The organism is Devosia sp. (assembly GCF_039927955.1).
Lineage (GTDB): Bacteria > Pseudomonadota > Alphaproteobacteria > Rhizobiales > Devosiaceae > Devosia.
This window is the reverse complement of the sequence record NZ_JBDSUA010000066.1, coordinates 1-45,938: the sequence shown is the minus strand read 5'-3', so window position 1 is coordinate 45,938 and position 45,938 is coordinate 1. Positions and strand designations below refer to the sequence as shown.

The window sequence follows — 45,938 nt, the reverse complement described above, 5'->3', positions numbered from 1 at the left end:
GCTGGCGACCAGCGCCTCCAGCCTGGTGCGGACGCGCTTGCGCAGGTCATCGCGCAGAGCCCGATAGGCATCGAGCACATGGGCGCGATTGCCTTCGACCAGCGACGGATCATCGGTGGGCCAATGTTCCATGGCCCCCATTTCAAGGCCGCGGCGACGGACGGCGGCCGGCGCATCTTCCGACAGGGTAACGATCAGGTCGAAATGGTTGGCGACCAGTTCGTCCATCGTGTGGGGGGTGTGGACCGACATGTCGATGCCGATTTCTTCCATCACGTCATGCACGAAGCCATCGGCCTTGCCGCCATTGACGCCCACCGAGCGGGCAATGATGCGACCGGGGAACAATTGGCGGGCGAGCGCCGCGGCCATGGGCGAGCGCACCGAATTCATCGAGCAGACGAACAGCACGGTGGGCAGTTGGCTTTTGCTCTCATCGATACGGCTGGCATAGGGCTGCACGGCGCAGATCAGCGTGAACAGCCGCCGAGCGGTATTGTGATCCATGTGCAGCTTGTTATTGAGCCGGGTCTGGAGCAGTTCGGCTGCTTCGTTGTGCAGGCCGCGCCGGGCCATGTCGACGGTTTCGATCTGGTAGGGCTGGGCCGAGCGGATGGCTTCGTAATAGCTGTCGCGGATGCGAAAGTAATCGCGGATCAGGCGGCGAAACGGGGTCAGCGACAGGTAGTGCGCGGCGATCGGCCGGAAATCGCCCGGATCGCGCACGTCGAGCACGATGTAGTTGCCGATGATCGACAGGTGCAGCGCGTAGGGACCGGTGGTTTCGACCCGGGCGGGGGAAAACTTGTTGTCTTCGAGCAAGTCATAAATGGCAATGCGCCATTCATGGACCACATCGGGATCGCTTGAGGTAATGGTGGACGGGTCCAGCGTCACGGTGACGAGGTGGTCGTTTGGCTGGAAAGCCGTTTCACCCATGGGCGTTACCGATTGAGCCGGATGGAAATGGAGCGGCCATGACCATCGAGCTGCTCGACTTCGGACAGCACGATTGCCGCTTCGGCGAGCGCTGCCAGCGCGGTCGGATCGCAGCCGAGGATCGAGGTACGCTTGACGAAATCCAGCACGCCGAGGCCCGAGGCAAAGCGGGCCGAGCGGGCGGTGGGCAGCACATGGTTGGAGCCGCCGACATAATCGCCGATGGCTTCGGGGGTGTGGTGGCCAAGGAAAATTGCGCCGGCATGGCGGATGCGCGGCAGCAGCGCCTGCGGATCATCGACGGCCAGTTCGACGTGTTCGGAGGCAATGCGGTTGGCCAGGACCACCGCTTCATCCATCGAGGCGACGAGGATGATGGCGCCAAACTCCTCCCAGCCATCGCGAGCGATGTTTTCGCGCGGCAGTTCGGACAGTTGGTAGTCCATCTGCCGCGCCGTGGCATCGGCAATACGGGCATCGGTGGTGACGAGGATCGATTGGGCACCGCCGCCATGTTCGGCCTGCGCGATCAGGTCAGCCGCGATCCAGGCCGGATTGGCGCTTTGATCGGCGATGACCAGCACTTCGGAGGGGCCGGCGATCATGTCGATGCCGACCGTGCCGAACACCTGGCGCTTGGCGGCGGCGACGAAGGCATTGCCGGGGCCGATGACCTTGTCGACCTTGCCGATGCTGGCGGTGCCATAAGCGAAGGCCGCAATCGCCTGGGCGCCGCCGATGCGGTAAATTTCGGTGACCCCGGCGATCTTGGCGGCGCAGAGAATGGAGGCGCTGAGCTGGCCGGACTGGGTGGGCACGGCCATGGCGATGCGCTCGACGCCCGCAACCTTGGCGGGCACGGCGTTCATCAGCACCGAGGATGGATAGGACGCCAGCCCGCCCGGCACATAGATGCCGACCGCATCGAGCGCGGTCCAGCGGGTGCCCAGCGTGACGCCGAGGTGATCGGTATAGATCTGGTCGACCGGCTTCTGCTTTTCATGATGGGCGCGAATGCGGTCGTGGGCGAATTGCAGCGCCCGGCGCACTTCGGGGGTGACGCGACGATCGGCAGCGTCGATCTCTGCCTCGGTAAAGCGGAGCGTCTGGGCGGTGACGCCGGCCTTGTCGAACTTGTTGGTCAGTTCGGCGACGGCAGCGTCGCCGCGCGCCTGCACATCGGCGATGATGCCGGCAACGATATCGCCCACTTCCTGGCTGGCCTCGCGCTTGGAGCCCAAGAGGGCCACAAACCGGCTTTCAAAATCGGGCTCGGCGGTATCGAGGCGGATCGGCATGAATGCGGAGTTCCTGAATTAGTCGAGAGCGTGGGCAGGCTTGGCCGTGGCGGCCCAGGCAGCGCCCAGATCGGCCAGGCGGGCTTCAAGGCATTCGACGCCGAGCTTGACCGTGCCGCCACCGGCAAAATTGAGTTCGATGATGCCGGCCGGGCCATCGATGGGATCGAAATGGATGGCCAGCAGTTCCAGCACGCCATCATGGGCATTGGTGTCGATACCGGCCGTGGCGACCGACTGCACGCCATCAAAATGCAGCGCGGCGCGCTTGCGCAGGCCCTTGTCGCGGCGCCCTGCCCCGCTCTCCCAATCAAAGCGGTTCATCAGCAGCGCAAAGCGGCGATCGCCGCGCGCATAGCCCATGTCGCCGACCCGGATCACCGCGTCCTGCACATGAGTGGAGATGACTTGCAGGTCTTCGCTGTCCATCGCCAGCAGCTTGAGATCGGTCATTGTCACTTCGGCCTTGTTCTCATGGAGGTGAGCATATCTGGTCACGCCCCGACCGATCTACAAGTTTGTCGGAATGGGGGCAATGCGGACTTAGCGATGGCTGTGCGGAAGTGCCGGACGGCGATGGCCTCCGGGTTTGAGAGATGGACGGGTCCCGAGGCGCATGGCGTCCCGATGATAATTTAGTAGTGAGACACCGTACGCCCCGGGACGCCGGGTTTTATGGCGATGACGCGCAGTGCCGGACTTTGCGCTGTCCAGGCTCATGGCCCATACGCCCAAGGAAAGCACGGTCCTTTCCTCTCCCGGCAGTCGTCTTGTCATTGGCCGTTGCAACACCGTCCGGCAAGACTGATGCGGGCAGTATGGCATGGGGGATGTGGGAGGGGGATTTGTTGCGGTTGGTGCGCAGGTTCGTTCAGGTCGTGGGTGATGAGGGTTTGGTGGTTGCGGTGGCACCCCCTCCCTTCCCTCCCCACAAGGGGGAGGGTGACATGGAGCGTGTTGCACCATCTTGCCAATTCCACCGGACTCACCCTCCCCCTTGCGGGGAGGGCCAGGGAGGGGGTTCTTTCGTATCGATCCAGCTACCGCGCCCAACTACCCCGCCAAACGCTCGATCTCGGCGCCGCAGCGGCTGAGTTTGTCTTCGAGGCGTTCGAAGCCGCGATCCAGGTGATAGATGCGATTGACGATGGTTTCGCCCTGCGCGGCAAGGCCGGCGATGACCAGCGAGACCGAGGCGCGCAGGTCGGTTGCCATCACTTGCGCACCCTTGAGGGTGGGCTTGCCGGTGACGGTGGCGACCTGACCATCGACCTTGATATCGGCGCCGAAGCGGGCCAGTTCGGCGACGTGCATATAGCGGTTCTCGAAAATGGTTTCGCGAATCCGCGATACGCCGGTCGAGCGGGTCATCAGCGCCATGAACTGGGCCTGCAGATCGGTGGGGAAGCCGGGGAACGGATCGATTTCAACATCGATCGCCTGCAGCCCATTGCCATTGCGACGAACGCGAATGCCGTTGGCTTCGGTGGTGATCGAAGCACCGACCTGGCCAAGGATATCGAGCGCATTCTGCAAATGCTCGGGACGGGCGCCACTGAGCAGCACATCGCCGCCGGTCATGGCCACGGCCATGGCAAAGGTGCCGGTTTCGATGCGGTCGGGAATGACCTCGATGGTGGCGCCATGCAGCTTTTCGACGCCTTCGATGGTGATGGTACGGGTGCCGATGCCGGAAATTCTGGCGCCCATGGCGATCAGGCAATTGGCGACATTGTCGATCTCGGGCTCCATCGCCGCGTTTTCGATCACCGTAGTGCCGCGCGCCAGCGTTGCCGCCATCATGATGGTGTGGGTGGCGCCGACGGACACCTTGGGCAGATGCACCAGCGCGCCGATCAGGCCGCCCTTGGGCGCCTTGGCCACCACATAGCCCTCATCGATCTCGATGGTGGCGCCGAGCTGTTCCAGCCCATAGATGAAAAAATCCACTGGCCTTGTGCCGATGGCGCAGCCGCCGGGCAGCGAGACGCGACATTCGTGTTCGCGCGCCAGCAGCGGGCCGATGACCCAGAAACTGGCGCGCATCTTGGAGACCAGCTCATAGGGCGCCGTGGTATCGACGATATCGGCGGCGTGGAAGGTCATGGTCTGGCCCACACCTTCGTGTTCGCCACGACGACGGCCATGCACGGCAATGTCGACGCCGTGGTTTTCCAGGATGCGTTCGAGCAGCTTGACGTCGGCGAGGCGCGGTACATTTTGCAGGATCAGCGGCTCGTCGGTCAGCAACGAGGCGATCATCAGGGGCAAAGCCGCGTTCTTGGCGCCGGAAATCGGTATTTCGCCGCGGAGTTCATTGCCGCCGACCAAACGAATGCGATCCATATCGGGTATCCTAAACTGGTGGGCCGTTCTGGCCCGAAGCGCGGCGCAGTGGCCGCCAATTGCGCTTGGTGAGGTATATGCTTCGTCCGCCTGCTTCAAGGCAGACGGCGCCAAATCAGCTTGGCGCAATATGGTTTACGGTTTCTTGCCCTGTCCCGATTCCGTGGAATCGGGCGCTGCCAGATCGGCATCGGCGCGCGCCTTTGCCTGCCCTTTGCGACGACGCAGGTTCTCGCGCAGCTTTGCGGCTAATCTTTGCTCGCGGGCCTTGGCTTCATTGGATTTGCTCATCGCGCCGTCAGGATCAAATTGTGGAGAACCAGTCCAGCAGGCTGTAAGCGCTTTTTGGCCTTGCGTCGAGATTGACCCTATGGCAGTAGAGCCGCGTTGCCGGACGCCAGCCGCCCCGCACAACATTATAGCGGTCGCGATGTCGAACCGAAAAGTGGAATCCACTTTTTCTGACAGCGCTCCAGATGCTGCCGTAGCTCAGTGGTAGAGCACCCCCTTGGTAAGGGGGAGGCCGACAGTTCAATCCTGTCCGGCAGCACCAGACTAAGTCCCTGATATTAAATATAAGCTTCGACGCGCTGGTCGGAGGGTTGGCCGACTACCTGGACTGGATCGGGCCCCGCAGCAGGCCACCCACTGCCTCCGACAGGAAGTCGGCGACGCGACGAATACGGGCATTGCTGCGCACTTCTTCGCTCATGACCAGCCAGACCGGCAAGGCGCCAAGGCCGCTCACCGCGTCGACCTGCTCGAGTTCGCTATGGCGTTTGGCCAGGATGACCTGCGCGATCCCGACACCAGCGCCCGCCAGCAACAGGTTCCAGGTGAGCATGCCATCGTCCGTTCGCAGGGCAAACTGTTCGCGCGTCAGGCTGATGCCATAGGCGGCAAATCCGCGGATCAGGAGGTCGCTGCGATCAAGCCCGATGAGATCGTGATTTTTCAGGTCCTCCCGGGAGGCCACACGACCGCGCCGATCAAAGTATCCGCGTGTCGCAAACAGGCCCATCGGTGAATCGCCGAGCCTGCGCGCGATCAGCGCGTTCTGCGTCGGATCGGCCATGCGAATAGCGATGTCGGCGTCGCGCCGCAGCAGGTTCTGGTTGGCGTCGGATGCCACGATCTCGATCTGTATGCTGGGTTCCACCTGCCGCAGCGTGGCGAGAATGGGCGGCAGCATCAGATTGGCGACGATGACCGATGCCGTGATCCGCACCGTGCCGAACAACTGCTGCGAGCGCCCCTGAGCCTTGAGGTTCAGGGCCTCGGCGGCGGCACCCATTGCCCTGGCATCGTCCACCAGCCCCAGCGCCGCCTTGGTCGGGTCCAGGCCCTGTGCCGAACGCGTGAAGAGGATGACGCCAAGCGCCGTTTCCAGTTCGCGGATGTGCCGGCTCAAGGTCGGCTGGGTAGCGCCCATGCTCTTGGCAGCATTGGACAGCGAGCCGCCTTCGACCACGGCAAGGAAGGAGCGCAGCAGGGTCCAATCAAGGGTATTCATTTTTGGAACGACGTTATCCCATCTTGCTCAATTACCATTCGAAAATAGGACGGCTACCTTGATGAGGTCAACAACACAGATCGCGGCAAGGCCATCGATCTGCAGGCCAAAGAGAAGGTAAGATCATGACCACCAGCAGCACCCAGACCCAGTTCATTTCCAATGAAGGCGGCCGTATCGCTTTTGAAGACACCGGCGGCAACGGCCCGGCAATCCTGGCGATCCCCGGCATGGGCGATCTGCGGTCCGAATATCGCCTCATCCGGCCCGCCCTGCAGCAGGCAGGCTATCGCGTCATCACTTTGGATGCGCGTGGCTTCGGCGAGACCTCGGCGCAGTGGACCGACTTCTCGGCGCGTGCCGTCGGCCGCGATGCCGTTGCCGTACTCAAGCACCTGGGTGCCGGCCCTGCGACGATCCTGGGCAACTCGTTCGCCGCTGGTTCCGCGCTGTGGGCTGCCCAAGATGCGCCCGAACAGATCAATGGGGCCGTACTCCTGGGGCCAATCGTGCGTGATCTGGAAGCGTCGCTTGTACAGAAACTGGCCTTGAAGATCGGCTTTGCCGGTCCCTGGCGCGTCGGCTTTTGGACCATGTACTGGGACAGCCTGTTCCCCAGCCATAAGCCGGCCGATCACGCGCAGGTTAAGGCGGCAATTACCAAAAACCTGAAAGAGGCGGGCCGCATGGATGCCTTGCTCGCCATGCTCTCGCTGTCCAAGGCCGATACTGCAGCCATCCTCGACAAAACCTCCGTGCCGACACTGGTGGTGATGGGCACCCGGGACCCCGACTTTGCCGATGCTGTTGAAGAAGCGCGCATGTTGGCGGGCAAGCTCAACGCCGAGACCATGATCGTCAACGGTGCCGGACACTACCCGCATGCCGAGATGCCCGATCTGGTCGCACCGCGCATCGTCGCCTTCATCGATGGTCTTCAGGCTTCCGGCTCCAAAGTCGTCACCCCGCGCGCCACTTCGTAATGGCGTTCAACGCCGCAGGCGCCACCGGACCCTGGCGCACCACCCCACCCCTATTTCTGGATTTGCATCATGAGCATCGTTATCGCCACCGCCATCGACATTGACGCCACGCCGTCGCAAGTCTGGGATGTCCTGTCCGACTTCGCCACCTACGGCGAATGGAGCAATTTCTCTAAAATCGACGGCGGCCCCCGGTTGGGCGCCAAGCTGGCCATGCAGATGCCTGGCATGTCGTTTGGGTCCACGGTCACGGCCGCTTCGCCCGAAGAGAAACTCGAATGGGCGGCCATGATCATCCGCGCGTTCATCTTCTGCGGTCGGCATTCGTTCGTGCTGACGGCCAATGCGGATGGCACCACCCACCTCGACAATGTGGAAACCTTCTCCGGCGTGCTGGTCTGGCCGCTCCAGGGCCTGTTCAAGCAGACCGAAAAACGTCGCGCCAATGGGTATGACGGGTTCAATCAGGCGCTAAAGCGAAGGATCGAGAGCCGCCCGCGGTCCTGAAACCGGAGCCTTCCTCGCCACCTCGACAAAAGCCAGGAAGCCAACAGCGGCGACAGCTGTTATCACGGCTAGTGCGCAGGTCAGCCCGATCATGCCGGCGAGCCAGGCCAGCGCAAACGGCGCTGCGGCCGCGAGGACCTGCCGGGCAAGCGCCATCCATCCAAGCCGTGTGCCATAGGAAGCGCTGCCGAACAGGGCAAGAGGCAGCGTGCCCTGCACGATGCTTTTGAGTCCTGAACTGAAACCCAGCATGACCGCGAACAAGACCGCCCCCGCCGCCAATGGCGCCGTCAGCAGCAAAATGATGATGGCGATCGGCATGATGCCAGTGGCGATCAGGGTGGCCTGCAAGGGATGCCGTTGCAGACCGATCAGCATGTTGGCCAGCCGCACCAGCACCTGGGCCGGGCCGAACAGGGTGGATACCACCAGGGCGGAGCCCCCCAGCCCAAGGGCGGACAGCATGGGGACCATCTGGCTGAGTACGGAGGAAAGGGTGAAGCCGCCAAGGGCAAAGCCCAGCGTGACCAGCACAAGTACGCGGCGCCGCAACTCTGGCGCCATGCCGTTGCTGTGCAATACCGTCGGCAGCAACTTCTCGTTCGGGGAGCCAGGCAGTGTTCGGCGGTGTTGGCGCGCAATCAGCAGGTGGATCGGCAGGCACACCAGGAGGTTGACCAGGGCGCAACCGCACAAGATCGCGCGCCAGTCGTAAAAACCGTGCAGCCAACTGGTAAGCGGCCAGAAGATGGTCGAGGCAAACCCAGCGATCAGGGTCAGGTGGGTGATGCGCAACCGTGCGGCCGAACCAGTTGCCTGCACCAAAACGGCGAAGGCTGCATCATAGAGCACAAGTGAGCTGGCCGCCTGCATGGCGATCAGCGCGGCCGAAAACAGCCACGGATCGGGGGCGGAGGCAACCGCAAGCAACGTGGCTGCAGAAATCACCGAGCCCAGGGCCATGACCGCCCCGCCGCCGTGCCTGTCGATACGCCCGCCGACCAGCGGGGCGACAAGGCCACCTGCCAGAAGGGCAAGCGAGAAGCTGCCGTAGAGCCACGAAAGCGGCCAACCGAAAGTCCCGGCCATGTCCTCCGCCAGAATGGAAAAGCTATAATAGAGGGTGCCGTAGCCAAGGATCTGGGAGGCGCCCAACAGCCAGACGAGGGCCGTTGGGCCGAGGACCTTGCCTTGTGTCACGCACAGCACACCGACCTGGCGGTGGCGGAGGGGCCGCAACAAGCAGCCGTTTCGAGCTTCTGGGCAGCACGGTGGCGCGGTTTGCAGATGGCGGCACGGGCGCCAAGCCGGATGACGGCATGGGCCCCGTCGATCGACACCCCGGCGACATCGAACACCTGCATGGGCACGCCCGGTACGCCGATTTCAAAAGTCAGGCGGGCGTCCTCGTCCAGCCGCACCTTGCGGTCGACCTGGGCAAGAATCCCACGAAATTTGCCCACGCTCATAAATGTGCGGCCCGCGATGGCCGGGATGTCTTCGACCTGCAGGATGGTTTCCTGCCACGCGTCGGGGTTGCCGCCACAGTCCAGCGTAGCAAAAGAGGCCGCCTTCACTTCGGTGACGTGGTAGCCAGGTTGCACGTGGCGGCCACCATATTCGATGACCAGCGGTTTATCCTCGTGGGCCGCAAGGCTGGCCAGCACGCTGGCAAGCGAGCTGTCGAACCCGGCAGGTAACAAAACACTGGCGTGGGCGGTCATGGTACGCTATCCTCATTTCAACGATTGATGAGATATTGAAATGCCAATGGAAGAAAAGCAAGCCCTCGATGCGTTTGGCGCGCTGTCTCAGGAAACGCGGCTACAAATGGTCCGGGCGCTGGTGATCGCCGGTCCGGACGGGCTGGCGGCGGGTGCGGTCGGCGAAGCGGTGGGCGCTTCGTCTTCAAGCGCGTCGTTCCATCTGGCGCACCTTGAACGTGCCGGCCTGGTGCAGTCCCGCCGCGCGGCGCGGTCGATCATCTACAGCGCCAACTATGACGGGCTTTCCGGCCTCGTCGCCTTTTTGATGCAGGACTGCTGCCAGGGCCGTCCCGAAGTTTGTGCCCCGGCCGCCATCACGGCGGCCGCCTGCTGTACCCCCGCAACCAAGGAGCCCGCCCATGTCTGACCGCGTTTACAACGTCCTGTTTCTCTGCACGGGCAATTCCGCTCGCTCCATTCTGGGCGAGGCCGTGCTCAACCATGTCGGGCAAGGTCGCTTTCGCGGCTTCTCGGCCGGTAGCGCGCCCAAGGGACAGGTGCATCCGCTGGCATTGGAAACCCTGCACAAGGTCGGCATTTCCACCGACGGCCTGCGGTCCAAGCCGTGGGACGAGTTTGCCACGGCCGACGCACCGAAAATGGATTTCGTCTTCACCGTCTGCGACAACGCGGCCGGCGAAACCTGCCCGATCTGGCCCGGCCAGCCGATGACCGCACATTGGGGCATCGAAGATCCCGCTGCTGTCGGTGGTGCCGAATTCAAACAGGTCGCCGCCTTTGAGGATGCGCTGCGCTTCCTGCGCAACCGTATCGGCGCCTTCATCAACCTGCCGCTGGCCAGCCTTGACCGGCTGACGCTCAATTCCAGGCTGGAAAGCATCGGCGCCATGGACGGCACCACCACCAAATCGTCGCACGTGGCATGACTGATCTGGCACGCCGGCTGACGGCCGAGGCTCTCGGCACCGGCCTGCTGGTGGCGACGGTGGTCGGCTCCGGTATCATGGCCCAAAGCCTGACAACGGACATCGCGCTGATGCTGCTGGCCAACACCTTGGCCACGGCGGCGATGCTGATGGTGCTGATCACAACGCTCGGGCCGATTTCGGGGGCGCATTTCAATCCCGCCGTGTCGTTGGTATTTATGCTGCGCCGCGAACTGGCGCCGCGTGATGCGGCCGTCTATGGCGGCGCGCAAATCCTTGGCGGTATTGCCGGGACTGTTCTCGCCCACGCCATGTTCGCAGTGCCCCTGCTGCAGGCGTCGACCAAGATCCGCACCGGCGGGGCGCAATGGCTGTCCGAAGGGGTGGCGGCGTTCGGCCTGATCGTGGTCATTCTGGCGGGGCTGCGCTTCCAGCGGTCTGCCGTCCCGTGGCTCGTCGGGCTCTACATCACTGCCGCCTACTGGTTTACGGCTTCGACGTCGTTTGCCAATCCGGCCGTGGCGATCGCGCGAGCGTTCACCGACACGTTCTCGGGCATCCGCCCCCTCGACCTGCCCGGGTTCATCATCGCCCAACTCGTCGGTGCCGTGCTGGGCCTCGCCCTGATGGGCTGGCTGCTTGGCAACAAGACTTCTCCCGCCACGGAAACCTCCCGATGACCATCACGATCTACCACAACCCTGATTGCGGCACCTCGCGCAATACGCTGGCGATGATCCGCCAGAGCGGCGAGGAGCCGGAGGTCATCCTGTATCTTGAGACCCCGCCGTCCCGGCAAAAGGTTGCGGACTTGGTCGGTTCGGCCGGCATGACGCTGCGGCAGGCTATTCGCCAGAAAGACACGCCCTACGCCCAGCTGGGTCTGGATAGTCTTGACCTCGATGACGAGGCGCTGCTCGATGCGATCGAAGCGCACCCGATCCTGCTCAACCGCCCGTTTGTGGTCACGCCTAAAGGGGTGCGGCTCTGCCGACCCTCCGAGCTGGTGCTGGACATTCTGCCCAATCCCGAAATCGGCCCGTTCACCAAAGAAGACGGCGAGGTCATCATTGACGCGGATGGCAAGCGTCATGCCTGACGCGTCGTGCCGTCAATGGATCAGCGGAGTTGATTGTGGAGCCCGCCGATAATGGCCGGGATGTCCTCGTCCCAGAAACAAACCGGATTGATTGCCAGCATGTTGGCGTCGCGACGGCCGGCATCGACGTGAATGCTCGGGGTCAAGTGGATCAGGTCGCCGATGAGCTGGCGGATGTCGCCATCGCCGAGCGTGACGGTGAGCAGCGGGATCTTGCTGGTGTCGCCTGCGTGCTCGATGCTGGTTTTGACCCTATCGTTGTCGCGCACGGCAGCTTCGATTGGCTGCAGGCGAGCGAGCCAGGCGGCGTGTCGGCCAGCGTCGGTTTCCGATTGAAACAGCTTGAGCGCTACCAACAGACCGACGATTTCTTCCTTGCCGGCCTTGCACGAGCGCCCAATACCGTGGGGCGGCATGCCGACCAGTTGGCTACGATCGATCAGTGAAGGCGGCGGTGCCCACATGTCCTCGTAGACGTCGAGATCGAGGTGTTGCAGGGCTACCGACATGATCAGGTCGCGGCGGCCGCACAGAAAGCCGCTGGCCTGCGGGCCGCCCAAAACCTTGCCACCGGAAAACGCGACCAGATCGGCGCCTTCGGCGATAAAGCGGCGCAAATTGCTGGCGGGGGGCAGTTGGGCGGCAGCATCGACGATAACCGGGACGCCGTGGCGGCGGGCGATTTCGGTGACAGCAGCCAGGGGCGGCTGGGCCTGTTCGTCGGCGACGTAAAAGATCGCGGCGGTCTGCCCGGTGATCGCGTCTTCGATTTCCCAGGATTGGGCATCGCGGACCCCGGCGCCGGCAAAGCGATCCGGTAGGCCGACCTCGATGAGGCTGGCGCCGGACGCCCGGATGGCGTGATCGTAGCCATTGCGCTGGCTGCGCACCATGATCACCTGGCTGTTCATGCCGCCGGTATCGGGTAATCGCGCCATGCGTCCGGGGTTCAGCCCGGCCATGCAGGCGGCAGCGGCCAGCAGCAGGCAGGCCGAGGCGCCGGAGGCCACATAACCGGCTTCGGCGCCGGTGGCGGCAGCAATCTGGAGCGAGGCAGCAGCCTGCAGTTCGGCGATATCGACGCAGAGCTGCGAGGCCGCCAGCATCGCTTCACCGATCTCGGGCCGCATCCTGCCGCCCGACAGCCTTGTGGCCGTGCCCTTGGCGTTGATGATGGTCCTGACGCCAAGGCTTTCGTAGATGTTCATCGCTGCCTTTCTGCCGATCAGGGCGGGGTGATGCGGAAATCGGCCCCTTCCGGCAGCAATTGGCCACCATCCACCACAATGGTGGTGCCGGTAACGTAGCTGGCTTCATCGGAGGCCAGATACAAAAATGCATTGGCCACATCGCGCACACTGCCCAGCCGGCCGAGCGGAATGGCGGCTTCCATGCTGGCGATATATTCGGCGCCGCGATGTTCCTGAATGCCCTCGGTCAGGATATTGCCTGGCTCGACGCCATTGACGGTGACCCCATAGGTGGAAAATTCCAGCGCTGCGGCACGAATGAAGCCATTGATGCCGGCTTTACTGGCGGCATAGTGGCCGTGGCCCGGATTGCTGACATGGGGCCCGGTGATCGAGGATGTGTAGAGGATGCGGCCATATCCCTGCGCCTTCATCACCGGCACGGCGGCACGGGCAGCGTTGAAGGCGCCCCGCAGGTTGACGGCCATGACGCGGTCCCAATCGTCGGCACTGGTATCCTCGATCAACTGCCAGGGATAAATGCCGGCATTCTGGACGATGATATCGAGCCGGCCATAGGTTTTGACCGCCAGCGCCACGGCTGCTTCGACTTCGGCGAAGTTCGCCACGTTGAGTGGCGTGAACATGGCGCCCATCCCGGCAGCGGTCGCCCTGCCCTCCTCCAGGTCGGCATCGCCGAGCAGGAGCTTGGCGCCCGCTTCGACAAAGCGCTGCGCAATGCCCTTGCCGATGCCACGGGACGAGCCGATCACCAGGGCAACCCGGTCTTGTAAACGTGCAGTCATGCGATCCTCTTGCGAACGCTCTGTTTGAATGTGTCGAGCATGACGGCGGCCAGCACCAGGAAGCCGTGGATGACCTGGGTGTAGTTGGCCGGCAGGCCCATCAGGTTGATGGCGGTATTGATCGAGGACAGCAGCAGCACGCCGGCATAGACGCCGGGGAGCGAGCCGACGCCGCCCTTGAGGCTGACACCGCCGATCACCACTGCGGCGAAGGCGTTGAACAACAGGCCCACACCCAGATTGGCGGTGGCGCCCGAGGTGCGCACGGTCAGCAGCCAGCCAGAGAGGCCCGCGATCGCACCGGCCAAGACGAAGGCAATGATCAGGATGTTGGGGACGTTGATGCCGGCGCGATAGGTGGCGGTTTCGTTGCCGCCGATCATTTTCAGATGCCGGCCGAAGGGCGTCTTGGCCATCAGGAAGGAAAAGCCGACGAAGCAGACGATGGCGAGCCACGCCGTCAGTGGCAGGCCGAGCAGGCGCTGAATGCCGAACCAGCGGATCGATGGCTCAAGGTCTTGCGCCGAACGACCGCCGGACACTGCCACCACTAGGCCCCGCACCCAGATATAGGAGGCCAGGGTGATGATGAAGGCGTTCATCTTCATCTTGACGATGAGGAAGCCGTTGAACGCCCCGATCAGGCCGCCAACGCCGAGCGCAACGGCAAGCGATACCGGCACTGCCAGCCAGCTGGGATTGAGTTGCCAGCCAATACCGATGCCGGCCGAGCAGAACAGTATGCCCACGGCCATGGCTGAGAGCGCCGCCACCGATTCCACCGACAGGTCCATATGCCCGGCGATGATCACCAGCGACAGGCCGATCGACATGACGCCCAGAACGCTGGAGGCCTCGATGATATTGGCGAAGATGCCGAGCTGGAAGTAATTGGGCACGAAGGCGGAAAAGATCGCCAGGACGAGGATCAGCATCAACCAGACAAGGTTGTCGAGCGCGAACTCGATGGAGCGGCGGGCGCGGGGTGTCATCGCAAATCCGGAAGGTTTGAGGAGGCTCCGGGCCCGCAGGCCCGGAGGAATGACCGCAGGGTTACGGAACCAGGGTAATCGAGCTGGTCGGTGGCTTCAGATTGCCCCAGAATGCCGGATCATCGACGTTTTCCTTGGTGATCGCAGCGCCGGGAACCTTGATGTTGGGGCCCCAGGCTTCGATGGTCACGGTGCCCTTGAGGCCGAGCACGTCGTAGTCGCCGGCCTTGATCTCTTCGTGCTTGACGATCTTGTCCATGAACATGGCAACGGCGGCAGCCTGGGCATAAAGGGGCTGTTCGACTTCGACATTGAGCCAACCCTTGCGGATCAGATCAAGACCAACTGGCGCGCCGTTCGAGCTCATCATCATCACATCGCCCGGCTGCTTGCCGGCTGATTCCAGCGCCGCGACGGCGGCAACGGACAGGTGGGCGGCGTGGCTGAAGATCAGGTCGATATCTGGATTGGCGACAATGCTGTCGGACACGATGGTGCCGGCATTGGCTGCTTCCCACTGCATGGCAGGCTTGGAGATGATGGTGACCTCCGGGAACGCTGCCATCTTTTCCTCAAAGCCCTTCTGGATATCGAGGGTGTAAGGATCGCCGGGATCGCCCAGCACCTGCAGGATCTTGCCTTTGACCGAGCCATATTTGGCCGTCAGCAGCTTCTGGGCCTGTTCGGCCGCCACATAACCAATCTCGATGGTGCCGGCCACCGAGGTGAAGTCCGACATGGTCGAGGTGATCTGGCGGTCAAATTCCACCACTGGAATGCCGGCTGCCCGCGCCGCCTCGATCGAGGGCTTGAGGGCATTGAAATCCACCGCGGCCAAAACGATCGCCGCCGGCTTGAGGGCGATGACGTCGTTCATCTGCGACTGCTGGGTCTCGGTCTTGTTGTCGGCATTGAGGGTTTTGACCTCGTAGCCGGCCTGTTTGATGAACAGCTCCAACGCGCTCACGGAGCCAGTCTGGAATTCATCAAGCAGTGTGGGGACCATGTAATAGACAATGCCTTTTGACTGGGCATAGGCAGGCGCCAGGAAGGCAATACACGCGAGTATGGCAAGCAATAATCGTTTCATGCGGGTCTCTCCTGTTGCCGGACGCTAATGCGGCTGGCTTGACGGTCCGGCACCGGCAGCCATTTCCCCGGTGATCAGCCTGATCACCGCATCGGGGGTGGTTTCCTTGGTTTTGACATCGCCCGCGACCACGCCCTGGCGGATCACCACCAGGCGGTCCGCCACCTGAAAGGCCTGCTGCATGATGTGGGTGATGATGATGACGCCAATGCCCTGATTGGCGACGTGGCGGATCATGTCGAGGCCGCGGCGAGTCTGTTCGACCCCGAGCGCTGCGAACGGTTCGTCCAGCACCACCAGCTTGCCGCCCCAATGCACGAAGCGATTGAGCTCGATGGCCTGACGCTGCCCGCCCGACAGATGCTCGACATTGGTGCGCAGCGACGGGATGCGCGTACCGGCGCTGGCCAGGGCCTTGGCGACTTCGACTTCCATGGCCTTTTCGTCGAGCACCGGTATGCCGAGGATTTTCCGCGTCAGTTCGCGGCCCATGAAGAAATTGGCGACAACATCGACATTGGTGCAGAGCGAGAGGTCCTGATAGACCGTCTCGATCCCGGCAGCCTTGCCCTCGGCGGGGGTGCGGGCCTGGTAAGGCTTGCCGTCAAAGTGCATTTGCCCGGAGCTGGCTTCCTGCCCGCCGGCAATGATCTTGACCAAGGTGGATTTGCCGGCGCCGTTATCGCCCAACAGCGCCACCACCTCGCCCTTGTCGACGGAGAAACTGACGCCCTTGAGGGCCTCGATCGCTCCATAGTTCTTCTTGATACCGTTCAGAACCAGGAGCGGATCGCTCATCCCATTACCTCTTCTTGGCTATCTGTGGGTGTGTCGGCAAACATTTGCCCGCCATGCGGGGAGAGCGCGCCATGAACTGCAAGGGCTGCCGCGCCGCGCAGCACGGAATTGCCGCCGCGGGCGACGATGATGCGCGGCACGGTGCGGTCCTTGCGGGTGGCGATGGAATTGCCCAGTTGTTCGGCAGCGGCGGCAAGCCCGGCCAGCACTGACTCAGAGGCCAGTCCGCCCAGCACCACCGCCTGCGGATCGAACAGATTTTCAATGGTGCGAATAGCGCGGGCAAAGATCGGGGTGATTTCACGCACCCAATCGAGTTCTGGAATGCCGCGTCGCAGCAGCGCGTCGAGCGAGACGTAGCGTTCAAGGCAGCCGCGATTGCCGCAGGGGCAGAGTTCGCCATCGGGCACTGCAGTGATGTGGCCGAGTTCACCGGCATTGCCCCAATTACCGCGCAGCACCGCGCCGTCGTGGACCATGGCTCCGCCGAGGCCGACGCCGAAGAACAGGAAGTAATATTCCTTGAGTTCGGTGCCATAGCCGTAAAGCTGCTCGCCCAGCGCGGCAGCGGCCATATCGGTTTCCAGAAACACCGGCAGGTCGGTGACGGCTTCGAGCCGATTGCGGATGTCAACGCCTTGCCAGCCGGCAAGCGTGGTCGGACCGACAAAGCTCATTGACTCCACGCCAAATGGACCAGGCAAGGCCAGCCCGACGCCGAGGATGCGCCGGTCGGGTTGATCGGCTTTGAGCGCCGCAACCAGGCTGGCGACGATGTCGAAGGCCGCGTCGGGCGTTACCCGCTCGACCGCCTGCTCCATCTGGGCGATGACCGTGCCGGACAGATTGATCAACGCTGCCTGGATAGCGAGCGGGTTGATCTGCACGCCAATTGCAAAGCCACCGACCGGATTGATTTCGAGACTGGTCGGCGGCACGCCGCGCCCTTTGGGGCGCTCACGGGTCGACAGAATGAAACCGTCATCTTCGAGTTCACGCACGATGGTGGATACCGTCTGCACGGTGAGACCGACCCGACGGGCAATGTCATTGCGGGCGATCGGGCCTTGCAGCCGAATGGCTTCAAGCACGATGCGCCGATTGAACGGTCGCCCCAACTCCTGATTTGTGCCCTTCAACGCCAATGCCAATCCCCCGATCACGGTAAAGGTTGCACCCATTTTTTATTTAGTCAAATGGTTTTCAGAAATCGATTTTGACCTTCCGGTCCTGACCGTTTGCCGTCGATGCAATTGACGTTATGGTCGGCCGAAAGCAGACAGAGAAAGTTCCCGCATTGCCTCGTATCGGCTTTTTTGGCGCCATGAATTGCGACGTCGTTTACGGCACGAGTGACCCGGCGGACCTGCTTGCCCGATTGGGCATCGCCGCACCGCTACTGCTCGAAACTGCCATCGATGATGCGAGTGCGGCCCGCGGCATGAGCGCGCTCGAAGCTGCCGGGGCGCAGGTCTTCCTGGGCGGATCGGCGTTTAACGCGGCACGGGTGGCGGGGCTGTTGAACGCAGGCAGGCCATTGGCGGAGCTGGAGTTTTTCGGGCTGGCAGGCAGCGCCGGTTCGGCAGCACCGCACCTGGATCAACTCAAGCGACTGGGATTTGGTACCGCCGACATTGCCCTCAGCCCGCGACCACCGGCGACGTGCCTGGCCTTGGTGGAGCCCCATGGCCGCACGCTGCTCACGGCAGCCGGCGCCAATGTGGAAATCGGCGACCTGCTGCGTGAGCGTGGCGAGGCGCTGGCCGCGGGGTTTGCGCGGTGCAATCTGGTCCACCTGACCTCGTTTCTTGATCCCGACGTGCCTGACCTGCTGGCCAGAATTTTGGCGCTGGCCCGCGACCGCAACCCGGACCTGGTGGTTTCGCTCGATCCCGGCGTGTTGTGGGCGCGACCGGAGCTGCCCTCGATCCGCGCGCTGCTGGCCCAATGCCAGTTGCTCCATGCCAATGCCGAGGAACTGGCGATCCTGTGCGCTGATGGCGGCATCGAGGGACTGGGAAAGCTGCTCGCGCCACCCGGCTGGACTGTCGTGGCGCGCAGCCACGAGGGGGCGACCTTGTATTACGGCACGGAAAGCGGCGTCCTGGCGGAGGCCGTTCCGTTGGCTGACAGATATGCCGTGATCGAAGTCGTCGATGCCGTTGGCGCCGGCGATACTTTCACTGGCGCGTTGTTATGGGCCTGGCGGGGCCGCGGTGACATCATGGCCGAAGCCGCCCAGCTGGGCTTTGCCGCCGCTCGCGCCAAGATCGGTCTCTTGGGGCCAATCACCGCCGCTGCGCTGGCCGGGGTGGTCGAGCAAAACCAGGCCTCGCGATAGGAGAAGCGCCGCCGCTGCTGACGCTCGGTCCTGTGTCGAACTATCCTCTCTGACGCCATCTGGCGATGGCTTCCGTGCGGGCAACAAAGCCTTGTGCCAGCAGGATCTGAAGGCGCTTGAGCCATTTTGACATGGTGTCCCTCCTAATTGCGCGAGGCGATGAAGGCGCGCCAGCCGCCATGGTGGGTAATGTCCTCGGCACTGGCGACGGCGTGGGCTTCGCACAGGAAACCGGATACTGCAGTGCCATCATCGAGGGTGATCTTGCCGATGCCGAGCGGGGCCGGAATGCGGGCAACGAACGCGCCAAAGGCGTCGGGCGGCAGGGCCCAGACTTCGACGGCAAGACCCGGTCCGTCGAAGCCGGGCTGGCGGATCAGGCCGGGCTTGGGCGGCACGGTATTGGGCAGGGCAAACAGGCGGTAGTCGGCGCCGGTGCGGCACTGCTTGACCAACTGGCCGCCCGGACCCGTCAGCTCGCCATTGAGTGGCATGCCGGTGAGGTGCGCTCCGACGACGACGATGGGAATGAACGTATCGGGCAGCGGTGCGAGATCGGTGGGCATGATCAGATTTCCTCCAGCACGACGACAACATCGCCGGTTTTGACGTTTCTTCCCGGAGCGGCGCGCACTTCGCGCACCCGCCCGGCCGCATGGGCGGTGACGGTGATTTCCATTTTCATGGATTCGATGATGGCGACGGCGTCGCCCTCGGCAACCGAGGCGCCGTCCTCGACGAGGATTTTCCAGATATTGCCGGGCACGCTGGAGGCAACACCAAAGCATCCCGCAGGCACATCGCCCTCGATGGCGCCATTGCCGGCGTCATCGGCGACGAAACTATCGAGACCTTCGATCTGCCAGCGGGTGCGTTCGGCGTCGAATGCCGCCTGCTGGGTGGTCTTGAAGGCCGCGATGCTATCGACGTTTCGGCTAAGCTCGTGAGCGTAGTCGGCATAGGAGAACTGCGTCTGCTCAATGCGGATCGGATAGCCGCCATGGGGAAAGGCGGCGCGGGCTTCGGTGAGTTCTTCGTGGCTGACCGGGAAGAAGCGGATCTGGTCAAAGAAGTTGAGCAGCCACGGCTTGCCGGGTTCGAAGGCGGGCGTCGAGCGCCAGGTGTTCCAGACCTGGATGGTGCGGCCGAACAGCTGATAACCGCCCGGCCCTTCCATGCCATAGACGCACATATAGGCGCCGCCGATGCCGACGGCGTTTTCCGGCGTCCACGTCCGAGCGGGGTTGTATTTGGTGGTGACGAGGCGGTGGCGCGGGTCCATTGGGGTCGCCACGGGGGCGCCGAGATAGACGTCGCCCAGCCCCAGCACCAGATAGCTGGCGTCAAAGATGGTGCGCTTGACCGCCTCGATGCTGTCGAGCCCGTTGATGCGGCGGATGAACTCGATATTGTCCGGGCACCAGGGCGCGTTGGGGCGCACCAGTTCCTGATACTTGCGCATGGCGAGCTGGATATCGGGATCGTTCCACGATAACGGCAGATGCACGATGCGGCTGGGCACCACCACATCTTCAGCGGGGGCGAGGCCGGCTTCGATCTCGCCCAGCAGAGCCAGCAGCGTCGGGCGCGAGAGCATGGTGCTGTCGTAATGGATTTGCAGCGAGCGGATGCCCGGCGTCAGGTCGATGATGCCGCGCACGCTGGAAGCGCGCACCGCCTGTTCCAGCAGATGCACGCGCAGGCGCAGGGCGATATCGAGCGTCATCGGGCCGTATTCGACCAGCAGGTTATCGTCGCCCTGCCGGCGGTAGACCACCTGCACCGGGCCATCATCGCGGCCGCCCAGAATAGCCGATCCGGACTTGATGGCGGGACCGGCAACCGGATCGTCGGGGCGAATGACCGGCTTGAAGCGGATGGTATCGCCGGGCTTGAACTGGCCCATCTTCCAGAGGTCGTCGCGGGCGATTACGGCCGGGCAAACGAAACCACCCAGGCTCGGACCATCGGGACCGAGGATGATCGGCATGTCACCGGTGAAATCGATGGCGCCGACGGCATAGGCATTGTCGTGCAGGTTGGATGGATGCAGGCCCGCCTCGCCACCATCGGTGCGGGCCCATTTGGGCGCCGGACCGATCAGGCGCACGCCGGTGCGGGCGCTGTTGAAATGCACTTCGTAATCGGTGGCGAACAGGGTTTCGATATCGCCATCAAGGAAAAAGTCCGGCGCGCCATGCGGGCCGTAGAGGACGCCGACATCCCAGTGGCGAGCCAGCGGCGCGGGCGCGTCCGCGGCCTGAACGGCTTTCTGCGGCGTACGAGCAAGGTGCAGCACCTGTCCCGCCTTGAGCGTGCCGGTGGCATGGCCGCCGAACTGCCCAAGGCCGAAGGTGGCACGGGAGCCGAGGACGACGGGGGCGGCGAAGCCTCCGGCGACGGCGAGATAGCTGCGCTGCCCTGCCCCATCGACCGCGCCGATGCTGAGGGTCTGTCCGGCGGTGATGGCGATGGGGGCATTGTGGGCCACCACAACGCCATCGAGCTTCATCGGCATGGCGGCACCGGAGAGCGCGACCGTGACCGGGGCGTGGAAGCGCAAGGTCGGGCCGCCGACGGTCAGTTCGAGCGCAGCAGTGGTATCGGCATTGCCCACCAGCCGGTTGGCGTGGCGGAAACTGCGTTCATCCATCGGGCCACTGGGCGGCACGCCGACATGCCAGAGCCCGAGGCGCCCGGGCAGTTCCTGAAGGCTGGACTGCGCGCCGGGCGACAACACTTCGACCACATCGGGGATGAAGACGAAATCCTTGAGCGCGGTGGTGGCCACCTGGCCGCTGGCCAGCAGGTCCGAGCCGGCGATGGCGCGGAGGTAGGCCAGATTGGTTTCGATGCCGGAGATCGCGGTGGCCTTAAGCGCCGTGCGCAGGTTGGCGATGGCGGTGGGGCGATCAATCCCGGCAACGATCAGCTTGGCCAGCATTGGATCGTACCAGGTGGTGACCTCGGTGCCGGTTTCGATCCAGCCATCGACGCGGATATGGTCGGGGAATTTCACCTCGGTCAGCAGGCCAGCGCTGGGGCGGAAATTGGCATGCGGGATTTCGGCGTAGAGCCGGACCTCAATAGCCGCGCCATGCGGGGTCAGCGGTCCGGCCATGGCGATGGGGTCTTCCCCCGCGGCCTGGCGGATCATCCACTCGACAAGGTCGATATCGAACACGGCTTCAGTGACCGGATGCTCGACCTGCAGGCGGGTGTTGACCTCGAGGAAATAGAAATCCTCGCGCACGGGATCGTAGATGAACTCGACGGTGCCTGCGGAGGCGTAGCTTACCGCCGAACCAAGATCGGTGGCAGCCTTGTGCAGGCGGGCGCGAACGGCGTCGGAGAGGCCCGGCGCCGGGGTTTCCTCGACCACCTTCTGGTTGCGGCGCTGCAGCGAGCAGTCGCGTTCGCCCAGCGCGATGACCTTGCCCTTGCCGTCGCCAAAGATTTGCACTTCGACATGGCGGGCGTCGGAGACGAAGCGCTCGATATAGACACGGGCGTCGCCAAAGCTGGCGGTGGCGGTGCGCTGCACGCTGTCGAAGGCGGCAGAGAGCGCTGCTGCGTCGGCACACAGCTGCATGCCGATACCGCCGCCACCAGCCGTGCTCTTGAGCATGACCGGATAGCCGACGGTTTGCGCGGCGGTCAGCGCTTCGCCGGCATCGGTCAGCAGCCCAGTGCCGGGCAGCAGTGGTACGCCGCTGGATTTGGCCAGCTCGCGTGCCGTGTGCTTGAGGCCAAAGGCCTCGATATTGGCGGGCGTCGGGCCGATAAAGACGATGCCGGCTTCGGCAAGGCGCTGCGCAAAGCCGATATTTTCAGACAGGAAGCCATAGCCGGGATGGACAGCTTGCGCGCCGGTCGCCTTGCAGGCAGCAATGACCGCATCGACGTTCAGATAGCTCTCGGCGGCGGGTGCGGGGCCGAGGCGGATGGCTTCATCGGCGAGTTGGACGGCCCTGGTGAAGCGGTCGGCGTCCGAATAGACGGCGACGCTGGCAATGCCCATCCGGCGCAAAGTCTTGATGATGCGCACGGCGATTTCGCCGCGATTGGCGATGAGGACTTTGGTGAACATCAAATTTCGCCACGCGCGCGGAGAGATACCCTCCCCTTGATGGGGAGGGTTAGGGAGGGGTGAGGCCAGGAGTGCGGAGTTCGTGACTCACCCCCTCCCTTGATCCCTCCCCACAAGCGGGAGGGTGTCGACTGACAGTCCGGATGATCAAACATTCGGACCACCCGAGATCACCACGCGGATTGGCGTCGGGTTGAAGCCATTGCAGGGGTTGTTGACCTGCGGGCAATTGGAGATGACGCAGAGCACATCCATTTCTGCCAGCAGTTCGACATGGTCGCCCGGCGCCGACAGGCCATCGACGATGGTCATCTGGCCGCTGGGCTGGATCGGCACGTTCATGAAGAAATTGATGTTGGGGACGATGTCGCGCTTGGACATGCCGTGTTTGGTGACTTCTAGCAGGAAATTGTCGCGGCAGGCATGCAGGTATCTGGTGTCGTGCCCGAAGCGGACGGTGTTGCTTTCGCACGAGCAGGCGCCCGCCGAGGTGTCGTGGCGGCCGCAGCTATCGGCGGTGACAGTCAACATCACATTGCCTTCGCTGGAGACGATCTTGGTGCCCAGCCCGACATAGGCATTGCCATTGACGCGCAATGTGTCCTGCCCGCTATAGCGCTCGGAGAAATCGTCGGCCTTGTAGAACAGTGTATCGACGGCCTGCTGGCCTTCGCTGTCGATAATGCGGATGGTCTGGCCCTTGCGGACAATGCCGGACCAGGGCTTTTCGGCGGGAACGAGATAATCCATGTGCTGTCCCCTCAAGCCAGTTGGGTGGCGTTGTTTTCAAAGCCGCGCACCGCTTCGGCGGTGGCGGTGCGACACAGGTCATCGGCGGCAACCGGCAGGCGGAAGCGGGTGACCGTGACCGGGTTGGTCACTGGCTTCGGATCGAGCGGATGCGGGCAGTTGGACAGGGCAATGATCAGGTCCATTTCGGCGCGCAGGTCGACATAGTCGCCGGCAACGCGCAGGTCTTCCCGCCAGACGAAATTGCCGTCCGCATCGACGCGCAGCGGGGCAAAGAAGGTCATGGCCGAGGGGATATCGCGGCGATCGAGCCCGAGCTTGCCAGCGACAAGGATGAAGTTGTCGCGGGTATTGCGCTGACCGGGATGGGTGGCGGCGGTGGAGCCGCCAACCAACCCATCATGGGCGGTGGATGCCGCCTCGGTCACCGAAAACAGCACCCGGCCCATATCGCTGAACAGCACCCGGCCCTTGGCGATGGCGGTGGTCCATTGCACCTTGACGGTGTCGGGCAGATTGAGACGTTCGGACGTATCGGCAAGGCTCCAGGCGATCATCGACACGGCGGAGGGGCCATGATCCTGCGCGATGCGGATGGTGTCGCCCGCCTTGAGAATGGTCGACCAATACCAGCCGCCGGGGATGGTTTCGCTATGGATCGGATCTGTGATGGGCGCTGCGGGAACGGCGCTGGCGCCCGGCAGCGCCTTGGGCGCGTTCTGCAGGCCTTTGCGCTGGTGTTCCTCATAGCGCGCGCGGTCGGCGGCGATCTGGTCGGGGGTGCGGCTCATGGATTGTCTCCTTGTGGCGCCGGGTCGTCCTGGCTGAAACCCAAGGGCATGACCGGGTCGTCCCGGTCGGGCGTATAGATTGAAGGCTCGCCGGCAATGCGCGGCGGCCAGATATCGATGTCGCGGCTGAGCAACGCGCCATAGCGCTCGCGCTCCTCGGGACGGTCGCGCGGCCGCTCGAAGGCAATGACGCGGGTGCCCAGCGTAAAGGCCTCGCGCATGTCGTGAGTGACCATCACCACCGTGAGTTGGGTCTCGTGCCACAGCCGCTTCATCAGCACATGGATTTCGGCGCGAATACCCGGATCGAGTGCGCCGAAAGGCTCATCGAGGAGGAGAACCTTGGGCTTCATGATCAGCGCCTGCGCCAGGGCCAGCCGCTGCTGCATGCCGCCGGATAACTGGGCCGGGTACTTCTTCTCTGAGCCAGACAGGCCGACCTCGGCAATCAGTGCCATGGCCTCCTCGACCGCATTGCGGCGAGCGGCGCCGAACAGGCGCGCCGCGACGGGACTGTGAAATTCCTTGCCGAGCAGCACATTGCCCAGCACGGTCAGGTGCGGAAATACCGAATAGCGCTGGAACACCACGCCACGATCAGGACCAGGCTCGGCGACCAATGGCACGCCGTCCATGGTGATGGTGCCCTGCGTGGGGGCTTCTTCGCCCAGCAGCATTTTAAGGAATGTGGTCTTGCCGCAACCGGACGGGCCGACCAAAGCGACAAAGGCGCGCGAGGCGATGGTCAGCGAGATTTTCTCAAGCACGATCTGGTCTCCGTATTCTTTCCAGACCTTGTCGAAGACGATGGTGCTCATCAGCGCGCCTCCAGGTTGGACCATGGGAAGACGGCGATGCGCAGGCGATCCAGCGCGAAATTGGTGAGTACGGCGAGCAGCGTGATCCAGGCTACATAGGGGAAGATCACGTCCATCGACAGATAGCGGCGGACGAGGAAGATGCGATAGCCCAGGCCGCTATCGGAGGAGATGGCTTCGGCAGCGATGAGGAACAGCCAGGCCGGGCCCAGTTGCAGCCGAAGGCAGGTGATCAGGCGCGGTAGCACTTGGGGCAGCACGACGCGCAGCGCGATCTGCCAGGAGGAGCCGCCCAGCGTTTCAGCCTTGGTGATCTGCTCCCTGGGCAGTTCCAGCACCTTGAGCGCCAGATCGCGGATCATCGCGGGGGCAACACCGATGACGATGAGCGTGATCTTGGCGGTTTCCCCCAGGCCCAGCACGATAAACAGGATCGGCAGCAGCGCCAGCGGCGGCACCATGGAAATCGTGGCGATCACCGGCGCCAGCAGCGAACGGGCATAGGGCAACATGCCGACGAGCATGCCGATCACCAGCGCAATGGCGGTGGAAATCGCCAGCGCGGTGAACAGCCGCGTCAGACTCGCCGAGGTATCGGACCACAGCAGCAGATCGCCCGAACGCTGGTCTGGAATAAACGCCATGCGGTTGACCGCATCGACCAGCGTGCCCAGCGCCGGCAGCAGCTTGTCGGTCGGGTTATCGGCCAGCCGCGCCGCCGAGCCGAGCCCATAGGCGATGACCAGCAGCACGAACGGGCTCAGCATCAGCGCGATCTGCAGCGGTCGATTGGGTTTGGTGTTGATCCAGCGCATGGTTTTGCTCGGACTGTTCGTGAAAAGAAAGCGACCCCTCATCCGCCCTTCGGGCACCTTCTCCCTCAAGGGGAGAAGGAGGCTCCGTAACTGGGCTAGGTACTGATCCTCCCTCGCCCCTTGAGGGAGAGGGAGGATCGGCCGCAGGCCGAGACGGGTGAGGGGTTGGGAGCCGCGATGCTGCCTACAGCCCGCCCTTGGCCGCCATGTCCATGTATTGGCTGCTGAACCGCAGCTTCACATTGGCCTTGTCGCCCAGCACCGTGCCGTCGGGCAGTTCGATGCCGATGACATCGGCAGAAGCCGCGCCGCTGCCCAGCAGGCCCTTGTCGAACAGGAAGGTGCGAACCTTGTCCATGGTGGCGGAAAGGTCGGGCGAGGTGGTGAAGGCGACAGCATCGGCGGGTTTGTCGAACAGCTTGGTCGAGGCCAGCTGGGATTCAAAACCGGCCAGATCGGTGCCTGATGCCACGCCCATGGCGGTACGAGCGGCTTTGCCTTCATCGGTGTCGGCGGTCATCACCGCCATGGTATCATACCAGATGCCGGCCAGCGCCTTGCCGAAGCTCGGGTTGTCCTTGAGCGTCTCGGTATTGGCCACCATCATGTCGATGATCTCGCCAGGGATCTGGGTGCTGTCGAATACCTTGGTGGCGTTGGGCAGCGCCGCGATTTCGGACACCATCGGGTTCCAGGTGACCATGGCGGTAACATCGGCGGTCTGGAAGGCGCCGACCATATCGGGATCGGAGGTGTTGACGACCTTCACATCCTTTTCGCTCGAACCGATGCTTTCCAGCGCCCGGTTGAGCAGATAATCGGACACCGAATATTCCACCAGATTGACCGATTGGCCCTTGATATCGGCAAGGGTCTTCTTGTCCTTGAGGATCACGGCGTCATTGCCGTTGGAAAAGTCGCCGATGATCACCGCGGTGGTATCAACGCCACCGGCGGCCGGGATCGACAGGCCATCCATATTGGTCAACGTCACCGCATCATAGGCGCCGGCGGTGTACTGGTTCATCGACTCCACATAGTCGTTGAACTGGGTGACCTCGATGGTGATGCCGTATTTGTCGGCCCATTTCTTGACGATACCGCTATCGGCGGCATAGCCCCAGGGCATCCAACCGACATAGATCGACCAGGCAACCTTGAAATCGGTTTTGGCGGCGGCGAAAGCGAGCGTGGCGGTGCTGGTCGCCAGCGCCAAGGACAGCGCAGCAATTGCGGTGATTTTGGTTATGAACTTCATCTCAATTCCCCTTTGCGTCATTCACAAAAAGGGATCGTGCAGAAACCATCGCGCCAATCCCTTGGCTATCGAGGTCTCCCGGGCTTTTGTCCCGCCGTGCGTCCGGCCGGATGTCTCCCGGCCGGTGGTAGCTCTCGGACCAGACGCGCTATCTAGCGCCGGAACCCTAGCTCCATACTCTGCATACAACCAAGCAAGCACCATGCCAGACTCAAAGGCTATGCAAATCAAAGACTTGAACCATGGGCGGGAGAACAGCATGGACAAAATCTGGGCGGAGAGCAGCCCATTGTCCAAAGTTTAGGCAGCAGGTTTGGCGGGCGCGATGCGTAGTCTGCAATCGACATGTTCTAGAACTCAGCTATCGTTTGCCGAACAATTCCGCTGGACGGAGGCACGCATGGACAGAAATCACCGCATTTATTCCGTCAGCGTCGCCAGTGTGTATCCGCTTTATGTCGCCAAGGCGGAGCGCAAGGGACGCACGAGAGCCGAGGTCGATGAGATCATCCGCTGGCTGACGGGCCATAGCGAAGCAAGCCTGGAACAGGAGTTGGCGAAGCAGACCAATTTTGAAGACTTCTTCGCGCAAGCCCCACACCTGAACCCGGCACGATCGCTGATCACCGGGGTCGTGTGCGGCATTCGCGTTGAGAATATTGAAGAGCCGACGATGCGCGAAATCCGCTATCTCGACAAACTCGTCGACGAACTCGCCAAGGGCAAGGCGATGGCCAAAATCCTGCGGGCTTAGGCGCCGATGCTGGCCGAACGCTGCAGCGCCAGTACCGCCTCGACGTTGTGCCGGTGTACTGGTTCATAGGCATCGAAGTACTCGATACCGCCAGTGGCCAGCGCTTCTGCGGCAAAGTCACGGAGCGACAATGCGGCCAGTTCCGGATGGGCCTTGAGCTGCTGCAATTTGTCGACATAGAGCTGGGTCGCCGTGATGAACGCCCGGCCATAGCCGCCGGCGGCGATCATTTCGTATGAGCCGTGATTGGGCAGGATGTGGGTAAAGTCCCAGGACTGCATCCGCGCCAAATCCCGCAGATGGATCGACAGCCGCTCGGCTTGCGTCACATAGGTGACGGTATCCTCCAATGTATCGCCGGCAAGCAGCACCCCGGTTTGCGGCAGCAGCAGCACGGCGCCATCGTGGCTGTGAATGTCGAGGAAGCGCACTTCGACGACAGTATTACCAACGCGCAGCTCGGTTTCTCCCGGCAGGATGGTCGTCGGCATGATCAGCGGCTTGATCGGCGGATCGTTGTTCTCGAGCCATTCCCGATTGTCGATCAGGGCCTGCTGGGTCAGCGGGTTGGCGATGATTTCGCAATCGGCAAACACTTCATTGCCGGCAACGTGATCGGTATGCCAGTGGCTCAGGATCACCCGCATCCTGCGAATGCCCTGCTGCTCCAAAGTGCGGCGCACCACCAGAGCATGGGGGATCGACATGTGCGTGTCATAGACCAGCGCCTCGTCGCCCTCGACGATGGCATAGGAACAGCAGCCCAGCGTGAAGGCGCCGTCATCCAGCCAGTTAGGGGCTGGCGAGTGCGCCCGCACGCCGGGAATACGCCCGTCATAGAAGCCGATGATATTGGGATAGGGGCGCACGATGCGCATCGTGGCAGCAAGGTCAAAGGTCATCATAAGCTCCCAGAATGGCGCGGTGCACAGATAGTGTCCTGCCACGTATTGTGCCTAATAGGTAGGCTTCATACTGGCAACTGCATACAACATTAGCAACCCCCGCGCGTCGCATCCTTGATTCACAACGATATTTTTCTGGCACGCCGCTTGCAATATTGAATTCGAGTTTGGGGCTAGGGTTCCGGTGCCGGTGGCATGTCTGGTCCGAGAGCTACCACCGGCAAGGGGAGACATCCTTCCGGACACACGGCGGGACAAAAGCCCGGGAGACCTCGTTGGCCAGGGATTGGCTGAGGGATGGTCTTCGTCCGATCCCTTTGAGAATTATCGCGCAAGGGACAGCACCATGAACTCCAACGTTTTCAATCCGACTGGAACTACTATCAGACGGCCGCATCGCGGGCTTATCGTCGCCGGCCTCGCCGCTGCATTGCTGCTCGGCACCGGCTCTGCCTTTGCGCAGGAAGTGCTGCACATCCCCTATGTGGCGGATATCGGCTCGTTCGACCCCGATAACGCCTTCGAAGTGGGGGCACTCAGCGCCATCAACAATGTCTATGAGGGCCTGGTCGAATACGAACCCGGCTCGACCAGAATCGTCGGCCTGCTGGCCAAGAGCTGGGAAATCTCCAGCGATGGCCTGACCTACACCTTTCACCTGGTCGACGGGGTCAAGTTTCACGATGGCACGCCGCTGAACGCTGCCGCAGTGATCAATTCGTTTGAGCGTCGGCGCGACCACAATCTCATCCTCGGCTACTTCCTCGGCAACGTCACCGAGATGAAGGCGCCGGACGAGCTGACCGTGGTGCTCACCCTGGGCCACCCGCAGCCATCGCTGCTGGACGGTTTTTCCAGCCCCTGGGGGCCAAAGGTGGTCAGCCCGGCGGCGCTGAAGGAGCATGATGGCGGCGACTTCGCCACCACCTGGCTCAACGAGCACGCTGATGGCACCGGCCCGTTCAAGCTGGGCGAGTTCGCGCGCGGCGAGCGCTATGTGCTCGAGCGCAATGCCGACTACTGGGGCGCCAAGCCGTTCTTTGACGAAGTGCAGATCTCGGTGGTGCCCGATATCGGCCAGCAGATCCTGCAGTTGCAGGCTGGTGAAATCGACGCGGTGCCCAACAATTATCCGTTCGCGCAGCTTGCCAGCCTGCCGCCGGGCCTTGAAATTACTGCCATCCCCAGCATGGCGCAGTTCGAGTTGTTTGCCAAAGCCGGCTCGCCGATGGACGATGCCGACCTGCGCACCGCGCTGCTGACCGCGATCAACCCGGCGCTCTGGGTCAAGGACGCCTTTGGTGATTACGCCGCGGTATCCAAGTCGCTGTATATGAACACCATGCTCGACCCGGTGCATCCGGTGACCTACCCGACAGATTTCGAGGCGGCCAAGGCGGTCATTGCCAAGCATGGCCCGCTCAAGATCGTCATCGGCATGCAGAACGAGGAGCAGAGTTATCAGCGCGTGGCTGAACTGATCATCGCGCAGATGGCCAAGATCGGGGTCGATGCCAGCGTTATCGTGCTGCCGTCTGGCGGCGCCTATTCGTTGAAAGACGATCCCAAGGCGCCCGATTTCCTGCTCTCGCGTTCAAGCCCGGATGCGGCCCATCCGGAAAACCAGGCCAAGGTGTTCTACACCAAGGACGCGCCGCTGAATTTCTTCGGCCGTACGCTGCCCGAAGCCGATGCCATCGTGGATCAGGCAGGCCTTCTCACCGACGTTACGGCGCGCAATGCGCTCTATGAAAAAGCCGGGCAGATGTATTTTGACGCTGGTCAGTTCGTGCCGCTGGTCGACGTCAACGACGTCGTCGTGCATGCCGAGGGCCTGACCGATCTTGGCCTGCGGCCGACCGTTCCGCCGGGTAATATCGATTTTGCCACCGTGCGCTGGGCCGAGTGACCCGTCTGCGGCGCCGGCCTGCCCGGCGCCGCACCCCCTGCAAGTTCGGGATTTCCCAATGACCAGCGTCAAGCGACTCTTCGTGCTGCTCTGCGGCTTCGAGATCATTCCAAAGACGGTTTCAACCTACAATATCGGCGCGCGCTTTATCATCTCGGTGCCGATCAGCGCCTACCTGCTTGATACCGATCAGGGCTGGGTGTTGTTCGATACCGGCCTCGATGAAGCCAACCTGCGCGACCGCGACAAATTGGACGCCCTGTATCTGTCGACCGGCTGGGACCCACAGCCGGTGGTCAAACCACATCACGAACTGGAGCGGCAGCTCAACGAGATCGGCATCGGCTTTGCCGATATTGCGACGGTCATCCTGTCGCATCTGCATGCCGACCATACCGGCCATATCAAGCACATGCCGCACGCCAAATTTATCGTGGCGCAACGCGAGTGGGACTTTGTGCTGTCGGGGAAGGCACCGTCCTATTTCTTTCCGTCCGACTACGCATTGCCGGGCCTTGATTGGCACCTCATTGACGGTGATGCTGAGGTGATGCCGGGGCTGAACATCATCGCCACCCCCGGGCATTCGCCGGGACACCAGTCGCTGGTGATCGAATTGCCCAACACCGGGCCCTGCGTGCTGGCGGCCGATGTCGGCGACCTGATGATCAATTTCACCGACGAAATTCTGCCGGGCGGCATGACCGACCAGACCGAAGCCCTGGCCTCGATCCGCCGCATCAATGCGGTGGTCGCCGAAAAGCAGGCGATGCTGTTCCTTACCCATGACCCCGAACTGATCCAGCAGATCAAGCTGGCGCCTGACTATTATGACTGAGCCGGTCCTGACCATTGCCGATCTGAGCGTGGTACTGAGCCGCGACGGTCATGCCAACAAGGTGCTCGACGGCATCTCGTTTTCCGCCTCGCCGGGCGAGATTATCGCCCTGGTGGGCGAAAGCGGCTCGGGCAAATCCACCATCGGGCTGGCACTGCAGGGACTATTGCCGCGCGAGAGCACGCCGCAGGTTACCGGCTCGATCAGGCTGGCGGGCACCGAAATCGTCGGCGCCGGCGAGCGAGCGCTGCGCTCGGCGCGCCGACATCTGGTCCGCGCCGTATCGCAGGACCCGATGGGGGCACTCAACCCGACGATGACCATTCGCCGGCAGATGCGGGAATCCTGTGGCGCTGATGATGCGACGATCATCGAATGGCTGGGCCGCACCGGCCTGCCCGATCCAGAGCGGATCGCCGATGCGTTCCCCCATCGCTTGTCTGGAGGCCAGCGCCAGCGCGTGCTGATTGCCATGTCGATGATGGCGGCGCCCAAGCTGCTGATTGCCGACGAGCCGACCACTGCACTCGACGTGACCATTCAGGCGCAGATTCTTGACCTGCTGCGCGATCTGGCCCGTGAGCAGCAGACGGCGATCCTGTTCGTCACCCATGACCTCAGCGTTGCGGCTTCGCTGGCTGACCGGGTGCTGGTGCTTTATGCGGGGCGTGTCGCCGAGATCGGCGGCGTGCGCGATGTCATCGCCAATCCGGCGCATCCCTATTCCGCCGGGCTGCTTTCCGCCCGCTTCGATTTCACCTCTGACCGGCTGCGGCCGCTGCCGACATTACCGCTGGAGCGCCAGCGCCTCGCCGATGCCGCGAGCGCCTGTGCCTATGCGCCGCGCTGCACGCTGGCGCAGGCAGATTGCCTGACGGTGCGCCCGCCGCTGCGTGCTGTTCCCGAGCATGCGGGTCTGGCCGCCTGCCTGCATCCCGAGGCGACCCCGCAGCTGACCCGCGCTGCCGAGGCCGCGCCTTGGATGAACACCGAAATCCAGAAAAGTGCCGTGGCGCTCGAACTGTTCAACGTCAGCAAGAGCTTCCCCACCGGCGCGCGCACCCTGTGGGGCGGACGGCAGCCGCGTCCGGTGCTCAAATCGGTGAACCTCGTCATCAAGCAGGGCGAATGCGTGGCGCTGGTGGGCGAGAGCGGCTCCGGCAAATCGACGATCCTGCGCATCGCCGCAGGTCTGCTGACACCCGATAGCGGTGATGTATCGCGCGTCGACAAGGTGCCGCCGCAGGTGGTGTTTCAGGATGCGGTATCGGCGCTGACGCCCTGGCTCAGCATCGGCGAGCAGATCAGCGAACGGCTGCGGCCCGAAGGGCTGAAGCGCGACGCCCGCCGCGCCCGCGTGGTCGAGGCGCTGCAACTGGTCGGGCTCGATCCGGTCCTGATCGACGCCCTGCCCGCAGAACTCTCCGGTGGCCAATGCCAGCGCGCCGTCGTCGCCCGCGCCGTGGTGGTGCCGCCCAAACTGTTGCTCTGCGACGAGCCGATCAGCGCCATGGACGTATCGCTGGCCGCCACCACGCTGAACCTGCTGGGCGATCTGCGCCGTCGCCTCGGCATGGCGATGTTGTTCGTCACCCACGATCTGGCGGCGGCCCGGATTATCGCTGATCGGATCGCCGTATTGCAGCATGGCGAAATGGTGGAGGACGGCGATCCGGATGCCCTGATCGCTTCGCCCAAGGCCGATTACACCCGCACGCTGATCGCCGCGATGCCGACCCTGCACGCCGGTGCCCGGCCATGAACGCCCCGGCCCAAGCCGCGCGAACGCGGCGCTCCCGCAACTGGGGACACTTCTTTGGCCAGGTCGGTTGGCTCGAAACCGCCGGCATTGTCGGCGTGCTGCTGATCACGCTGGTGGCGATCTTCGCCAATTGGCTGACGCCGTACGATCCGATGCTGCGGGTCGCAGATTCCTACCTGCCGCCGACCCTGGAGCATTTCTTCGGCACCGACGAGATTGGCCGCGACCTGTTTTCGCGGGTGTTACTGGGGGTGCAATACACCTGGCTGCCGGGCATCGGCGTCATTGCCGTGACGCTGTTATTTGGCGGATTCCTCGGACTGGTTGCCGGCGCGGTCGGCGGCTGGGTCGATACGTTGATCCTGCGCTTTGTCGAGCTGTTCCTGGTCCTGCCCTCGACGCTGATCGCCCTCGCCGTCGTGGCGGCGCTGGGGCCGGGCCTGCTCAATACCATGATCGCCATCACCATCTTCTGGTGGCCCTGGTATGCGCGAATCTGCCGTGATGAAATCCGCCGGCTCAATACCCGCCCGCATGTCGAGGCGGCCCGCGTCTCTGGCGTTGGCGGAATGCGGCTGATCCTGCGCTACCTGCTGCCGGGCGCTATTCCGACACTACTGGTGGCCGCCACGCTCGATGTCGCCAACATCATTCTGACCATGTCGCTGATGTCGTTTCTCGGCCTCGGCCAACCGGCCCCCGCACCCGAACTCGGCGCCATGTCCTCGCGGGCGCTGGAGAGCCTCACGGTTTACTGGTGGCTGCCGATCATGCCGGCGGCGGTGATCTTTTTCATGTGCTTCGTCGCCAATCTGGCCGGCGACGGCATCCGCGCCGCGCTCCGGGGGGCCTGACATGCTGGGCTATCTGGGCAAACGCCTGATCGGTCTCGTCGCCGTGCTGCTGGTGATGAGCTTCATCGTCTTCTGCCTGCAAAGCATTATCCCGGTCGATCCGGCGCGCGCCATGGCCGGCCCCACCGCGCCGCTGGCAACCGTCGAGATGGTGCGTGAAAAACTCGGCCTCAACGATCCGCTGAGCACGCAATATGTCCGCTTTCTGGGCAATCTTGCCGAGGGCAATCTTGGCACCTCGATCCGGACCCGACAGCCCGTTGCCGCCGATATCCGCAAATATGCACCGGCCTCGATCGAACTGGGCCTGGTCGCGATGCTCTTCGGTGTCGCCATCGCTGCAGTGCTGGCGATCCTGCAGAACAGTTCGCCACGCTCCGGCCCGGTGCCCGTGCTGGTGCTGGCGGCAGGTTCGACCCCGATTTTCCTGTCGGCGCTGCTGCTGGTCTATGGGTTCTGGTTCAAGCTCGGCTGGCTGCCCGGCATGGGGCGGCTCGATATCAGGCGCTTTGCCGGCCCCACCGGTCTCAACCTGATCGATGGTTTCCTGGTCGGCAAGCCCGAGGTCAGCCTCAATGCGCTGTCGCACCTGATCTTGCCCGGCCTGGCGCTGGCGTTGCCGATCGCCATCGCCGTCAGCCGCAGCCTGAATGGCGCGCTGCACGATGTGCTGAAGCAGTCCTACATCCGCACCGGGCGCGGCAAGGGGTTGAGCGAGGCGACCGTCGTCTTGCGCCACGGCCTTCGCAATGCGGCCTCAGCGCCGCTGGCGATGATCGGGCTGCAAGTAGGCCTGCTGTTTGGCAACCTGCTGATCGTCGAGCGCATTTTCGCCTGGCCTGGGCTGGGGCTTTACACCGTGCAGGCTTTTTCCAGCTCCGACCTGCCCGCCGTGCTTGGCGTCTCGATGGTGTTCGGGGCGTTCTACATCGTCGTCAATGCCCTGATCGAAATCTGCCAGTCGCTCGCCGATCCGCGCATCGGGCTCTAGCACTTGAGGAATTGTCCATGACCACCCCATCGGCGCCAGCAAGGCTGCGCCTCGGCATGATCACCCCGTCGTCCAATACCTCGCTTGAGCCAATGACGGCGATGCTGCTTGCCGGCACGCCGCAGATCACGGCGCATTATGCCCGCATCCGCGTCACCGAGATCACCATTGGCGCCAAGGGCCTCGCCCAGTTCGACGCCACGCCGATGCTCGATGCCGTCTCGCTCCTCGCCGACATGCGGCCGCAGGCGATCGTCTGGAACGGCACATCGGGCGGCTGGCGTGGCCTCGAAGCTGACCGCCAGTTGTGCCGGACGCTTGAGGATCACACCGGCATTGCCACCACCACCATGACGCTGGCGCTGGTGGATCTGCTGCGCAGGAAGCAGTTTAAGCGCATCGCCTTCGTCACGCCCTATACCGACGACGTGCAGGCGCGCATCCTGGAAACCTTCACCGACGAGGGCTTCGAGTGCAGCACTTCGCCCTGCCTCGGCATTTCCGAGAACTTTGCTTTTGCCACCGTCGCCGATGCAGCACTGGACGAGATGGCGTCGCGGGCGGCCGCCGACCGGCCCGATGTCATCCTGCCGTTCTGCACCAACCTTGCGGCCGCCAAACTGGCACTGGGCTGGGAGCAGCGTTACGGCATCCCGGTGTTTGATTCGATCGCCATGGCCGCCCGCGCCGGCATTGAGCTGGCTGGCGGCTCGGCCTCTTCTATTACGGGTTTCGGCAGTATCTTTGCGGACTGATTGGAGCGCTGGACATGAGCTATGACACAATCATTCGCGGCGGCACGGTGGTCACCGCCAGCGATACATTCAAAGCCGAGATCGGCATCCTCGGTAGGCGGATCGTCGCACTCGCCGATCACCTCGGCGATGCGATCGAGATCATCGATGCCACGGGGCTTTTGGTGATGCCGGGTGGCATCGACAGTCACGTCCACCTTGATCAGGCCGGCGCGCCGGGCATCGTCATGGCCGATGATTTTGCCAGCGGCACGCGCTCGGCAGTGGTGGGCGGCAATACTACGGTGCTGCCGTTCTGCCTGCAGCAGAAGGGCCAGACCTTGCGCGAGGCGCTTGCCGAGTATCAGGCCAAGGCGGCGGGCAAGTGCCATACCGATGTGGCGCTGCACCTGATCGTCACCGACCCGACGCCGCAGGTGCTTGGCCAGGAGCTGCCGGGGCTGATCGCCGAGGGCTATACCTCGATCAAGATCTTCATGACCTATGACGACCTCAAGCTCGCCGATCGGGACATCCTGGAAGTCCTCGATGTCGCCCGCGTGCATGGCGCACTGGTGATGGTGCATGCCGAAGGCTATGACGCCATCCGTTTCCTCACCGAACGGCTGGAGCGGCAGGGCAAGACTGCGCCGTTCTTTCATGGCCCGTCGCGCCCCATTCCGGTCGAGCGCGAAGCAACCCACCGCGCCATCAGCTTTGCCGAGATCGTCGATACCGAGGCGATGATCGTCCACGTCTCCAACCGCGCGGCGATGGAGGAAATCCGCCGCGCCCAGCAGCGCGGATTGAAGATTCACGGCGAGACCTGCCCGCAATATCTGGTGCTGACCGAAAGGGACATGGATCGCCCCGGCATGGAGGGTGCCAAATATGTCTGCAGCCCGCCACCGCGCGACAGCGACAGTCAGGCCGCCTGTTGGGAGGGGCTGCAACAGGGCGTGTTCGAGGTCTTTTCCTCCGATCACTGCCCCTATCGCTACGAAGACGAGGCCGGCAAAGCCGCGCCCAAGGGCAGACAGAGTTTTCGCTACGTGCCCAATGGCATTCCGGGGATTGCGACGCGGATGCCGATCCTGTTCTCGGAAGGTGTCGCCAAAGGCCGCATCGACCTCAACCGCTTCGTCGCCCTCACCTCAACCAACCACGCCAAGCGTTATGGTCTCTATCCGCAAAAGGGCACTATCGCGGTAGGCAGCGATGCCGATCTCGTGGTGTGGGACCCGCGCCGCGAGGTCACCATCACCCATGCGCTGCTGCAGGATGGCTGCGACTACACCCCCTATGAGGGCTTGAAGGTCACCGGCTGGCCGGTCCGCACCATCCTGCGCGGCGAGACGGTGATGGTGGATGGGGTGGTGACGCCGGGCAGTTCAGGCGTAGAGTTGCGACGCCCTGCTTAGCGGCACACCCTCAGACCATGGTTTTTAGCAAAACGGCCCGGTAGTCTGCCGCCGACATTGGTATGGGGTTGGTGGCGTGGCTGTGGTCGGCCAGCGCACCGCCGATAACGGCGTCCAGCATGTCCTCGGTGACGCCCAGCGTTCGCAAGCCGGGCGGCATTTGCAGGCGCTGATTGAGCGCTCGCAACTGCTCTGGCACATTGCTGCCGGCCGGCAGGTCCAGCGCTTTGGCCAGCAGCGCCAGCTTTTGCGGCGCGGCGCTGGCATTGAACTCCAGCACTTCAGGCATGAGGATGGCGTTGAGCGTGCCGTGATGCAGCGACACCGCTTTAAGGCCGCCCAGCGCGTGGGACAGCGAATGCACCGCACCCAGCCCCTTCTGGAAGGTCAGGCCGCCCTGCAGCGAACCCATCATCATTTCCGTGCGCGCCTCGATGTCTGCGCCATGGGTCACCGCCCGTTCGATGGCGCGCCAGATGCGGCCGGCGCCATCGAGCGCAATGGCTTCCGCCGGAGGATTGTAGCGGGGCGAGAACAGCGTCTCGATACAGTGCGAGAAGGCATCGAGCCCGGTCGCCGCCGTCAGGCTGGGCGGCAGGCCCAGGGTGAGTTCGGGGTCGCAGATTGCCCTGCGGGGGATCAGATGCGGGCTGATAAAGCCCAGCTTGCGTCCATCCGGCAGTGTCAGCAGCGCCGCGCGGCCCACCTCGGCACCGGTGCCTGCCGTGGTCGGGATGGCAATGACCGGCGCAACGCTGGCCGAGATGCGGTCCAATCCGCCCAGGATCATTGCATATTGCTCAAGCGGGCCGGGATGGCTGGCGAGCAGGGCGACGCCCTTGGCCAGATCGATCGGGGAACCACCCCCAAGCGCCACGACCCCGTCACAGCCCTCGGCCGCAAACATGGCGGCAGCCGCAACTACAGCCTCCTCGGTGGGGTTGGACGGGACATCGAGAAACACCGGTGTGCCCGCAGGGCAAAGCGCCCGCACCCGGTCGACCACGCCAGTGCGCGCCAGCCCGTGGTCGCTGACCAGCAGCGGCCGGGTGATGCCCAGGCTCTGCAGATGCTGGGGCAGCGTCTGCAGCACGCCGGCGCCGAACTCGATGGTGGTAAGATAGGTGATAAGGCTCATGGGTGACCTCAGTGAAGGCGCGCGGCGGATTCGGTGTCGACCATGTGTAGCAGCGACGGATCAATGCTGACAAAAAGTTCTGCCGGGCAGCCGGCAGGCCGGGCGACATCGGCGGAGGCGCTGACTTTGGTCCTATGGCATGGCTAGCCTGTCGGCGCGGCTGACGCGCCTGCGCCATTTGCTGAGCGATCCGCTGTTCATACCAGCAGCGTCGGGCCGCGGCATGGTGCCAACCCCGCATGCGGCAGCGCTGCAACCCGAACCGGATCCCCTGCTGGAGCGGTTCAATGACTTCGTCAATTCCGCCCATGTGTTCGACCCGGCGGTGCAGGCAGCGCTGGCGCTCAAGGCGCAGCACGCGTTCAAGTCCGAGCTGGACGATGAAACCCGCCGGGCGCTGTTTCCTCAAAACGCCGCCTAGCCATCGCTGACAAAAGACGGACGCTTAACCGCACTTTTCACCTGCTGGCCGCCGGCCAGCAGGTTTGCCCGGCCAACGGGCGGTTACCGGGTATCGCCACTCTGCGTGACAGCAATGCCGCCTCCCTAGCGTCCCGAACCGAATTTTCCACATCGACTTATTGCTAACTTTCCGTGCGCCATTTCCCCTCTTGCCAGCCGCAAAGTTTGGTGCGATCAAGATCAGGAAAACCTTTTCTCAAAGGGCAAAACGCCCAGGAAAAGCTTTTCGGGAGATTTTTCAGCGCCGCGAATGATCGCTGCCTGAGCAAGGGAGGAATGAATGACATTCTCGAAATGGCAGCGCTTTGGCCTGTCGACACTGACAGTGGCCACGCTGGCCTTGATGAGCACGGCGGCCCATGCCGAAAACCTCAGCATGTGGGTGCGCGCCAGCGGCGCCAATGCCGCTCAGGTGCTGGTCGATGGCTGGAATGCCAAGCATGACGACAAGATCGAAATCACCGTTATTCCAGACAACCAGATGGTCACCAAGCTGGCCACCGGCGTGCAGGCCAATGACGTGCCCGACGTGTTGTCGTTCGATCTGATCTTCATGCCCGATTTCATGAAGGCCGGTTTCCTGACCGATCTGACGGCGGACCTCGCCGCCGATCCGAACCAGGCCAAGGTCGCCAAGGCGTTCCAGGATCTGGCAACCTATGACGGCAAGAAGTACGGCACCGGCTTTACGCCGGACGTGTCGATCCTGCTCTACAACAAGGGGCTGTTCAAGGCCGCGGGTCTCGATCCGGAAAAGCCACCGACCACGCTGGCGCAGTTGCAGGATTATGCCACCAAGATCCACGCCATTGGCGACGATACCTTCGGCTACTACTTCTCCGGCTCCTGCCCGGGCTGCAATATCTTCACCCAGGCGCCGATGATGTGGGCTTCGGGTGCGCATGTGCTGCCCACCGGCCCCGGCGACGAACCGCTGGAAGGCCCCGGCGTCAAGGAAGTGCTGACCATGCTCCATGACATGTGGGCCGCTGGCGTCATTCCCGAAAGCGCCGAAGCCGACACTGGCGCCAACTTCATCGCCACTTTCGAAACCGGCAAGATCGGCATGGTGGGCTCGGGCGGCTTTGCCGTGGCGGCGCTGAAGACCGATCACCCTGAAATCGACTTCGGCATTGCGCCGCTGCCGGGCATCAATGAAGGCCAGGCCTCGTCCTTCGTCGGCGGCGACGTGATCGCCATCCCGACCGGTTCGAAGCACCCTGATATCGCCAAGCAGTTCATCCTGTGGCAGCTGACCGACGAGGCCCAGCTCGAAGGTCTTGCCGCGCATAACATCCTGCCCTCGCGCACCGATCTGGCTGACAACAAGTACTTCCAGGCCGAGCCGCGCTACATCACCACGGCCAAGGCCGTCGGGATCGGCCAGACGCCTTATGCGCTGCACTTCAACGACATGGTCAATTCCGACTCCAGCCCCTGGATCCAGATGCTGCAGGCAGCCGTGTTCGATGGCGACGTTGACGGGGCAATCGCCACCGCGAAGGACGCCATGAAGGCCATCGCCAACCAATAATCCGCCCTCCCCCTGCTTGCGGCGGCTCTCCCGTCGCCGCAAGCTCCTCTGCCGTCCAACGCGGACGAATGTTATTTCGAGGACTGGATCATGAACCCGGCCAGCAAGACCTATGTCGGCTTTCTCTACGTTGTTCCGGCGCTGCTGTTCGTCGCCGTCTTCGTGTTTTATCCGCTGAGCCAGTTGATCTGGATTTCGCTCACCGATGCGTCGCTGCTGGGCGGCGGCAAGTTTGTCGGTTGGGACAATTACGCCAAAGCCTTCAGCGACAAGGCCTTTTGGCAGGCGCTGGGCTTTACCCTCAAATATACGCTGTGGATCACTCCGATCCTGATCATTCTGGGCTTCGCGCTGGCGCTGCTCGTGGTCCCGAACCGGCCGCTGCCGAAACTGGCGCGCACGATCGTGTTCCTGCCGGTGGTGATCGGGCTGGGCAGTTCGTCGCTGCTCTGGGTCTGGCTGTTCGATCAGCAGGTCGGTCCGCTCAATCGCATCCTGATGGACCTGCACGTCATCGCCAAGCCGATGGCCTGGTTCACCAAGGCCGATACCGGCTATTGGGCCGCCATCATCTCGGTGATCTGGAAAGTGGTCGGCTTTGGCATGATCCTGTTTGTGGCGGCGATCAATTCGATCAGCCATGAGGTCAATGAAGCGGCGATGATCGATGGCGCCAGCTATTGGCAGCGCGTCACCCGAATCATCCTGCCGTTGAGTTGGCGCACCATCGTGCTGGCGACCCTGATCTCGGCCATCGGCTCGATGCTGGCCTTCGACCAATTTTACATCCTGACCGGCGGCGGGCCGCGCGGCCAGACCTTCACCTCGGTGTACTGGATTTACCAGAACGCCTTTGTCTATTTCAAACTGGGTTATGGCGCCGCGCTGTCGCTGATCCTGGCGGTAATCATTTTGATCGGTGCTGCCGTGCAGATCTGGATGACCCGCCCGAGGAGCCCATCATGACCCTGTTGCAAGCTGCCAACGCCCCGGTCGCGGTCGCGGTCGCCGACCAGGGCCGCATTGCCGGCGAAAAACGCTCGATCGGCTATCTGATCGGCGCCATCTGCCTGTTCGTCGTGGCGCTGATGATTTCGCCGCTGGTGCTGTCGTTCCTCGCTTCGATCAAGACCAAGGCCGATGCGGCGCAGGTGCCGCCCGGCTATCTGCCCCAGCAACTCAGCGCCAATGGCTATATCCAGGTCTATAATTTCCAGGCCGGCCTGCCGAGCTATGTCTGGAACAGCCTGTTTACCGCGACGCTGACCATCGTGTTCTGCCTGGTGCTGGCGGTTCCTGCCGGCTACGGGCTGGCGCGGTTCAAAATCCCGTTCAAGGAATTGTGGTTCCTGCTGCTGCTGGCGACCATGATGATCCCGTTCCAGGCGCTGCTGGTGCCGCTTTATCTGATGTTTGCCAAGATCGGCCTTGCCAACAACCATTTCGGCCTGGCGATCGTGCATACCGTGATCCAGTTGCCGTTCAGCGTTTATCTGATGCGCAACGCCTTTGAAGGCGTGCCGCGCGAACTCGAAGAAGCCGCAGTCATCGATGGCTGCAACTCGTTCACCGTGCTGCGCCGGATTTTCCTGCCGCTGGTGGTGCCCGGCATGGTGACGGTGGCGCTCTTCGCCTTCATCACCTCGTGGAACGAGTTCATTGCCGCGCTGATCTTCATGAACAAGGAGACTACCTTCACCGTGCCAATCATGCTGGTATCGGTGCGCACCGGCCGGCTGGGCGCGGTGGATTGGAGCACCCTGCAGGCCGGCGTGCTGCTGTCGATCCTGCCCTGCGTTTTGATCTATCTGTTGCTGCAGCGCTATTACGTCTCCGGCTTCCTGAGCGGCGCGGTCAAATAGCATGCAGGTGAACAGGTGAACCCGCCCCCATCCAGACCCCCCGGTAAGACTGGTGCCTTTGGCAGCGGTGCGCCGACGATCCACGACGTTGCCAAGGCGGCTGGAGTCAGCATTGGCACCGTGTCCAAGGCGCTCAACGATCAGGGGCGCCTGCGCGAGGAAACCCGCGTGCTGGTGCGCGAAACCGCGGCCCGGCTGGGCTTTCGTCCCAACGATCTGGCGCAGGCGCTGCATCGCGGCAAGAGCCTGACCGTGGGCATGATTTCAAGCGACAGCTTTGGCCGCTTTACCATGCCGATCATGGAAGGGCTGGAGGGGTATCTCGCTGGCGAAGGCATTTCGGTATTCATGTGCAACGCCACCGACGATCCGGAGCGCGAACGGCTGCATATCGAGCAATTGCTGGGCAAGCGGGTCGATGGGCTGGTGTTCACCTCTCGCCGGGCCGACCGACGCCCCACCGCCGACATGACCCATCTGGGCGTGCCGACGCTGTTCGTTTATGCGCAATCGCACGATCCCATGGCTGCGTGCCTGTTGCCCGATGATCAACAGGGCGCCCGCGACGGCGTGCTGCATCTGGCGCGGCTGGGCCGCAAGCGCATTGCCCATGTCACCGGGCCGGATCGGTTCGAAGCCGTGGTTCTGCGGCAGACGGGATATCTGCAAGCGCTGCAGCAATCGGGCATCGACAACTATCACATGCTGCTCAACGGGCCATGGCTGGAAACCTGGGGCCATGACGCCGTGGCGCAGTTGTTCGACCATGGCGGCGAGCGGCCCGATGCGGTGTTCTGCGGCAATGACCAGATCGCCCGTGGGGTCATCGACGCCCTGCGAGAGCGCCGCATCGCTGTGCCTGGCGACGTCGCCGTGGTCGGCTTCGACAACTGGGACGTGATGACCATGGCCACGCGGCCGGCGCTCACCTCCGTCGATATGAATTTACGCGGCATGGGCAAGGAAGCCGGGGTTCGGCTGATGGCAATGATCCGCGGCGAAACCTTTACCGGCATCACCCGCCTGCCCTGCTCGCTCGCGGTCCGCCAATCCTGCGGCGCCACCAGCGCCACCTGAACAAGAAGAACACCGAGGAAACGACCATGCGCAATTATTCACCAGTCAACTTCACCAATGTCCGGATGCAAGGCGACTTCTGGCGCGAGCGCCTCGATACGGTTTTGAACCGCACCATCGAGAGCCAGCATGCCAAGCTGGTTGAAATGGGCATGATCGAATCGCTGGAATGCACCCAGCCGCCACCGCCGCTGCGCATCGCCCGCAGGAACGATGGTTTCACCACCCAGATTTTCTGGGACAGCGATATCGGCAAGTGGATCGAAGCGGCCAGCTATGCCCTGGGCCATGGCAAGAATGAGCGCATCGAAGCCCAGATCGATGAGATCACCGATCTCTATGCCAAGGTGCAGTTGCCGGACGGGTATCTGAACACCTGGTATATCGGCCGCGAGATCGACAAGCGCTGGACCAACCTGCGCGACAATCACGAGCTCTATAACGCCGGGCACCTGCTCGAAGGCGCCATTGCCTATTTCCAGGCGACCGGCAAGCGCAAGCTGCTCGATGTGATGGAAAAGTATGTCGATCACATCGCGGCAACCTTCGGCACCGGTCCGGGGCAGAAGCGCGGCTATCCCGGCCACGAGGAAATCGAGCTGGCGCTGGTCAAGCTCTACTATGTCACCAAGGCGCAAAAGCACCTCGACCTGGTGGTGTATTTCATCAACCAGCGTGGCGCCCAGCCGCATTACTTCGATGAAGAAGCCATCGCCCGCGGCGATGATCCGAAGAAGTACTGGGCGGGCACCTACGAATACAGCCAGGCGCACATTCCGGTGCGCGAGCAGACCAAGGTGGTGGGCCACGCCGTGCGCGCGTTCTATCTTTACACCGCCATGGCCGACATCGCCGCCGAGATCAACGATCCGGCGCTGAAGAAAGCCTGCGAACTGCTGTGGGACGATGTGATGAGCAAGCGCATGTACGTCACGGCGGGCTTTGGCCCCTCGGCGCACAATGAGGGCTTCACCACCGATTACGACCTGCCCAACGACACCGCCTATGCCGAAACCTGCGCCACCGTGGCGATGGTGTTCTGGGCGCAGCGGATGCTGAACCTTGATCTCGACGGCAAGTATGGCGACGCGCTGGAGCTGGGCCTGTTCAACAGCGGCCTGTCCGGCCTGTCGCTGGAAGGAACGCATTACTTTTACGAAAACAAGCTGGAAAGCGACGGCACCCACCAGCGCTGGGCCTGGCACAATTGCCCGTGCTGCACGATGAATGTGTCGCGGCTGGTGGCCTCGATCGGCGGCTACTTCTATTCGACCGGCAAGGACCTGATCGCGGTCCACCTTTATGGCGGCACCAGTGCCACCATCGACCTTGGCGGCAAAAAGGTCGTCCTGACCGAAAAGAGCGACTTCCCCTGGTCGGGCAAGGTCGACATTTCGATCGACCCGGAACAGTCGAGCGAATTCACCCTCAAGCTGCGCATCCCGGCCTGGGCCGACGGGACCAAGGTCGCGGTCAATGGAACGGCGATCGATATCGCCACCAATACCGACAAGGGCTATCTTGCCATCAAGCGCACCTGGGCCAAGGGCGACAGCGTCACCATGGACCTGCCGATGCAGGTCCGCCGGCTCTATGCCCATCCGAAAGTGCGCATGGACGTCGGTCGCGTTGCCCTCAGCCGTGGTCCGCTGGTGTATTGCGTCGAGCAGACCGACAACCCCGGCGCGCTGGTTTCCGAACTGAAATTGCCGCGAACCGCAGAGATTCACGTCGAGGAGCGAAAAGAGCTGCTCGGGGGTATCAAAGTGCTAACGGCAAACGCCATTGCGCTAACCGAAGGTGACTGGGGCGGGGACACGCTGTATCGCACCGCGCCGCCCACCGAAAAGCCTGCCAGCATGACCGCCATCCCTTATTACATCTGGAACAATCGCGGCCCGAGCCGGATGCAGGTGTGGATCAACGAGCAGCAGTGATTTTGGAGAAGACCATGCCGCATGTTGAAATCCGCAACGTTACCAAGCGCTTCGGCACCTTCGAGGCCATCAAACATCTCGACCTCAGCGTCGAGCAGGGTGAATTTTGCGCCCTGCTCGGCCCCTCCGGCTGCGGAAAATCCACCCTGCTGCGGATGATTGCCGGGCTTGAAGCGGTGACCGAAGGCAAAATCCTTATCGGCGGCGTCGACGTCACCGATACCCACCCCGCCAAGCGCCGCATCGCCATGGTGTTCCAGTCCTATGCGCTTTATCCCCACCTGACCGTCCGGCAAAACATCGCCTTCAGCCTCTCGGTCGCCCATGCCCCCAAGGCCGAGGCGGCCAAGCGCGTCGATGACGTCGCGCGGATGCTGCAGCTCGATCATCTGCTGGATCGCAAGCCGGCGCAGCTTTCGGGTGGTCAGCGCCAGCGCGTCGCCATCGGCCGCTCGCTGGTGCGCGACCCGGAAGTTTTCCTGTTCGATGAACCACTTAGCAACCTCGACGCCATGCTGCGCGTGCAGATACGGCTGGAGCTGGCGACACTGCACCAGACGCTGAAAACGACGATGATCTACGTCACCCACGACCAGGTCGAGGCGATGACGCTGGCCGACAAGATCGTGGTGATGGAGAACGGCTCGATCTCGCAGATCGGCACGCCGCTCGAGCTCTATAAC

At 63.1% G+C, this 45,938-nt stretch carries 44 protein-coding genes, 1 tRNA gene, 2 pseudogenes and 2 riboswitches; of the genes and pseudogenes, 23 read left to right on the top strand and 24 right to left on the bottom strand.

All coding sequences use genetic code 11. The features are described from left to right. The 6 genes and pseudogenes from ABIT12_RS16090 to ABIT12_RS16065 all read right to left on the bottom strand — a co-directional run. Positions 1–411, bottom strand: a 411-nt coding sequence (locus tag ABIT12_RS16090) for an arsenate reductase ArsC (protein WP_348041294.1), incomplete at its 3' end; no start/stop codon positions are given. Between the two features lie 48 nt (positions 412–459). Then, positions 460–939 (bottom strand): annotated as a pseudogene (locus ABIT12_RS16085) (UPF0262 family protein); the annotation flags it as partial. A gap of 5 nt (positions 940–944) precedes the next feature. Beyond that, a complete protein-coding gene (gene hisD, locus ABIT12_RS16080; protein ID WP_348041290.1) occupies positions 945–2,237 on the bottom strand; it encodes a histidinol dehydrogenase in 1,293 nt (430 codons plus the stop codon). An 18-nt stretch (positions 2,238–2,255) separates the two neighbouring features. Next, positions 2,256–2,690 (bottom strand): DUF2948 family protein, encoded by a 435-nt coding sequence (locus ABIT12_RS16075; protein ID WP_348041288.1) that lies wholly within the window; start codon positions 2,688–2,690, stop codon positions 2,256–2,258. Positions 2,691–3,290: 600 nt separating this feature from the next. Next, a complete protein-coding gene (murA, locus tag ABIT12_RS16070; RefSeq protein WP_348041286.1) occupies positions 3,291–4,583 on the bottom strand; it encodes a UDP-N-acetylglucosamine 1-carboxyvinyltransferase in 1,293 nt (430 codons plus the stop codon). Between the two features lie 135 nt (positions 4,584–4,718). Continuing rightward, positions 4,719–4,874: a hypothetical protein gene (locus ABIT12_RS16065; protein WP_348041284.1), complete on the bottom strand. Its 156-nt coding sequence runs from the start codon at positions 4,872–4,874 to the stop codon at positions 4,719–4,721. Positions 4,875–5,061: 187 nt separating this feature from the next. On the opposite strand from ABIT12_RS16065, the gene ABIT12_RS16060 reads away from it, so the two are divergent. Continuing rightward, positions 5,062–5,136: transfer RNA gene (locus ABIT12_RS16060), tRNA-Thr, on the top strand. Positions 5,137–5,193: 57 nt separating this feature from the next. On the opposite strand, the gene ABIT12_RS16055 is transcribed toward ABIT12_RS16060, so the two are convergent. Then, positions 5,194–6,096 carry a LysR family transcriptional regulator gene (locus tag ABIT12_RS16055; protein ID WP_348041282.1) on the bottom strand — a complete coding sequence of 301 codons (903 nt, stop codon included), beginning with the start codon at positions 6,094–6,096 and terminating at the stop codon, positions 5,194–5,196. Positions 6,097–6,221: 125 nt separating this feature from the next. Here ABIT12_RS16055 and ABIT12_RS16050 point away from each other — a divergent pair, with 125 nt between their 5' ends. Further along, complete coding sequence (locus ABIT12_RS16050; RefSeq protein WP_348041280.1) at positions 6,222–7,079, top strand: alpha/beta hydrolase; 858 nt, start codon at positions 6,222–6,224, stop codon at positions 7,077–7,079. A gap of 69 nt (positions 7,080–7,148) precedes the next feature. Then, a complete protein-coding gene (locus ABIT12_RS16045; protein ID WP_348041278.1) occupies positions 7,149–7,586 on the top strand; it encodes an SRPBCC domain-containing protein in 438 nt (145 codons plus the stop codon). Here ABIT12_RS16045 and arsK read toward each other — a convergent pair. Together arsK and ABIT12_RS16035 are read right to left on the bottom strand one after the other, a co-directional pair. Then, on the bottom strand, positions 7,551–8,786 hold the full coding sequence (gene arsK / locus ABIT12_RS16040) for an arsenite efflux MFS transporter ArsK (protein ID WP_348041276.1): 1,236 nt from the start codon (positions 8,784–8,786) through the stop codon (positions 7,551–7,553). The two genes, ABIT12_RS16045 and arsK, sit on opposite strands and share 36 nt — an antisense overlap. After that, entirely contained in the window at positions 8,783–9,310 is a 528-nt protein-coding gene (locus tag ABIT12_RS16035; protein WP_348041274.1) for a DUF6428 family protein, read from the bottom strand. Before ABIT12_RS16035 ends, arsK begins: the two co-directional genes overlap by 4 nt. A gap of 46 nt (positions 9,311–9,356) precedes the next feature. On the opposite strand from ABIT12_RS16035, the gene ABIT12_RS16030 reads away from it, so the two are divergent. The 4 genes from ABIT12_RS16030 to arsC are packed head-to-tail and all read left to right on the top strand — an operon-like array spanning position 9,357 to position 11,338. Further along, positions 9,357–9,719 (top strand): metalloregulator ArsR/SmtB family transcription factor, encoded by a 363-nt coding sequence (locus ABIT12_RS16030; protein ID WP_348041272.1) that lies wholly within the window; start codon positions 9,357–9,359, stop codon positions 9,717–9,719. Continuing rightward, the gene (locus tag ABIT12_RS16025; RefSeq protein ID WP_348041270.1) at positions 9,712–10,239 is read left to right on the top strand and encodes an arsenate reductase ArsC; all 528 of its coding nucleotides are present in this window, start codon (positions 9,712–9,714) and stop codon (positions 10,237–10,239) included. Before ABIT12_RS16030 ends, ABIT12_RS16025 begins: the two co-directional genes overlap by 8 nt. Then, positions 10,236–10,919 carry an MIP/aquaporin family protein gene (locus ABIT12_RS16020; RefSeq protein ID WP_348041268.1) on the top strand — a complete coding sequence of 228 codons (684 nt, stop codon included), beginning with the start codon at positions 10,236–10,238 and terminating at the stop codon, positions 10,917–10,919. The genes ABIT12_RS16025 and ABIT12_RS16020 overlap by 4 nt, the downstream gene beginning before the upstream one ends. Further along, positions 10,916–11,338, top strand: coding sequence for an arsenate reductase (glutaredoxin) (arsC, locus tag ABIT12_RS16015; RefSeq protein WP_348041266.1), 423 nt, complete (start codon positions 10,916–10,918; stop codon positions 11,336–11,338). The genes ABIT12_RS16020 and arsC overlap by 4 nt, the downstream gene beginning before the upstream one ends. Positions 11,339–11,358: 20 nt before the next feature. Here the strand turns inward: arsC and ABIT12_RS16010 are convergent, their stop codons facing one another. The 6 genes from ABIT12_RS16010 to ABIT12_RS15985 all read right to left on the bottom strand — a co-directional run bounded on the left by ABIT12_RS16010 (position 11,359) and on the right by ABIT12_RS15985 (position 17,359). Then, the gene (locus ABIT12_RS16010) at positions 11,359–12,546 is read right to left on the bottom strand and encodes a DegT/DnrJ/EryC1/StrS family aminotransferase (protein ID WP_348041264.1); all 1,188 of its coding nucleotides are present in this window, start codon (positions 12,544–12,546) and stop codon (positions 11,359–11,361) included. A 17-nt stretch (positions 12,547–12,563) separates the two neighbouring features. Next, positions 12,564–13,334 carry an SDR family NAD(P)-dependent oxidoreductase gene (locus ABIT12_RS16005; protein ID WP_348041262.1) on the bottom strand — a complete coding sequence of 257 codons (771 nt, stop codon included), beginning with the start codon at positions 13,332–13,334 and terminating at the stop codon, positions 12,564–12,566. Beyond that, positions 13,331–14,326 (bottom strand): ABC transporter permease, encoded by a 996-nt coding sequence (locus ABIT12_RS16000; protein ID WP_348041260.1) that lies wholly within the window; start codon positions 14,324–14,326, stop codon positions 13,331–13,333. The genes ABIT12_RS16005 and ABIT12_RS16000 overlap by 4 nt, the downstream gene beginning before the upstream one ends. 61 nt (positions 14,327–14,387) lie before the next feature. After that, on the bottom strand, positions 14,388–15,416 hold the full coding sequence (locus tag ABIT12_RS15995) for a sugar ABC transporter substrate-binding protein (protein WP_348041258.1): 1,029 nt from the start codon (positions 15,414–15,416) through the stop codon (positions 14,388–14,390). Positions 15,417–15,440: 24 nt separating this feature from the next. Further along, positions 15,441–16,214, bottom strand: a complete 774-nt coding sequence (locus tag ABIT12_RS15990; protein ID WP_348041256.1) for an ATP-binding cassette domain-containing protein — start codon at positions 16,212–16,214, stop codon at positions 15,441–15,443. After that, entirely contained in the window at positions 16,211–17,359 is a 1,149-nt protein-coding gene (locus ABIT12_RS15985; RefSeq protein WP_348041292.1) for an ROK family transcriptional regulator, read from the bottom strand. The genes ABIT12_RS15990 and ABIT12_RS15985 overlap by 4 nt, the downstream gene beginning before the upstream one ends. Positions 17,360–17,538: 179 nt before the next feature. Here ABIT12_RS15985 and ABIT12_RS15980 point away from each other — a divergent pair, with 179 nt between their 5' ends. After that, a complete protein-coding gene (locus ABIT12_RS15980) occupies positions 17,539–18,555 on the top strand; it encodes a carbohydrate kinase family protein (RefSeq protein ID WP_348063375.1) in 1,017 nt (338 codons plus the stop codon). A gap of 143 nt (positions 18,556–18,698) precedes the next feature. Here ABIT12_RS15980 and ABIT12_RS15975 read toward each other — a convergent pair. The 7 genes and pseudogenes from ABIT12_RS15975 to ABIT12_RS15945 all read right to left on the bottom strand — a co-directional run. Continuing rightward, positions 18,699–19,097: pseudogene (locus tag ABIT12_RS15975) on the bottom strand (allophanate hydrolase); the annotation flags it as partial. 26 nt (positions 19,098–19,123) lie between these two features. Further along, positions 19,124–22,645, bottom strand: a complete 3,522-nt coding sequence (locus tag ABIT12_RS15970) for a 5-oxoprolinase/urea amidolyase family protein (RefSeq protein WP_348041252.1) — start codon at positions 22,643–22,645, stop codon at positions 19,124–19,126. A 147-nt stretch (positions 22,646–22,792) separates the two neighbouring features. Then, positions 22,793–23,395 carry an urea amidolyase associated protein UAAP2 gene (locus ABIT12_RS15965; RefSeq protein ID WP_348041250.1) on the bottom strand — a complete coding sequence of 201 codons (603 nt, stop codon included), beginning with the start codon at positions 23,393–23,395 and terminating at the stop codon, positions 22,793–22,795. 11 nt (positions 23,396–23,406) lie between these two features. Next, positions 23,407–24,186, bottom strand: coding sequence for an urea amidolyase associated protein UAAP1 (locus ABIT12_RS15960; protein ID WP_348041248.1), 780 nt, complete (start codon positions 24,184–24,186; stop codon positions 23,407–23,409). Further along, positions 24,183–25,004: an ABC transporter ATP-binding protein gene (locus ABIT12_RS15955; RefSeq protein WP_348041246.1), complete on the bottom strand. Its 822-nt coding sequence runs from the start codon at positions 25,002–25,004 to the stop codon at positions 24,183–24,185. Before ABIT12_RS15955 ends, ABIT12_RS15960 begins: the two co-directional genes overlap by 4 nt. Continuing rightward, the gene (locus ABIT12_RS15950; RefSeq protein ID WP_348041244.1) at positions 25,004–25,819 is read right to left on the bottom strand and encodes an ABC transporter permease subunit; all 816 of its coding nucleotides are present in this window, start codon (positions 25,817–25,819) and stop codon (positions 25,004–25,006) included. Before ABIT12_RS15950 ends, ABIT12_RS15955 begins: the two co-directional genes overlap by 1 nt. Positions 25,820–26,003: 184 nt before the next feature. Continuing rightward, positions 26,004–27,077 carry a putative urea ABC transporter substrate-binding protein gene (locus ABIT12_RS15945; RefSeq protein ID WP_348041242.1) on the bottom strand — a complete coding sequence of 358 codons (1,074 nt, stop codon included), beginning with the start codon at positions 27,075–27,077 and terminating at the stop codon, positions 26,004–26,006. Between the two features lie 73 nt (positions 27,078–27,150). Beyond that, positions 27,151–27,258, bottom strand: a riboswitch (guanidine-I (ykkC/yxkD leader). A 219-nt stretch (positions 27,259–27,477) separates the two neighbouring features. Between ABIT12_RS15945 and ABIT12_RS15940 the strand changes: the two genes are divergently transcribed. Continuing rightward, a complete protein-coding gene (locus ABIT12_RS15940) occupies positions 27,478–27,831 on the top strand; it encodes a DUF2200 domain-containing protein (protein ID WP_348041240.1) in 354 nt (117 codons plus the stop codon). Here the strand turns inward: ABIT12_RS15940 and ABIT12_RS15935 are convergent. Then, positions 27,828–28,733, bottom strand: coding sequence for an MBL fold metallo-hydrolase (locus ABIT12_RS15935; protein WP_348041238.1), 906 nt, complete (start codon positions 28,731–28,733; stop codon positions 27,828–27,830). The two genes, ABIT12_RS15940 and ABIT12_RS15935, sit on opposite strands and share 4 nt — an antisense overlap. A 165-nt stretch (positions 28,734–28,898) precedes the next feature. Next, a riboswitch (guanidine-I (ykkC/yxkD leader) is annotated at positions 28,899–29,007 on the top strand. A 75-nt stretch (positions 29,008–29,082) separates the two neighbouring features. On the opposite strand from ABIT12_RS15935, the gene ABIT12_RS15930 reads away from it, so the two are divergent. Genes ABIT12_RS15930 through hydA form a run of 7 tightly spaced genes read left to right on the top strand, consistent with a single transcriptional unit; the run spans position 29,083 to position 37,245 of the window. After that, a complete protein-coding gene (locus ABIT12_RS15930) occupies positions 29,083–30,645 on the top strand; it encodes an ABC transporter substrate-binding protein (RefSeq protein WP_348041236.1) in 1,563 nt (520 codons plus the stop codon). 58 nt (positions 30,646–30,703) lie between these two features. Further along, a complete protein-coding gene (locus tag ABIT12_RS15925) occupies positions 30,704–31,483 on the top strand; it encodes an N-acyl homoserine lactonase family protein (protein WP_348041234.1) in 780 nt (259 codons plus the stop codon). Further along, complete coding sequence (locus ABIT12_RS15920) at positions 31,476–33,245, top strand: ABC transporter ATP-binding protein (protein WP_348041232.1); 1,770 nt, start codon at positions 31,476–31,478, stop codon at positions 33,243–33,245. The genes ABIT12_RS15925 and ABIT12_RS15920 overlap by 8 nt, the downstream gene beginning before the upstream one ends. Beyond that, positions 33,242–34,099: an ABC transporter permease gene (locus ABIT12_RS15915; RefSeq protein ID WP_348041230.1), complete on the top strand. Its 858-nt coding sequence runs from the start codon at positions 33,242–33,244 to the stop codon at positions 34,097–34,099. Before ABIT12_RS15920 ends, ABIT12_RS15915 begins: the two co-directional genes overlap by 4 nt. A 1-nt stretch (position 34,100) precedes the next feature. Beyond that, positions 34,101–35,090: an ABC transporter permease gene (locus ABIT12_RS15910; RefSeq protein ID WP_348041228.1), complete on the top strand. Its 990-nt coding sequence runs from the start codon at positions 34,101–34,103 to the stop codon at positions 35,088–35,090. Between the two features lie 17 nt (positions 35,091–35,107). Further along, positions 35,108–35,845: an Asp/Glu/hydantoin racemase gene (locus ABIT12_RS15905; protein WP_348041226.1), complete on the top strand. Its 738-nt coding sequence runs from the start codon at positions 35,108–35,110 to the stop codon at positions 35,843–35,845. A 14-nt stretch (positions 35,846–35,859) separates the two neighbouring features. Beyond that, the gene (gene hydA / locus ABIT12_RS15900) at positions 35,860–37,245 is read left to right on the top strand and encodes a dihydropyrimidinase (RefSeq protein WP_348041224.1); all 1,386 of its coding nucleotides are present in this window, start codon (positions 35,860–35,862) and stop codon (positions 37,243–37,245) included. 10 nt (positions 37,246–37,255) lie between these two features. Here hydA and ABIT12_RS15895 read toward each other — a convergent pair whose 3' ends face one another. Then, entirely contained in the window at positions 37,256–38,383 is a 1,128-nt protein-coding gene (locus ABIT12_RS15895) for an iron-containing alcohol dehydrogenase (protein WP_348041222.1), read from the bottom strand. Positions 38,384–38,522: 139 nt separating this feature from the next. On the opposite strand from ABIT12_RS15895, the gene ABIT12_RS15890 reads away from it, so the two are divergent. From ABIT12_RS15890 to ABIT12_RS15860, 7 genes are all read left to right on the top strand, one after another. Next, entirely contained in the window at positions 38,523–38,804 is a 282-nt protein-coding gene (locus ABIT12_RS15890; protein WP_348041220.1) for a hypothetical protein, read from the top strand. Positions 38,805–39,125: 321 nt separating this feature from the next. Next, the gene (locus tag ABIT12_RS15885; protein ID WP_348041218.1) at positions 39,126–40,379 is read left to right on the top strand and encodes a sugar ABC transporter substrate-binding protein; all 1,254 of its coding nucleotides are present in this window, start codon (positions 39,126–39,128) and stop codon (positions 40,377–40,379) included. Positions 40,380–40,469: 90 nt separating this feature from the next. After that, positions 40,470–41,345 carry a sugar ABC transporter permease gene (locus tag ABIT12_RS15880; RefSeq protein WP_348041216.1) on the top strand — a complete coding sequence of 292 codons (876 nt, stop codon included), beginning with the start codon at positions 40,470–40,472 and terminating at the stop codon, positions 41,343–41,345. After that, complete coding sequence (locus ABIT12_RS15875) at positions 41,342–42,241, top strand: carbohydrate ABC transporter permease (RefSeq protein ID WP_348041214.1); 900 nt, start codon at positions 41,342–41,344, stop codon at positions 42,239–42,241. The genes ABIT12_RS15880 and ABIT12_RS15875 overlap by 4 nt, the downstream gene beginning before the upstream one ends. 15 nt (positions 42,242–42,256) lie before the next feature. Further along, entirely contained in the window at positions 42,257–43,318 is a 1,062-nt protein-coding gene (locus tag ABIT12_RS15870) for a LacI family DNA-binding transcriptional regulator (RefSeq protein ID WP_348041212.1), read from the top strand. Between the two features lie 26 nt (positions 43,319–43,344). Next, positions 43,345–45,255, top strand: coding sequence for a beta-L-arabinofuranosidase domain-containing protein (locus ABIT12_RS15865; RefSeq protein ID WP_348041210.1), 1,911 nt, complete (start codon positions 43,345–43,347; stop codon positions 45,253–45,255). Positions 45,256–45,269: 14 nt separating this feature from the next. Beyond that, positions 45,270–45,938: ABC transporter ATP-binding protein (locus ABIT12_RS15860; protein WP_348041208.1), on the top strand; the 669-nt coding region annotated here is incomplete at its 3' end.

What these genes read in the sequence shown, in the direction of transcription:
- ABIT12_RS15980 (WP_348063375.1), top strand. Translation starts at nt 17,539, where the DNA reads ATGAATTGCGACGTCGTTTACGGCACGAGTGACCCGGCGGACCTGCTT.
- ABIT12_RS16055 (WP_348041282.1), bottom strand. Translation starts at nt 6,096, where the DNA reads ATGAATACCCTTGATTGGACCCTGCTGCGCTCCTTCCTTGCCGTGGTC.
- ABIT12_RS15895 (WP_348041222.1), bottom strand. Translation starts at nt 38,383, where the DNA reads ATGAGCCTTATCACCTATCTTACCACCATCGAGTTCGGCGCCGGCGTG.
- ABIT12_RS15925 (WP_348041234.1), top strand. Translation starts at nt 30,704, where the DNA reads ATGACCAGCGTCAAGCGACTCTTCGTGCTGCTCTGCGGCTTCGAGATC.
- ABIT12_RS15920 (WP_348041232.1), top strand. Translation starts at nt 31,476, where the DNA reads ATGACTGAGCCGGTCCTGACCATTGCCGATCTGAGCGTGGTACTGAGC.
- ABIT12_RS15945 (WP_348041242.1), bottom strand. Translation starts at nt 27,077, where the DNA reads ATGAAGTTCATAACCAAAATCACCGCAATTGCTGCGCTGTCCTTGGCG.
- ABIT12_RS15970 (WP_348041252.1), bottom strand. Translation starts at nt 22,645, where the DNA reads ATGTTCACCAAAGTCCTCATCGCCAATCGCGGCGAAATCGCCGTGCGC.
- ABIT12_RS16020 (WP_348041268.1), top strand. Translation starts at nt 10,236, where the DNA reads ATGACTGATCTGGCACGCCGGCTGACGGCCGAGGCTCTCGGCACCGGC.
- hydA (WP_348041224.1), top strand. Translation starts at nt 35,860, where the DNA reads ATGAGCTATGACACAATCATTCGCGGCGGCACGGTGGTCACCGCCAGC.
- ABIT12_RS15915 (WP_348041230.1), top strand. Translation starts at nt 33,242, where the DNA reads ATGAACGCCCCGGCCCAAGCCGCGCGAACGCGGCGCTCCCGCAACTGG.
- ABIT12_RS15990 (WP_348041256.1), bottom strand. Translation starts at nt 16,214, where the DNA reads ATGAGCGATCCGCTCCTGGTTCTGAACGGTATCAAGAAGAACTATGGA.
- ABIT12_RS15910 (WP_348041228.1), top strand. Translation starts at nt 34,101, where the DNA reads ATGCTGGGCTATCTGGGCAAACGCCTGATCGGTCTCGTCGCCGTGCTG.
- ABIT12_RS15875 (WP_348041214.1), top strand. Translation starts at nt 41,342, where the DNA reads ATGACCCTGTTGCAAGCTGCCAACGCCCCGGTCGCGGTCGCGGTCGCC.
- ABIT12_RS15950 (WP_348041244.1), bottom strand. Translation starts at nt 25,819, where the DNA reads ATGCGCTGGATCAACACCAAACCCAATCGACCGCTGCAGATCGCGCTG.
- ABIT12_RS16005 (WP_348041262.1), bottom strand. Translation starts at nt 13,334, where the DNA reads ATGACTGCACGTTTACAAGACCGGGTTGCCCTGGTGATCGGCTCGTCC.
- ABIT12_RS16045 (WP_348041278.1), top strand. Translation starts at nt 7,149, where the DNA reads ATGAGCATCGTTATCGCCACCGCCATCGACATTGACGCCACGCCGTCG.
- arsC (WP_348041266.1), top strand. Translation starts at nt 10,916, where the DNA reads ATGACCATCACGATCTACCACAACCCTGATTGCGGCACCTCGCGCAAT.
- murA (WP_348041286.1), bottom strand. Translation starts at nt 4,583, where the DNA reads ATGGATCGCATTCGTTTGGTCGGCGGCAATGAACTCCGCGGCGAAATA.
- ABIT12_RS15865 (WP_348041210.1), top strand. Translation starts at nt 43,345, where the DNA reads ATGCGCAATTATTCACCAGTCAACTTCACCAATGTCCGGATGCAAGGC.
- ABIT12_RS15995 (WP_348041258.1), bottom strand. Translation starts at nt 15,416, where the DNA reads ATGAAACGATTATTGCTTGCCATACTCGCGTGTATTGCCTTCCTGGCG.
- ABIT12_RS16000 (WP_348041260.1), bottom strand. Translation starts at nt 14,326, where the DNA reads ATGACACCCCGCGCCCGCCGCTCCATCGAGTTCGCGCTCGACAACCTT.
- ABIT12_RS16075 (WP_348041288.1), bottom strand. Translation starts at nt 2,690, where the DNA reads ATGACCGATCTCAAGCTGCTGGCGATGGACAGCGAAGACCTGCAAGTC.
- ABIT12_RS15940 (WP_348041240.1), top strand. Translation starts at nt 27,478, where the DNA reads ATGGACAGAAATCACCGCATTTATTCCGTCAGCGTCGCCAGTGTGTAT.
- ABIT12_RS16065 (WP_348041284.1), bottom strand. Translation starts at nt 4,874, where the DNA reads ATGAGCAAATCCAATGAAGCCAAGGCCCGCGAGCAAAGATTAGCCGCA.
- ABIT12_RS16030 (WP_348041272.1), top strand. Translation starts at nt 9,357, where the DNA reads ATGGAAGAAAAGCAAGCCCTCGATGCGTTTGGCGCGCTGTCTCAGGAA.
- ABIT12_RS15905 (WP_348041226.1), top strand. Translation starts at nt 35,108, where the DNA reads ATGACCACCCCATCGGCGCCAGCAAGGCTGCGCCTCGGCATGATCACC.
- ABIT12_RS16050 (WP_348041280.1), top strand. Translation starts at nt 6,222, where the DNA reads ATGACCACCAGCAGCACCCAGACCCAGTTCATTTCCAATGAAGGCGGC.
- ABIT12_RS15935 (WP_348041238.1), bottom strand. Translation starts at nt 28,733, where the DNA reads ATGACCTTTGACCTTGCTGCCACGATGCGCATCGTGCGCCCCTATCCC.
- ABIT12_RS15930 (WP_348041236.1), top strand. Translation starts at nt 29,083, where the DNA reads ATGAACTCCAACGTTTTCAATCCGACTGGAACTACTATCAGACGGCCG.
- ABIT12_RS15960 (WP_348041248.1), bottom strand. Translation starts at nt 24,186, where the DNA reads ATGAGCCGCACCCCCGACCAGATCGCCGCCGACCGCGCGCGCTATGAG.
- ABIT12_RS16010 (WP_348041264.1), bottom strand. Translation starts at nt 12,546, where the DNA reads ATGAACATCTACGAAAGCCTTGGCGTCAGGACCATCATCAACGCCAAG.
- ABIT12_RS15880 (WP_348041216.1), top strand. Translation starts at nt 40,470, where the DNA reads ATGAACCCGGCCAGCAAGACCTATGTCGGCTTTCTCTACGTTGTTCCG.
- ABIT12_RS16035 (WP_348041274.1), bottom strand. Translation starts at nt 9,310, where the DNA reads ATGACCGCCCACGCCAGTGTTTTGTTACCTGCCGGGTTCGACAGCTCG.
- hisD (WP_348041290.1), bottom strand. Translation starts at nt 2,237, where the DNA reads ATGCCGATCCGCCTCGATACCGCCGAGCCCGATTTTGAAAGCCGGTTT.
- ABIT12_RS15955 (WP_348041246.1), bottom strand. Translation starts at nt 25,004, where the DNA reads ATGAGCACCATCGTCTTCGACAAGGTCTGGAAAGAATACGGAGACCAG.
- ABIT12_RS15890 (WP_348041220.1), top strand. Translation starts at nt 38,523, where the DNA reads ATGGCTAGCCTGTCGGCGCGGCTGACGCGCCTGCGCCATTTGCTGAGC.
- ABIT12_RS16025 (WP_348041270.1), top strand. Translation starts at nt 9,712, where the DNA reads ATGTCTGACCGCGTTTACAACGTCCTGTTTCTCTGCACGGGCAATTCC.
- ABIT12_RS15885 (WP_348041218.1), top strand. Translation starts at nt 39,126, where the DNA reads ATGACATTCTCGAAATGGCAGCGCTTTGGCCTGTCGACACTGACAGTG.
- ABIT12_RS15965 (WP_348041250.1), bottom strand. Translation starts at nt 23,395, where the DNA reads ATGGATTATCTCGTTCCCGCCGAAAAGCCCTGGTCCGGCATTGTCCGC.